At 66.4% G+C, this 54,177-nt stretch carries 58 protein-coding genes and 2 pseudogenes (1 of these 60 only partly in view); 35 read left to right on the plus strand and 25 right to left on the minus strand.

From position 1 onward, the window contains the following. Nucleotides 1-876, plus strand: an 876-nt coding sequence (locus tag P1U75_RS19875; protein ID WP_300246517.1) for an exodeoxyribonuclease VII large subunit, incomplete at its 5' end; no start/stop codon positions are given. Between the two features lie 138 nt (nucleotides 877-1,014). Here P1U75_RS19875 and P1U75_RS19880 read toward each other — a convergent pair. The 3 genes from P1U75_RS19880 to P1U75_RS19890 form a co-directional block, all read right to left on the minus strand. After that, nucleotides 1,015-1,938, minus strand: a complete 924-nt coding sequence (locus P1U75_RS19880) for an HNH endonuclease (protein ID WP_300246519.1) — start codon at nucleotides 1,936-1,938, stop codon at nucleotides 1,015-1,017. Between the two features lie 156 nt (nucleotides 1,939-2,094). After that, nucleotides 2,095-2,496 carry a hypothetical protein gene (locus P1U75_RS19885; protein WP_300246520.1) on the minus strand — a complete coding sequence of 134 codons (402 nt, stop codon included), beginning with the start codon at nucleotides 2,494-2,496 and terminating at the stop codon, nucleotides 2,095-2,097. A 43-nt stretch (nucleotides 2,497-2,539) separates the two neighbouring features. After that, nucleotides 2,540-3,577, minus strand: coding sequence for an alkane 1-monooxygenase (locus P1U75_RS19890; RefSeq protein WP_300246522.1), 1,038 nt, complete (start codon nucleotides 3,575-3,577; stop codon nucleotides 2,540-2,542). Between the two features lie 109 nt (nucleotides 3,578-3,686). Here P1U75_RS19890 and P1U75_RS19895 point away from each other — a divergent pair, with 109 nt between their 5' ends. From P1U75_RS19895 to P1U75_RS19915, 5 genes are all read left to right on the plus strand, one after another. Continuing rightward, complete coding sequence (locus P1U75_RS19895) at nucleotides 3,687-4,340, plus strand: lysoplasmalogenase (RefSeq protein ID WP_300246524.1); 654 nt, start codon at nucleotides 3,687-3,689, stop codon at nucleotides 4,338-4,340. A gap of 75 nt (nucleotides 4,341-4,415) precedes the next feature. Further along, nucleotides 4,416-5,723, plus strand: a complete 1,308-nt coding sequence (gene ftsY / locus P1U75_RS19900) for a signal recognition particle-docking protein FtsY (RefSeq protein ID WP_300246526.1) — start codon at nucleotides 4,416-4,418, stop codon at nucleotides 5,721-5,723. A gap of 55 nt (nucleotides 5,724-5,778) precedes the next feature. Further along, on the plus strand, nucleotides 5,779-6,681 hold the full coding sequence (locus tag P1U75_RS19905) for an EamA family transporter (RefSeq protein ID WP_300246528.1): 903 nt from the start codon (nucleotides 5,779-5,781) through the stop codon (nucleotides 6,679-6,681). A gap of 18 nt (nucleotides 6,682-6,699) precedes the next feature. After that, nucleotides 6,700-7,311 (plus strand): inner membrane-spanning protein YciB, encoded by a 612-nt coding sequence (locus tag P1U75_RS19910; RefSeq protein WP_300246530.1) that lies wholly within the window; start codon nucleotides 6,700-6,702, stop codon nucleotides 7,309-7,311. A gap of 81 nt (nucleotides 7,312-7,392) precedes the next feature. Further along, complete coding sequence (locus P1U75_RS19915) at nucleotides 7,393-8,070, plus strand: Crp/Fnr family transcriptional regulator (RefSeq protein WP_300246532.1); 678 nt, start codon at nucleotides 7,393-7,395, stop codon at nucleotides 8,068-8,070. Nucleotides 8,071-8,325: 255 nt separating this feature from the next. Here P1U75_RS19915 and P1U75_RS19920 read toward each other — a convergent pair whose 3' ends face one another. Continuing rightward, the gene (locus P1U75_RS19920) at nucleotides 8,326-8,871 is read right to left on the minus strand and encodes a peroxidase-related enzyme (protein ID WP_300246534.1); all 546 of its coding nucleotides are present in this window, start codon (nucleotides 8,869-8,871) and stop codon (nucleotides 8,326-8,328) included. 10 nt (nucleotides 8,872-8,881) lie between these two features. On the opposite strand from P1U75_RS19920, the gene P1U75_RS19925 reads away from it, so the two are divergent. Beyond that, nucleotides 8,882-9,457, plus strand: a complete 576-nt coding sequence (locus tag P1U75_RS19925) for a LysR substrate-binding domain-containing protein (protein ID WP_300246536.1) — start codon at nucleotides 8,882-8,884, stop codon at nucleotides 9,455-9,457. 55 nt (nucleotides 9,458-9,512) lie between these two features. Here P1U75_RS19925 and P1U75_RS19930 read toward each other — a convergent pair whose 3' ends face one another. The 7 genes from P1U75_RS19930 to P1U75_RS19960 all read right to left on the minus strand — a co-directional run bounded on the left by P1U75_RS19930 (nucleotide 9,513) and on the right by P1U75_RS19960 (nucleotide 16,938). Next, nucleotides 9,513-10,934, minus strand: a complete 1,422-nt coding sequence (locus P1U75_RS19930) for a DegQ family serine endoprotease (protein WP_300246701.1) — start codon at nucleotides 10,932-10,934, stop codon at nucleotides 9,513-9,515. A gap of 252 nt (nucleotides 10,935-11,186) precedes the next feature. After that, on the minus strand, nucleotides 11,187-11,381 hold the full coding sequence (locus P1U75_RS19935; protein ID WP_300246538.1) for a DUF2065 domain-containing protein: 195 nt from the start codon (nucleotides 11,379-11,381) through the stop codon (nucleotides 11,187-11,189). Next, on the minus strand, nucleotides 11,381-12,325 hold the full coding sequence (locus P1U75_RS19940) for a protease modulator HflC (RefSeq protein ID WP_300246539.1): 945 nt from the start codon (nucleotides 12,323-12,325) through the stop codon (nucleotides 11,381-11,383). Before P1U75_RS19940 ends, P1U75_RS19935 begins: the two co-directional genes overlap by 1 nt. After that, nucleotides 12,325-13,485 (minus strand): FtsH protease activity modulator HflK, encoded by a 1,161-nt coding sequence (gene hflK / locus P1U75_RS19945; protein ID WP_300246541.1) that lies wholly within the window; start codon nucleotides 13,483-13,485, stop codon nucleotides 12,325-12,327. Before hflK ends, P1U75_RS19940 begins: the two co-directional genes overlap by 1 nt. A 67-nt stretch (nucleotides 13,486-13,552) precedes the next feature. Then, a complete protein-coding gene (gor, locus tag P1U75_RS19950) occupies nucleotides 13,553-14,911 on the minus strand; it encodes a glutathione-disulfide reductase (protein WP_300246542.1) in 1,359 nt (452 codons plus the stop codon). A gap of 12 nt (nucleotides 14,912-14,923) precedes the next feature. Then, nucleotides 14,924-15,712 carry a ribose-5-phosphate isomerase RpiA gene (rpiA, locus tag P1U75_RS19955; protein WP_300246544.1) on the minus strand — a complete coding sequence of 263 codons (789 nt, stop codon included), beginning with the start codon at nucleotides 15,710-15,712 and terminating at the stop codon, nucleotides 14,924-14,926. A gap of 80 nt (nucleotides 15,713-15,792) precedes the next feature. Further along, entirely contained in the window at nucleotides 15,793-16,938 is a 1,146-nt protein-coding gene (locus P1U75_RS19960; protein WP_300246546.1) for an NADH:flavin oxidoreductase/NADH oxidase, read from the minus strand. Nucleotides 16,939-17,079: 141 nt separating this feature from the next. On the opposite strand from P1U75_RS19960, the gene P1U75_RS19965 reads away from it, so the two are divergent. The 3 genes from P1U75_RS19965 to P1U75_RS19975 are packed head-to-tail and all read left to right on the plus strand — an operon-like array spanning nucleotide 17,080 to nucleotide 20,110. Continuing rightward, nucleotides 17,080-17,766, plus strand: a complete 687-nt coding sequence (locus P1U75_RS19965) for a glutathione S-transferase family protein (RefSeq protein ID WP_300246548.1) — start codon at nucleotides 17,080-17,082, stop codon at nucleotides 17,764-17,766. Beyond that, nucleotides 17,766-19,139, plus strand: coding sequence for an L-serine ammonia-lyase (locus P1U75_RS19970; RefSeq protein ID WP_300246550.1), 1,374 nt, complete (start codon nucleotides 17,766-17,768; stop codon nucleotides 19,137-19,139). Before P1U75_RS19965 ends, P1U75_RS19970 begins: the two co-directional genes overlap by 1 nt. 50 nt (nucleotides 19,140-19,189) lie before the next feature. After that, nucleotides 19,190-20,110 (plus strand): DMT family transporter, encoded by a 921-nt coding sequence (locus tag P1U75_RS19975; RefSeq protein ID WP_300246552.1) that lies wholly within the window; start codon nucleotides 19,190-19,192, stop codon nucleotides 20,108-20,110. On the opposite strand, the gene P1U75_RS19980 is transcribed toward P1U75_RS19975, so the two are convergent. After that, nucleotides 20,052-20,747 carry a thiamine diphosphokinase gene (locus P1U75_RS19980; protein ID WP_300246554.1) on the minus strand — a complete coding sequence of 232 codons (696 nt, stop codon included), beginning with the start codon at nucleotides 20,745-20,747 and terminating at the stop codon, nucleotides 20,052-20,054. The two genes, P1U75_RS19975 and P1U75_RS19980, sit on opposite strands and share 59 nt — an antisense overlap. 138 nt (nucleotides 20,748-20,885) lie before the next feature. Between P1U75_RS19980 and P1U75_RS19985 the strand changes: the two genes are divergently transcribed. After that, entirely contained in the window at nucleotides 20,886-23,051 is a 2,166-nt protein-coding gene (locus tag P1U75_RS19985) for a chemotaxis protein CheA (RefSeq protein WP_300246556.1), read from the plus strand. Nucleotides 23,052-23,170: 119 nt separating this feature from the next. Here P1U75_RS19985 and P1U75_RS19990 read toward each other — a convergent pair whose 3' ends face one another. Together P1U75_RS19990 and P1U75_RS19995 are read right to left on the minus strand one after the other, a co-directional pair. Then, a complete protein-coding gene (locus P1U75_RS19990; RefSeq protein WP_300246558.1) occupies nucleotides 23,171-23,413 on the minus strand; it encodes a DUF2842 domain-containing protein in 243 nt (80 codons plus the stop codon). A 7-nt stretch (nucleotides 23,414-23,420) separates the two neighbouring features. Next, nucleotides 23,421-24,713, minus strand: coding sequence for an adenylosuccinate synthase (locus P1U75_RS19995; RefSeq protein WP_300246560.1), 1,293 nt, complete (start codon nucleotides 24,711-24,713; stop codon nucleotides 23,421-23,423). Nucleotides 24,714-24,866: 153 nt separating this feature from the next. Between P1U75_RS19995 and P1U75_RS20000 the strand changes: the two genes are divergently transcribed. Beyond that, entirely contained in the window at nucleotides 24,867-25,262 is a 396-nt protein-coding gene (locus P1U75_RS20000) for a DUF6524 family protein (RefSeq protein WP_300246561.1), read from the plus strand. A gap of 9 nt (nucleotides 25,263-25,271) precedes the next feature. On the opposite strand, the gene P1U75_RS20005 is transcribed toward P1U75_RS20000, so the two are convergent. From P1U75_RS20005 to nthA, 3 genes are read right to left on the minus strand one after another with little or no spacing between them, the layout of a single operon-like run. After that, nucleotides 25,272-25,598, minus strand: a complete 327-nt coding sequence (locus P1U75_RS20005) for a nitrile hydratase accessory protein (RefSeq protein ID WP_300246562.1) — start codon at nucleotides 25,596-25,598, stop codon at nucleotides 25,272-25,274. Beyond that, the gene (gene nthB / locus P1U75_RS20010; RefSeq protein ID WP_300246563.1) at nucleotides 25,595-26,272 is read right to left on the minus strand and encodes a nitrile hydratase subunit beta; all 678 of its coding nucleotides are present in this window, start codon (nucleotides 26,270-26,272) and stop codon (nucleotides 25,595-25,597) included. The genes P1U75_RS20005 and nthB overlap by 4 nt, the downstream gene beginning before the upstream one ends. Beyond that, on the minus strand, nucleotides 26,269-26,892 hold the full coding sequence (gene nthA, locus P1U75_RS20015) for a nitrile hydratase subunit alpha (protein ID WP_300246564.1): 624 nt from the start codon (nucleotides 26,890-26,892) through the stop codon (nucleotides 26,269-26,271). Before nthA ends, nthB begins: the two co-directional genes overlap by 4 nt. A gap of 141 nt (nucleotides 26,893-27,033) precedes the next feature. On the opposite strand from nthA, the gene secG reads away from it, so the two are divergent. From secG to P1U75_RS20100, 17 genes are all read left to right on the plus strand, one after another. After that, entirely contained in the window at nucleotides 27,034-27,411 is a 378-nt protein-coding gene (gene secG, locus P1U75_RS20020) for a preprotein translocase subunit SecG (protein WP_300246565.1), read from the plus strand. A 157-nt stretch (nucleotides 27,412-27,568) separates the two neighbouring features. Further along, nucleotides 27,569-29,212, plus strand: a complete 1,644-nt coding sequence (locus P1U75_RS20025) for a CTP synthase (protein WP_300246566.1) — start codon at nucleotides 27,569-27,571, stop codon at nucleotides 29,210-29,212. Between the two features lie 2 nt (nucleotides 29,213-29,214). Next, complete coding sequence (locus tag P1U75_RS20030; RefSeq protein ID WP_300246567.1) at nucleotides 29,215-29,922, plus strand: hypothetical protein; 708 nt, start codon at nucleotides 29,215-29,217, stop codon at nucleotides 29,920-29,922. A gap of 68 nt (nucleotides 29,923-29,990) precedes the next feature. After that, a complete protein-coding gene (locus P1U75_RS20035; protein WP_300246568.1) occupies nucleotides 29,991-30,284 on the plus strand; it encodes a DUF1330 domain-containing protein in 294 nt (97 codons plus the stop codon). Nucleotides 30,285-30,328: 44 nt separating this feature from the next. Further along, nucleotides 30,329-30,769 (plus strand): TerB family tellurite resistance protein, encoded by a 441-nt coding sequence (locus tag P1U75_RS20040; RefSeq protein ID WP_300246702.1) that lies wholly within the window; start codon nucleotides 30,329-30,331, stop codon nucleotides 30,767-30,769. A gap of 46 nt (nucleotides 30,770-30,815) precedes the next feature. Further along, complete coding sequence (locus P1U75_RS20045; protein WP_300246569.1) at nucleotides 30,816-31,253, plus strand: TerB family tellurite resistance protein; 438 nt, start codon at nucleotides 30,816-30,818, stop codon at nucleotides 31,251-31,253. Then, nucleotides 31,250-31,990, plus strand: a complete 741-nt coding sequence (locus P1U75_RS20050; protein ID WP_300246570.1) for a PhnD/SsuA/transferrin family substrate-binding protein — start codon at nucleotides 31,250-31,252, stop codon at nucleotides 31,988-31,990. Before P1U75_RS20045 ends, P1U75_RS20050 begins: the two co-directional genes overlap by 4 nt. A 143-nt stretch (nucleotides 31,991-32,133) precedes the next feature. Next, a complete protein-coding gene (locus P1U75_RS20055; RefSeq protein ID WP_300246571.1) occupies nucleotides 32,134-32,913 on the plus strand; it encodes an ATP-binding cassette domain-containing protein in 780 nt (259 codons plus the stop codon). Nucleotides 32,914-32,945: 32 nt separating this feature from the next. After that, on the plus strand, nucleotides 32,946-33,659 hold the full coding sequence (locus P1U75_RS20060) for a transporter substrate-binding domain-containing protein (protein WP_300246572.1): 714 nt from the start codon (nucleotides 32,946-32,948) through the stop codon (nucleotides 33,657-33,659). 64 nt (nucleotides 33,660-33,723) lie between these two features. Next, entirely contained in the window at nucleotides 33,724-34,614 is an 891-nt protein-coding gene (locus tag P1U75_RS20065) for an ABC transporter permease subunit (RefSeq protein WP_300246573.1), read from the plus strand. Beyond that, on the plus strand, nucleotides 34,614-35,420 hold the full coding sequence (locus P1U75_RS20070; RefSeq protein ID WP_300246574.1) for an amino acid ABC transporter permease: 807 nt from the start codon (nucleotides 34,614-34,616) through the stop codon (nucleotides 35,418-35,420). The genes P1U75_RS20065 and P1U75_RS20070 overlap by 1 nt, the downstream gene beginning before the upstream one ends. 187 nt (nucleotides 35,421-35,607) lie before the next feature. Then, nucleotides 35,608-36,942 carry a glutamine synthetase family protein gene (locus P1U75_RS20075; RefSeq protein ID WP_300246575.1) on the plus strand — a complete coding sequence of 445 codons (1,335 nt, stop codon included), beginning with the start codon at nucleotides 35,608-35,610 and terminating at the stop codon, nucleotides 36,940-36,942. Between the two features lie 66 nt (nucleotides 36,943-37,008). Next, nucleotides 37,009-37,692, plus strand: coding sequence for a type 1 glutamine amidotransferase (locus P1U75_RS20080; RefSeq protein WP_300246576.1), 684 nt, complete (start codon nucleotides 37,009-37,011; stop codon nucleotides 37,690-37,692). Beyond that, nucleotides 37,689-39,047 carry a glutamine synthetase family protein gene (locus tag P1U75_RS20085; RefSeq protein ID WP_300246577.1) on the plus strand — a complete coding sequence of 453 codons (1,359 nt, stop codon included), beginning with the start codon at nucleotides 37,689-37,691 and terminating at the stop codon, nucleotides 39,045-39,047. Before P1U75_RS20080 ends, P1U75_RS20085 begins: the two co-directional genes overlap by 4 nt. Nucleotides 39,048-39,100: 53 nt before the next feature. Beyond that, nucleotides 39,101-40,405, plus strand: coding sequence for an FAD-binding oxidoreductase (locus P1U75_RS20090; RefSeq protein ID WP_300246578.1), 1,305 nt, complete (start codon nucleotides 39,101-39,103; stop codon nucleotides 40,403-40,405). A gap of 134 nt (nucleotides 40,406-40,539) precedes the next feature. Next, the gene (locus P1U75_RS20095; protein ID WP_300246580.1) at nucleotides 40,540-41,757 is read left to right on the plus strand and encodes an aminotransferase class I/II-fold pyridoxal phosphate-dependent enzyme; all 1,218 of its coding nucleotides are present in this window, start codon (nucleotides 40,540-40,542) and stop codon (nucleotides 41,755-41,757) included. 78 nt (nucleotides 41,758-41,835) lie between these two features. After that, entirely contained in the window at nucleotides 41,836-42,738 is a 903-nt protein-coding gene (locus P1U75_RS20100; protein ID WP_300246582.1) for an aminotransferase class IV, read from the plus strand. Nucleotides 42,739-42,773: 35 nt separating this feature from the next. Here the strand turns inward: P1U75_RS20100 and phaR are convergent, their stop codons facing one another. From phaR to phaC, 4 genes are all read right to left on the minus strand, one after another. Next, a complete protein-coding gene (gene phaR, locus P1U75_RS20105) occupies nucleotides 42,774-43,328 on the minus strand; it encodes a polyhydroxyalkanoate synthesis repressor PhaR (RefSeq protein ID WP_300246584.1) in 555 nt (184 codons plus the stop codon). A 110-nt stretch (nucleotides 43,329-43,438) separates the two neighbouring features. Then, the gene (locus P1U75_RS20110; RefSeq protein ID WP_300246585.1) at nucleotides 43,439-43,903 is read right to left on the minus strand and encodes a phasin, PhaP; all 465 of its coding nucleotides are present in this window, start codon (nucleotides 43,901-43,903) and stop codon (nucleotides 43,439-43,441) included. A gap of 252 nt (nucleotides 43,904-44,155) precedes the next feature. Beyond that, entirely contained in the window at nucleotides 44,156-44,599 is a 444-nt protein-coding gene (locus P1U75_RS20115; protein ID WP_300246587.1) for a phasin family protein, read from the minus strand. A 129-nt stretch (nucleotides 44,600-44,728) separates the two neighbouring features. Further along, the gene (phaC, locus tag P1U75_RS20120) at nucleotides 44,729-46,534 is read right to left on the minus strand and encodes a class I poly(R)-hydroxyalkanoic acid synthase (RefSeq protein WP_300246588.1); all 1,806 of its coding nucleotides are present in this window, start codon (nucleotides 46,532-46,534) and stop codon (nucleotides 44,729-44,731) included. A gap of 110 nt (nucleotides 46,535-46,644) precedes the next feature. Here phaC and phaZ point away from each other — a divergent pair, with 110 nt between their 5' ends. Then, nucleotides 46,645-47,931, plus strand: a complete 1,287-nt coding sequence (phaZ, locus tag P1U75_RS20125; protein ID WP_300246589.1) for a polyhydroxyalkanoate depolymerase — start codon at nucleotides 46,645-46,647, stop codon at nucleotides 47,929-47,931. Between the two features lie 75 nt (nucleotides 47,932-48,006). On the opposite strand, the gene P1U75_RS20130 is transcribed toward phaZ, so the two are convergent. From P1U75_RS20130 to P1U75_RS20145, 4 genes are all read right to left on the minus strand, one after another. Continuing rightward, on the minus strand, nucleotides 48,007-48,723 hold the full coding sequence (locus P1U75_RS20130; RefSeq protein WP_300246590.1) for an alpha/beta fold hydrolase: 717 nt from the start codon (nucleotides 48,721-48,723) through the stop codon (nucleotides 48,007-48,009). Between the two features lie 97 nt (nucleotides 48,724-48,820). Beyond that, complete coding sequence (locus tag P1U75_RS20135; protein ID WP_300246704.1) at nucleotides 48,821-49,435, minus strand: hypothetical protein; 615 nt, start codon at nucleotides 49,433-49,435, stop codon at nucleotides 48,821-48,823. 22 nt (nucleotides 49,436-49,457) lie between these two features. Then, nucleotides 49,458-50,444, minus strand: coding sequence for an alpha/beta fold hydrolase (locus P1U75_RS20140; protein ID WP_300246591.1), 987 nt, complete (start codon nucleotides 50,442-50,444; stop codon nucleotides 49,458-49,460). 6 nt (nucleotides 50,445-50,450) lie between these two features. Then, a complete protein-coding gene (locus tag P1U75_RS20145) occupies nucleotides 50,451-51,200 on the minus strand; it encodes an alpha/beta hydrolase (RefSeq protein WP_300246592.1) in 750 nt (249 codons plus the stop codon). Nucleotides 51,201-51,469: 269 nt separating this feature from the next. On the opposite strand from P1U75_RS20145, the gene purU reads away from it, so the two are divergent. The 5 genes and pseudogenes from purU to P1U75_RS20170 form a co-directional block, all read left to right on the plus strand. Beyond that, a complete protein-coding gene (purU, locus tag P1U75_RS20150) occupies nucleotides 51,470-52,354 on the plus strand; it encodes a formyltetrahydrofolate deformylase (RefSeq protein ID WP_300246593.1) in 885 nt (294 codons plus the stop codon). Between the two features lie 588 nt (nucleotides 52,355-52,942). Beyond that, nucleotides 52,943-53,407 (plus strand): hypothetical protein, encoded by a 465-nt coding sequence (locus P1U75_RS20155; RefSeq protein WP_300246594.1) that lies wholly within the window; start codon nucleotides 52,943-52,945, stop codon nucleotides 53,405-53,407. A gap of 76 nt (nucleotides 53,408-53,483) precedes the next feature. After that, nucleotides 53,484-53,588 (plus strand): annotated as a pseudogene (locus P1U75_RS20160) (IS5/IS1182 family transposase); the annotation flags it as partial. Beyond that, nucleotides 53,582-53,704 (plus strand): annotated as a pseudogene (locus P1U75_RS20165) (IS5/IS1182 family transposase); the annotation flags it as partial. The pseudogenes P1U75_RS20160 and P1U75_RS20165, both read left to right, overlap by 7 nt. Before the next feature lie 96 nt (nucleotides 53,705-53,800). Continuing rightward, nucleotides 53,801-54,177, plus strand: the 5' portion of a protein-coding gene (locus P1U75_RS20170) for a hypothetical protein (protein WP_300246595.1). Its footprint extends 64 nt past the window's final position; only the first 377 of its 441 coding nucleotides appear in the window; it begins with the start codon at nucleotides 53,801-53,803; its stop codon lies beyond the right edge, outside the window.

The raw sequence follows: 54,177 nt of genomic DNA on the forward strand, positions 1-54,177 counted from the left end.
AACAACGTCGCGCGCGGCGGCGGCTCGGTCGAGGATCTCTGGGGCTTCAACGAGGAAATCGTGGCGCGCGCCGCCGCCGCCTCGCAGATCCCGCTGATCTCCGCCGTGGGGCACGAGACCGACACCACGCTGATCGATTTCGTTTCGGACAAACGCGCGCCCACCCCCACGGCGGCGGCCGAACTTGCGGTGCCGGTGCGGCTGGAACTGATGGCCTGGAGCGAAACCATGGGCGCGCGGCTGTCGCGCGCGGCGACCACGGGCCTCAGCCAACGCCGGCAGCGGCTGGGCGATCTCTCTCGCGCCCTGCCACGTGGCGACACCCTGCTCGACGGCCCGCGCCAGCGGCTCGACTGGATCGCCGAGAAACTGCCGCAGGCGCTGCGCGGCGGGGTCCAACAGCGGCGCGTCACCCTGTCGGAAGTGGCCGGCGGCCTGCGCCCCTCGGCGCTGCGCGGGCTGGTCACAACCCGGCGCGACCTGCTCTCCAACCTCTCCACCCGGCTCACCCTGAGGCCGATCCGGCGCGAGATCGACAGACGGAGCGAGCGCGTCGCAACCCTGTCCGACCGGCTTGCGGCCACCCACGGTCGCAGGCTCGACCGGCTGCGCCAGCAGCTGGACGCGCGCGCCCGCCTGCTGTCCTCGCTCTCCTACAAGGCGACGCTGGAACGCGGCTATGCGGTGGTCCGCAGCGGGGAGGAGGTCATCACTTCGGCGGCGACAGCCCGCACCCCCCCCACGCTGACGATCGAATTCCGCGACGGAGAGATCACCGTCGTTCCCAAGGACGCCCCCGGCGCGCCCCCCGCTCCCGGCACGCCTCGCAAGGCCGCGAAACCCAAGCCGCCGCCGGAGCAAGGCTCGCTGTTCTGAAACGCTGCTCCGGCACGGGTGCCCGCGCCCTTTTTCTGGCCGACAATACTCCGGGGGAGGCGCGGCATCGCCGCGGCGGGGGCAGCGCCCCCAGTACATTTGCAATCGCTGCTTAATTCGCAGTTCGCAGCTTAGCCGTCACTGCCAAGGCGCCGGGTCGTCCATGACCGACTGCCCGAAGATATTTTCGCGATGCCACCGCAGGTTCTCTGGGTGCGGCGCATTCCTCGGGTCATCGGGCTTCAGCAACCTTCCATCCGGCGCCAGTAAGCGCTCCACCACGTCTCCCGGCACCTTGTTGCGAGAGACCAAGATCGTCTCGCAGTCATCGGCCACTGAGATCAGCCCTCGATCAAACATCCAATGCAGCGTGCCCGACAACGCCAGCCCGTTCCGGACCGAATCGCTCCCTCTGCTCTCCACGGGTCGAATATGTGCCGCCTGCACCTCAGGCCGGCCACCACCGTTGCGCAGCATCAAGCCTGACATGGCGCAGCGATAACCATAAGCCTCTCGGACCTTTCGGCGGAACGCGACCTCCCGGTAGGGTCGCCGTGTTAGCCGCTCTACCACCGGTCGCTCGAACACCTCCGCGCCCTGTGCCAACTCCGCCATCTGAGGGCCGTAGCGCCGTGCCTCGATCTGCTCAAGGTCTTGCGGAAGGCCAAGATTGACGATCCGCGCGAAATCGACCTCTGGCAATCTTCGCACAGCCGACTGAACCGCGCCCCCTTTCTTGGAAGACCCGTCCGGTTCGGTCAACGCCGCTTCCAGTGGACTGCCAGCGATCAGCCGTGGCACCTCGTTATCTAAAGGCAAGTAACTTCCGGGTTCGATCAAGGCGAGGAACCGCCCTTCGACACCTGGTTTGGGGATCACTTTCGCAACCTTGGCCACCGCAAAATACCCCCGCGGACCAGCCTTGACGGGTTCGTAGTAAATCACCCAGTCGCCGACAGCCTCTTTCACCGCCTTCAGATAGGGTCGCGGGAAATCGTAAACGACGTCAGGCTCATCCTCGTAGATCGAGTCGGCCTTATGCAGGAGGACAAGCTTAACCATGCCTCCAGGAAAGCGTTGAATTGCAGAAGTGCAAGTACTTTCCCGCCATGCGCGAGCTTTCAACGATTTCCGCTGCGCGACTGTCGCAACAACAGGGGTCGGCGGCGACAGACAACGAATGGCCGGGCCGGGCAGCGCCCCCACTCCCGCGCCCGCCTAGACCCCCACGTCGGGGCCGTAGCAGACCATCTCCTCGTCCATGTCCTCGGCCTCGTAAAGCTCGGTCGCCTCGGGGTCGTTCTCGAACCGCGCGACCAGCCCGTTGGGCCCGCGCGTGAAGGTCCAGCACTGCGGGTCGAGCCGGTCCTCGTAGAGAAAACAGATCTGGCCCTGTTCCTCGTACCAGACGCCCTTCTTGCAATCGCCGTCAAGGAACGACCAGATCACCCGGCGCCCCTCAAGGTAGCGCTCCACCCCGTAGGCGGTGCCGTCGAAGCCATAGAACAGGGTCTTGCCCCTTGTATAGGTATCAAAGGCCTCGGCCGTAAGGCTCTGGGCGGAAACCGGCGGCGTCGCTAGCAGCAGCGGAAGGGACAGAATCAGGTGAACGAGGCGCATGGAGGGAGTTTGGCAGATCGCCGGGCCGCTTGCCAATCACCGCTCATTCCCCCGGCGCTGAATTGTCCACGCCCCAGGCCCGCGCGCGCCGGTCCATGACCCGGCGCCAGAGCGGCGGGATCAGCGCGATCACCGCCATCACCGGCATCGAACGGGGCAGCATCGGCATCCGGTCCGGCTCCAGCCGCAGCGCGGGAAAGGCCCGGCCCGGGGTCTGGTGGTGGTCGGAATGGCGCGGCGCGTTCAGCATCATCGAGGAGGACAGCCAATGGCCCGCGTTCCACGAATGCTGCGCTCCGGCGGGTTCCGGTTTGCCCGCGCCATCCAGGGCGCGGCGCAGGCCATAGTGCTGCACGTAGTCCGCCAGCAGAAGCTGCGCCTGCGCATAGGCGCAGAGCCCCAGCAGCACCGCCACGCCGCGTCCCCCCGCCAGCAGCCCCGCCATCGCAATGGTCGCCGCCGCCCCGCCCAGGTAGATCGCGTAAGGATGCAGCCCGCGCGCCCCGCCCGCACGGCGCGCCCGTGCGGCGGTTTCGGCCGCGAGCCCGGCGCGGAACGAGCCGATCCAGGCGCGCAGGAAAAACCGGTACACCCCCTCGCCCAGCCGCGCGGAATTGGGATCGCGGTCGGTGGCGACATGCACATGGTGCACCTTGGGATGTGCCGAGGCATGATGCCCGAATAGCAGCGTCACATAGACCGCAACCCCCAGCCGCCGCAGCCCGCGCGCCGGGCGGTGGATCAGCTCATGCGCGTTGGGGTGCGAGATCTGGCCAAGGAACAGCCCCAGCGCCAGCCCGGTCAGCACCCGGCCCGCACCGTCGAGCACCGGCCCGGCGGCGATGGCCCAGACGCCCAGCGGCAGCAGGACGAAATGCGCCCCGCCCAGCGCCACCGAAAGCCGGTTGGCCGCCGCCTCCGCGCCCTCGATCTGCGGCATCGCCTCCGGCCCCAGCCGGTCGGCCACTGCCACGAAAACGGTCATGTAGCCCAGCGCCAGAACCGGCCACGGCCCGCCCTGGAGGCAGGCCGCGAGCAAAAGCGCGGCCGGCGTCAGGCTGGCGAGGACAAAGCGAAGCATCGGGCTCCTTTCCGATCCGCCATGAGGGCGGCGCGGGCAGCTTCCGCCGCTGGCGCGCCGCTGTCAATTCGGCCATTCTGCGCAGGCCACAACATCCGGAGACCCGCGCATGACCGCCCTTTCCCTCGCCGCGCTGGCCTGCGCGCTGGCCTACCTGCCGCTGGTGGGCCGCAATCCCGGCCCGCTGCGCAGCCTCGTCAAGACCGCCGCCGTGGCCCTGTTGGCGCTGGCGGCCTGGCAGGCGCAGGCGCCCATGCTGCTGACCCTCGCGCTGACGCTCTGCGCTTTGGGCGATCTGTGCCTGTCGCGCCCGGGCGAACGCGCCTTCATGGCCGGGGTCGGCGCTTTTGCCGCCGGACATCTGGCCTATGTGGCGCTGTTCCTGACCCGCGAACCGTCCGATCCGGGCCTGCTGGTCAGCGGATGGCGTTTGGCGGCATTGGTTGGGCTGACCCTTCTGGGTGCAGCGATGGCCGCGCGGCTCGCCCCGCGCGCCGGGGTGCTTCGGATCCCCGTCCTGCTCTACATCCCGATCATCCTCGGCATGGGGGCTTGCGCGCTGACCCTGCCGCCGGTCGGCGCGCTGGCGCTCGCGCCCGTCGCGGCGACCTGCTTCATCGCCTCCGACCTGATCCTGGCGTGGGAGGTGTTCCTGTTCCGCCCCGGCCACCGGCTGTTGCGGCTGACGCCCTACGCGGTCTGGCCGCTCTACTGGGGGGCGCAGGCGGGGTTTCTCGCCGCCTTCACCGCACCGATCCCTTAGACGGACCTGCGCGCGCGGCCTTTGCAACCGCCCGCGATCCGCATTAGGTGGAAAGGAGACCACGCGGAGATTGCCATGGCGTTATTCTCGAAACTCAAACAACGGCTGTTCCGGTCGTCCTCCAAGCTCGAACAAGGGCTCGATGCGATCGTCGGGGACGGTGGCGAGGTCGAGGAACTGGCCGCGGACCAACCCGAAACCGAACCGCAGCCGCAGGAGGTGCCACCGGCCCCGGCCGAGCCCGCCCCTGACCCCGAACCGACGCCCGCGCCGGAGCCGGAACAGGTGCCGGAACCGGAGACGGTGCCGACCCCCGAGCCTCAGCCGGTCACGCCCGAACCCCGGCGCGCGCCGGAACCGGGCCCCGCGCCGCAACCGGTCCCGGAACGGCCGCGCCCCAGCGAGCCGGGCCAGCCGATGCCTGCCGACCCCGCGCCGCAAAGCCCGCCGGTCGAGATGCCGGGCCTCGACGTGCCGGCGGAGATCCCCGGCGGCAATCCCGGCCTGCTGGGGCGAATTCTGGGCCGGCAGGCGCCGCGTACCGTCACCCGCCGGGTGCTCGACGACGACATGCTGGAACAGATCGAAGAGCTTTTAATCAGCGCCGACATGGGCGTCGACACCGCGCTGCGGGTCACCGCCAACCTGGCCGAGGGGCGGTTCGGCAAGAAGCTCTCAACCGAGGAGATCAAGCGCCTGCTGGCGGCTGAGATCACCCGCATCATGGACCCGGTCGCCAAACCGCTGCCGCTTTATCCAAAGCGGCCGCAGGTGGTGCTGGTGGTCGGCGTTAACGGCTCCGGCAAGACCACCACCATCGGCAAGCTGGCCAGCCAGTTCAAGGCGGCCGGCAAGACCGTGGTGATCGCCGCCGGCGATACCTTTCGCGCCGCCGCCGTCGAACAGTTGCAGGTCTGGGGCGACCGCGCCGGGGTGCCGGTGCTGACCGCGCCCGAGGGCTCCGACCCTGCCTCTCTCGCCTTCGACGCCATGACCAAAGCACAGGAAGATGGCGCCGACCTGCTGATGATCGACACCGCCGGGCGGCTGCAGAACCGCGCCGACCTGATGGAGGAGCTGGCCAAGATCGTCCGCGTGATCCGCAAGAAGGACGAGACCGCGCCGCACACCACGCTGCTGGTGCTCGACGCCACCACCGGCCAGAACGCGCTGAGCCAGGTGGAGATCTTCAAGAAGATCTCCGACGTCTCTGGACTGGTGATGACCAAGCTTGACGGCACCGCAAAGGGCGGCGTGCTGGTGGCGCTGGCCGACAAATTCGGGCTGCCGATCCATGCCATCGGCGTCGGCGAACAGATCGACGATCTCGCCCCCTTCGACCCGGCCGATTTCGCCGCCGCCCTGACCGGGCTGGACAGCTAAGCCCGGCGCCCTCCCCGCCCCCATTCCCGATTTCCCGACCGCAAGGGCGCGACATGTGAGCGACTGGCTGATCTCCCTCGAAGGCACCGACGCGGGCCACCAACTCGCCCTGGCGCTGGCGATTCTTGCGGCCGTTCTGCACGCGGTCTTCGGCGCGCTGCAAAAGGGCCGGCACGACCCCTGGATCAGCCGGGGCGCGATCGATGGCTCCTACGCGCTGATGGCGGCGCCCTTCGCGCTGTTCGTGGTGCCCTGGCCCGATCCGCAGATGTGGTCGATCTTCGCCGGGGCCTGGGTGATCCACATCGTCTACAAGCTGTTGCAGGCGCAGGCCTATTCCAAGGGGGCCTATACCGTGGTCTACCCGGTGGTGCGCGGCACCGGGCCGCTGTTCGCGGTATTCGGCGCATGGCTGATCTTCGGAGAGGTCTTCACGCCGGTGCAATGGCTGGGGGTGGCGGTGCTGCTTTCGGGGATTTTCGGCCTCGCCTTGTACAACCTGGTGTTCCTGACCAAAGCGCGCGACACGCTGGTGCCGGCGCTGGCGCTGGCCTTTGCCTCCGGGCTCTTCGTGGCGCTTTACACCACCTATGACGCCTATGGCATCCGGGCGGCGGCGGACCCGTTCACCTTTCTCGCCTGGTTCTTCATGATCGACGGGGTGGCCTTTCCGGTTCTGGCCGGGCTGCGGCTACGCAGCATGGTCGACCGTCCGGCCGCCGGGCCGCTGATCCTGCGCGGCGTCTCGGGAGGACTGGTTGCGTTTTTCAGCTTCGGCGCGATCATGCTGGCCACCCGGCTGGACAAGGTGGGCGAAGCGGCGGTGCTGCGCGAAACCTCGACCGTGTTCGCCGCGCTGATCGGCTGGCTCGTGCTGAAGGAGACAGTGGGACCGCGACGCATCGCCCTTATGGGGTTGATCGCGCTGGGGGCGGTGATAGTTGAGATGGGCGGCTGAGACAGCGGACAGAGGACCATGAGCCAGAAGAAACACGTCAACCCGATCCTGCGGCAGGTGCTGGAACTCGGCCCGCCCGTGGCCTTTTTCGTGCTCTACCTGAAACTGCGCGATCAGAACTTCGACATCGCTGGCACCGAGTATTCCGGCTTCATCGTCGCCACCGTGTTGTTCGTGCCGCTGATGCTGGCCGCGATGGCAATCCTGTGGCGGCTGACCGGGCAGCTCAGCCGGTTGCAGATCTTCACCGCCTTCATCGTGATCTTCTTCGGCGGGCTGACCGCCTGGTTCAACGACGAACGCTTCTTCAAGATGAAGACCACCATCGTCTACGGCGTGTTCTCGGGGCTGCTGGGGCTGGGTCTGATGCAGGGGCGGTCATACCTCGCCTTCGTGATGGCCGACATGCTGCCGATGAAAGAGATCGGCTGGATGATCCTGACCCGGCGGCTGTGCCTGGGGTTTGCGGTTCTGGCCGTGGCCAACGAACTGGTCTGGCGCACCCTGTCCACCGACCTCTGGGTCAAGATCGAGACCTTCGGCTTTCCCGTCGCGCTGTTCCTGTTCCTGTGGTGGCAGGTGATGGGACTGCAGAAATACCTGATCGAGCCGGGCGACAGCGACCTGTGAGCCCGGAGACCGACCGGATGATGTTTCCCCCGTGCCGCGCTGCATGATCGTACTCCGGCCTGCCCCCGGAAAGGAGACCGCATGAACCCATTATCCATTCCCGGAAACAGCTTTCTTTCGGCTGCCTCCGACGAGTTGAAACAGATTCTGGCCGCGCAGGCGGTACCGGTCGCGCTGGTGGCGGGCGAGGTGCTGTTCGACCAGGGCTCCGAGGGGGATTCACTGTTCGCCATCCAGGAGGGCCAGATGGAGTTCTCGGTCCTGTCCGCGAATGGCCGCAAGCTGTCGCTCGACCTGATGGGGCCGGGCGCGATCTTTGGAGAGATCAGCCTGTTCGATCCCGGCCCGCACACCGCGACGGTGACGGCGCTGACCCCGGCCCGGCTGCTGCGGGTGCGCCACGCGGATGTGCTTGCGCGGATCCATCATCCCCCCGACCTGGCCGACGACCTGATCCGGCTAGCCGGACAGCGGATGCGCTGGATGGGACGACAGTTGAACGAGCAGGTGTTCCTGCCGCTCTCGACCCGTCTGGCGCGGCGGTTGCTGTATCTGGAGGGGGTCACCGGCAGCACCGCCGGCGGCGCCGTGGGCCTGTCGCAGGCGGAACTGGCCGAGTTCGTCGGCGCCACCCGCGAGGCGGTCTCGAAAACCCTGTCGGTCTGGCGCGAAACCGGCGTGGTCGAAACCGGGCGCGGCGGCGTGACGATCCACGACCGTGCGGCGCTTCAGGCTCTCGCGGACATCGAGGCGATCTGACCCGCCGCGCCGACAAAGGCGCGGCGCGCAAATGATGTATCTGTAATCTGCTTTACATACGCCGAGGCTTAAATCGGCGAATCTGATCAGCGAAGGGCTTGATCGCCGGATGCCTCTGTCCCCTTGTCTGGATCTCCGGCGCCCTTCGTTTTAATTGGTCGGCCGCCCATTTTTCCGGCCATTCTTGCGAGCCATGTGTCCCCCCAGCGCATGGCTCGTTTTTTTGGGGCCGGTGGTCGGGACAACCGGGCAGGATCAGACGGCAACGCCGGGCGTCACGACCGGAACGTCGATCTCGGTCCGGGCCATCTCGTTGAGATAGTTGGTCCAGATGTTCAGCGCGACATGCTGGACGATCTCGATGATCTGGGCGTCCTCGTAGCCGGCGGCGCGCACGCTCGTCAGATCCTCGTCGCTGACCCGGCCCCGGGCCTCGGCCACCTTGACGGCAAAGCGCACGGCGGCGTCGGCCTTGGCGTCCGAGGACCGTCCGGCGCGGTTCCGGGCGATCTCCTCGGCCGAAAGCTTGGCCAGGTTGGTGCCGAGATAGGTATGCGCCGACAGGCAATAGCCGCAGCGGTTGAATTCGGCCACGGCCAGCGCGACGCGTTCGCGGGTCGCGGCGGGCAAACGGCCCTTGCCCAGCGCCCCGGACAGGCCGAGATACCCTTCGAGTGCGGCCGGGCTGACCGCGGCGAGCCGGAACAGGTTGGGCACGGTGCCGAGCTGTTGCTCGACCGCTGCCAGCAACGGCTGGGAGGCCTCGGGGGCGGCGTCGATCGTCTTCGGGCGGCTGCACATTCTGCCCGTTGTGACCGCGTTCCTGCAATCCTACCCGGAGGTCGATCTGCGGCTGGAACAGAGCGACCACACCATCAGCCTGCGGGAGGAGCATATCGACCTGGCCATCCGCATCGGCCCTCTGCCCGACAGCAGCCAGCGCGCGCGCCGCCTGGGATCGGTACGCCGGGTCGTCTGCGCCAGCCCCGATTACCTGGCCACGCGCGGGCGGCCGGAGGTGGCCGAAGACCTCGATGCGCATGATTGCATCACCTTCGAAAAGGTGACCTCGGCCGACCACTGGCTGCTGGGCACCGGCAAGGCCCGGCGCCCGGTGCCGGTGCATTCGCGGATGATCGTCAATACAGCCGAAACGGCGATCGAGGCGGCCACGGCCGGGCTGGGGTTGACGCGGGTGTTGTCCTATCAGGTGGCGCGCCCGGTCGCCGAGGGGCGGCTGGAGATCGTCCTGGAGGGCGAAGAACCGGAGCCCTGGCCGGTGAACCTGGTCTATGGCGACGGGCTGGTGCCGCAGAAACTGCGCGCCTTCATCGACTTTGCCGCGCCCCGGCTCGAGGCGGCGCTGCGCCCGCCCGCGCGGCCATGAAAAAGGCCGGGCGCAACGGCCCGGCCTTTTCCTTCGCTTGAGTGCGGAAAAGCCGTCAGTCTTCTTCCAGCCCCAGTGCGACGAAGCGCGGCTCGCCCGCCCGGCGGATCAGCAACAGAAGCGATTTGCGCCCGGCCTCGCGGGCCGCATCGACACGCTCTTGCAGATCCGAGACCGAGGTGACCTTCTGCTGACCGGCCTCGGTGATCAGGTCGCCGGCGCGCAGCCCCTTTTCATAGGCCTGGCTGGCTTCGTCGACGTCCACGACCACAAGCCCGTCCATGGTATCGCCGATGCCCAGTTCCTGGCGCATCTCGTCGGTCGGCGGGGTCAGCGTCAGGCCCAGGACCTCCATCTTGCTTGGGGCGGGCGCCTCTTCGCCGTCCATCGCGGCGGGCACCGCGCTTTCGGCCTCTTCGCGGCGGCCCAGGGTGACCAGAACGGTCTTGGTGGCACCATCGCGGAACACGGTCACGCGCACCGCCTTGCCGACAGTGGTGTTGCCGACCTGCTTGACCAGCCCGCGGGTGTCCTTCACGTCCTTGCCGTCAAAGCTGAGGATCACGTCGCCCGACAGCAGGCCTGCCTCCTTGGCGGGTCCGTCCGGCACATCGGTGACCAGCGCGCCCTCGGCCTCGGCCAGGCCGATCGCCTCGGCCACGTCATCGGTCACATCCTGGATCCGTACGCCAAGCCAACCACGGCGGGTTTCACCGAATTCGCGCAGCTGATCGACCACCTTGCTGACGACGTTGGAAGCCATCGAGAAGCCGATACCGATGGAGCCGCCGTTGGGCGACAGGATCGCGGTGTTCACGCCGATCACCTCGCCGTCCATGTTAAAGAGCGGCCCGCCCGAGTTGCCCCGGTTGATCGCCGCGTCGGTCTGGATGTAGTCGTCATAGGTGCCGCTGAGCGCCCGGTTGCGGGCCGAGACAATGCCGACCGAGGCGGAAAAGCCCTGGCCCAGCGGGTTGCCCATGGCCATCACCCAGTCGCCGACACGGGCGGTATCGCTGTCGCCGAAGGGCACGAAGGAAAGCGGTTTGTCCGTTTTCACCTTGAGCAGCGCAATGTCGGTGTTGGGGTCCGTGCCCACCACCTCGGCCTTGATTTCCTCGCCGTCGAAGAACTCGATCTGGATCTCGTCGGCGCCGTCGATGACGTGGTTGTTGGTGACCACGTAGCCGTCCTCGGAAATGACGAAGCCCGAGCCCAGCGCCGAGGAGCGGCGCGGCCGATCCTGATCCTTGTTGCGATCCTGGAACTCCTTGAAGAAATCCTCGAAGGGCGAGCCCTTCGGAACGATGCCCTGCGGGCCGGTGCGGCCCTCGACAAGCGTTGTGGTGGTGATGTTGACCACCGCCGGGCTGATCTTTTCCGCCAGGGGCGCGAGGCTCTCTGGCTTGGCCTGGGCGAGCGCGACCTGCGCCAGCACGAGGATCATGGTCAAAACGGTCAGTCCGATCATCCGCATCCGGGTGACCGGGCCGGCCTGCCCGTTCGGATTAGTGATTGCCTGTGGCTGCACTGGTTGCCTCCTTATCAAAGCCTGGTTGAGCGCCGGACCCTGCGTGAAACGACGGAGTCCGAATTCCACGAACAACACATAGGTGCTCCGCCCGCGCCCGCAACGAGTGTTGCATGCAATCAAGTCGTTGTGAAAGCCGTGCGATGAAAATTGATGGGGCCGGGCGTGGAAACGGCGGGGCGCCGCCCAAGGCCGGGGTCACGCCCCCAGCTGATGCGCGATCCACAACAGGATCAGACCGATGACCAGCCCGAGCGCGCCGATCTGCCGGCGGGCGGGTTCTGGCAGCGCGCGCAGCGCCTCCAGCATCCGCTCGACAAGCGAAGGGGCCAGCACCCAGGCCAGCCCCTCCACGATCAGAACCAACCCGAAGGCCAGAAAGACGGTTGCCATCAATCCGCCGCGGCGGGCGCCTGACCCGGCGTGCGCTGGGTCTGCTGCGACGGCTGCGAGGACAGCGCGCTGCGCCCGGCGCCCTCGGCGGACTTGAGATAGTTGAAGAACTCCGAGTCCGGTGACAGCACCATCGTGGAGTTGCCCCCCTTCAGCGACCGGCTATAGGCGGTAAGCGAGCGGTAGAACTCGAAGAACTCCGGATCGCGCCCGAAGGCCTCGGCGAAGATCGCGTTGCGCCGGGCATCGGCCTCGCCTCGGGTGATCTCGGCCTCGCGCTTTGCATCCGAGACCAGTTCGACCACAGTCCGGTCGGCCTGGGCGCGCACGCGCTGCGCGGCCTCGTTACCACGGGCGCGTTCGTCGGTTGCCTCGCGTTCACGCTCGGCCCGCATCCGGTCGAAGGTCGCCGCAAGGTTCTGCGACGGCAGTTCGGTGGACTTCAACCGCACGTCGATGATGGTGACGCCAAGCGAGCGCGCCTCACCGATTGCGCCGTCGCGGATCCGCAGCATCAGCGCGGCCCGGTCGGAGCTGAGGATGTCGTTGGAGCTGACCGAGCCGAGGATCTCGCGGGTCTGCGACCGCAGGATCGAATCGAGCCGGGTTTCCGCCGCCGTGATGCCGCCGGCGCCGACGGCCTGGCGGAAGCGGTTCACATCGGTGATGCGGTACCGCGCGAAGGCATCGACCACCAGCCGACGATCATCGAGCGGCGTGACCTCGAGCGGCTGCACGTCGCGGCTGAGAATCCGGTCGTCATATTTCACGACCTGCTGAATCAGCGGGATCTTGAACGCCAGGCCGGGGTCCTCCTTGACCGCGACGACGCGGCCGAACTGGAGAACCAGCGCCTTTTCGCGTTCGTCCACGATGAAGATCGCAGACATCACCACCGCGACCAGAACGACCACGACCGGAAGGATAAGGGTGGATTTCCGCATCAGTTGTTCTCCTGGCTGCCGGTGCTGCGGCGTAATTCGTTCAGCGGCAGGTAGGGCACCACGCCCTGCCCCGCACCGCCGACGCCCTCGTCGAGGATGATCTTGTCGATATCCCCCAGCACCTGTTCCATGGTTTCGAGATAAAGCCGCTTGCGCGTCACCTCGGGGGCCTTGGCGTATTCGGTCAGCACGGCGGTAAAGCGGCTTGCCTCACCCTCGGCCTCGTTCACCACCTGTGCGCGATAGCCTTCGGCCTCTTCCAGAATCTGCGCAGCCTCACCGCGGGCCTCGGCCAGCACCCGGTTGGCATAGGCATCGGCGACGTTCTGCAGACGGTCGCGTTCCTGTTCTGCGGCCTGCACCTCGCGGAAGGCGTCGATCACCTGCTCGGGCGGGTCGGCCTTGTCGAAGTTCACCCGGACGATGTTGACGCCGCTGTCATAGCTGTCCAGCGTCGACTGGATCAAGTCCAGCAGACGGTCGGCGATCACGCCCCGGTCCCGGTTCAGGATCGGTGCCAGTTCGGTTTGCGCGATGATCTCGCGCATGGCCGATTCCGACACCGCCCGGATGGTCGAGCGCGCGTCGCGCAGGTTGAACAGGAACTCGGCCGGGTCATTGATGTTCCAGACCACCTGGAAATCGATGTCGACCACGTTCTCGTCGCCGGTCAGCATCAGCCCGGCATCCTGGCCACGGCCGGTGCCGATATCCTCGCGCTGTTCGGTGGTGACCGGGATGACCTCGGCCGAGATCACCGGCCAGGGCGCAAAGTTCAGGCCCGGCTGACCGATGCCCGAGAATTTGCCCAGAAACAATTCGACCGACTGCTCTTCGGGCTTGACGGTGTAAAAGCTCGCCATCCCCCAGAGGACCGCCGCCGCGACCACGCCCAGACCGATGGTGCCGCGGGTGAACATCGGGCCGCCGCCGCCCGAGCCGCGGCCGGAACCGCCGCCCTTGCCGCCGCGCCCGCCCATCAGCACGCGCAGCTGTTCCTGGCCCTTCTTCATCAACTCGTCGATTTCCGGAATCTGCGGCCCGTCACCCTCGGGGCGCCGGCCACCGCCACCGCCGTTGTCGCCGCCGTTGTTGCCCCGGTTGCCTCCGCCCCCGGACGAACCTCCGCCCCCCCAGGGGCCGCCACTGTTGCCCGCCATAGATCTTATCCCCTTCTTCGCCGCCGCTGCGGCCTTGTTCACATACCTGTGTCCGCCGACGCTCAAATCAAGCGCTGCGCACCGGCGCTTTCATCGTCACGATCTCCTCGGACATGGTCGGATGCACCGCCACGGTCCGGTCGAAATCCTCTTTCGTCGCCCCCATCTTGACCGCCACGCCTGCCAGCTGGATCATCTCGCCCGCGCCGGGCGCGACGATATGGCAGCCCAGCACCTTGCGCGTGGCCTTGCTGACCACGAGCTTCATCAGCACCCGGTCGGAGCGGCCGGCAAAGCTCTGCTGCATCGGCTTGAAGCTGGTGGCATAGACCTCGATCGGCTCCTGCTCGGCCGCGTCCTCCTCGCTCAGCCCCACCGTGCCCATCTCCGGCTGGGTGAAGATCGCGGTCGGGATCAGCGCGTGATCCACCGGCGTCGGGTTGCCCTTGAACACGGTCTCGACAAAAGCCATCCCCTCGCGGATCGCCACCGGCGTCAGGTTGACCCGGTCGGTGACGTCGCCGATGGCATGGATCGAGGGCACGCCGGTCTGGCTGTATTCATCCACCACGACCTCGCCCTTGCGGCCGCGCGCCACGCCCAGCGCCTCCAGCCCGATATCGTCGGCGTTGGCTGCCCGCCCGGTGGCGAACATCACCTGGTCGAAAACCCGTTCGGTGCCGTTGGTGGCCTTGACGCGAATACCGTCTCCGTCGCGCGCCATCTCGAGGATGTTGGTGCCCAGGTGCAAGTCGATGCCGCGCTGACACATCTCTTCGCTGACCAGCCCGCGCGCCTCTCCGTCGAAGCCGCGCAGAATCTGGGCGCCGCGATAGAACTGCGTGACCGCGACGCCAAGCCCGTTGAGGATGCCGGCAAACTCGCAGGCGATATAACCGCCGCCGACGATCAGGATCGACTTGGGCAGTTCCGGCAGATGAAAGATGTCGTTCGAGGTGATGCCCAGCTCGGCGCCCGGCATGTCGGGTTTGACCGGACGCCCGCCGGTGGCCAGCAGGATGTGCCGGGCGGTCTTGCGGCTGCCGTCGGCCAGTTCCACCGTGTGCGGATCGACCAGGCGCGCGCGCTGATCGAAGCTTTCGACCCCGGCGTTCTTCAGCAGATTGCGATAGACGCCTTCGAGCCGGTCCAGCTCGGCCTCCAGCTTGCCCCGGAACGCGGTCCAGTCGAATTTGCCCGGCGCGATGGACCAGCCATAGCTCTTGGCGTCCTCGACCATGTCGGCGTATTCGCTGGCAAAGACCATCAGCTTTTTTGGCACGCAGCCGCGGATCACGCAGGTGCCGCCATAACGATCCTCTTCCGCCAGCGCCACCTTTGCCCCGGTTTCCCCGGCGGCCACGCGCGCGGCGCGCACACCGCCCGAGCCGCCGCCGATGACGAACAGGTCGTAGTCAAAGCTCATAAATCGCGGTCCTCAATCCGAAAGATCGGTGAACAGGTTTTCGCTCTCGACGAAATCCAGCCTGTCATGCTCGATCGTACCCTCGTTGATGTCGCGCAATTCGACCCGGCCATCCCCGAACCCCAACACGACGGTGTCACAGATATCGATGAAGAGGCCGTTTTCAACCACGCCCGGCATCTGGTTGAGCACCAAAGCCAGCTGTCTCGGGTTGCCGATCCGTTTCAAGTGCAGATCCAGGATGTAGTTGCCCTCGTCGGTGACATAGGGCGCATCGCCGTTCATCCGCAGGGTGGTGTCGCGGCCCAGCACATCCATCGAGATCAGAGTTTCCTCGATCAGCGCCTGGGTGGTCTGCCAGCCAAAGGGAATCACCTCGACCGGCAGCGGGTAGGCCCCAAGGTGCTCCACCTGCTTGCCGATATCGGCGATCACCACCATCCGGTCCGAGGCGGTGGCGACAATCTTTTCCTGCAGCAACGCCCCACCGCCGCCCTTGATCAGGTTCAGGTCGGCGTCGAATTCGTCGGCGCCGTCGATGGTCAGGTCGAGCCAGCGCGCCTCGTCCAGGCTGATCACTTCGATACCGACATCGCGGGCCAGTTCGGCGGTGCGGGTCGAGGTCGGCACGCCTTTGAATTTCAGCCCGTCCTCGCGCACCATCTCGCCCAGGCAGCGCACCAGCCATGCGGCGGTGCTGCCGGTGCCAAGCCCGACGCGCATGCCGTCCTCGACGAAATCGGCGGCGCGACGGGCGGCGACGAATTTGGCCTTGTCGATGGGCGAAAGTTCTCCGGTCATGGCAGCCTCGTTCGGAATGGATCACCGGCGTTATAGGGAAAACCTCCGGCCTCTGCGAGGGCTATTCCGCCGGGGCAGGCTCACTCGGACCGGTAGAGCTCCGAGGTCTTGTCGCGCACCGCCAGCCACCAGCCCGATTGTTCCGGCCATGATCCATATCCCGTGTCATGGCCCAGCACCCGCGCCGCGTGCAGCGCCCACATCGGATCGACCAGCGCCTCGCGCCCGATGGCAATCAGATCGGCCTGCCCGTTGGAGAGGATCTCCTCGGCCTGTTGTGGATGGGTGATCAGACCCACCGCCATCGTCGGCATCTCCGCCGCGCGCCGGACTTCCTCGGCGAAGGGAACCTGGAACCCCGGCTGCCGCTTGCCGCTGCCGCTGGCGGTCGCCGCGCCCGCGATCCCGGAGGAGGAGCAATCCATCACGTCGATGCCGATCTCTTTCAGCCGCTTGGCCAGCTCCACCGTGTCCGGCAGGGTCCAGCCCACCGGGTCGCCATCGACGGCAGATGTGCGAAAGAACACCGGCAGATCCCCGGGCCAGGTCGCGCGCACCGCTGTCGCAACCTCCAGCGCAAGGCGCATGCGTCCCTCCAGATCGCCGCCGTATTTGTCGGTGCGCTTGTTCGAGAGCGGCGACAGGAAGGAGTGGATCAGGTAGCCATGCGCGCCGTGGAGTTCGACGATCTTGTAACCTGCGGATTGCGCCCGGCGGGTGGCCGCCACGAAATCCTCGACCAGCTGGCCGATCTCTTCCTCGCTCAGCGCATGCGGCATCGGCCAGCCCTCAGCGACCGGAATCTCGGACGGGCCAACTGGGGTCCAGGGCATGTCGCCGCGGGCGAAATCGGCCTCGCCCAGCGGCCCGTTGCCGAACCAGGGCCGCTGCATCCCCGACTTGCGGCCCGCATGGCCAAGCTGCACCGCCGGGATCGCGCCATGGGTCAGGGCGAATTGCGCCACCCGGGCATGCCCGGTGATCTGGCTGTCGCACCATAGCCCGGCGCAGCCATGGGTAATGCGCCCCGATTTCTGCACCGCCGTCGCCTCGGTAAAAACGACCCCCGCCCCGCCGATGGCAAAACGGCCCAGCTGGACCATGTGCCAGTCCTCCAGGTGTCCGTCGTGCGCGGAATACTGGCACATGGGCGAGATCACCACACGGTTGCGGGCGGTGACCCCGCGCAGGGTGACGGGGCGGAACAGATGCGGCGTGTCGGTCATGGGGCCTCCCGGGGTATGATTGCCGGCACGCTATCCCGGGCGCCGGGGCGGTGCAATCGGGGACATCGATGACTTGTTTCCGATCGGAAATGTCGCTTTGGTGCGCCCGAGTCGCGCCCCTCCTCGGATAAGAGTCGCCGCATGATCACGCCCTACCGCCTGCACTATGCCCCCGACAACGCCTCGCTGGTGATCCGGCTGGCGCTGGAGGCGCGCGAGTTGCCCTATGAGACGGTGCTGGTGAACCGCCGCACGCGGGAGCAGGACAACGCCGCCTATCGCGCGCTGAACCCCGCCGGGCTGATCCCGGTGCTGGAAACGCCCGACGGACCGCTGTTCGAGACCGCCGCGATCCTGCTCTGGCTGGCCGACCGCCACGGCGGGCTGGGGCCGGCGCCGGATGATCCGGGTCGCGGATCGTTCCTGAAATGGCTGTTTTTCACTTCCAACACGCTGCACGCCGATCTGCGCATGCTGTTCTATCCCGGCCATTATGCCGGCCCCGCGCACACCGATGCCCTGCGCGAAGGGCTGACTGCACGGCTACCCCGGCACCTGGCGCTGCTCGATGCCGCCGCCGCGTTACCCGGCTGGCCCGGCGGCGCGCTGGAGCCCTACCTTGCCTGCCTGCTGCGCTGGATGGCGCTGTACCCCGACGATTTTGACCGGTGCTGGTTCGCGCTGTCGCAGTACCCGGCGCTGGCCGCGCTCTGCGCCCGCGTCGAGCAATCAGACGCCGCCCGCGCCGCCGCCCGTGCCGAGGGGCTGGGCTCCGCGCCCTTCACCGCCCCCCGCCCCGCAACCCCGCCCGAAGGGACCGCCACCTGATGTTTCTTTCCGTCTTCGACATGTTCAAGGTGGGCGTCGGCCCGTCCTCGTCGCACACCATGGGGCCGATGGTCGCCGCCGCGCGGTTCCTCGCGCTGATGCGCGCCTCGCCCTTCGACTTTGCCGGGCTGCGCGCCTCGCTGCATGGCTCGCTCGCCTTCACCGGGGTGGGTCATGCCAGCGACCGGGCCACCATCCTCGGGCTGGCCGGCTTCGTGCCCGAGACCTACGAGGCCGAAAAGGCCGAGGCGGCGCTGTCGCAGATCGCGGCCGACAAGATGATCCGCCACGACGACCTCGGCCCGCTGCGGTTCGATCCGGCGCAGGACCTGGTCTTTGACTACGATCACGTGCTGGAGGGACATGCCAACGGCATGATCCTGATGGCCACCGACGCGCAGGGCGACGTGATCCTGCAACAGGTCTATTATTCCATCGGCGGTGGCTTCGTGCTGACCGAGGAGGAACTGGCCGAGGGCCGCGACACCGATGACGGTCCGCCGGTCCCCTATCCGTTCAAATCCGCCACCGAGATGCTGGAGATGGCGCGCAAGAGCGGCAAGACCATCGCCAGCATGAAACGCGCCAACGAGGTGTCGCGCGGCGGCGCCGAGCGGCTGGCCGGCGGCACCGCAAGGGTCTGGGAGGTAATGAACGCCTGTATCGAGCGCGGGCTGGGGGCGCGCGGCATCCTGCCCGGCGGGCTGGAGATCCGGCGCCGGGCGCATGACATCCACCAGGCCCTGCAGGCGGAATACGGCATGAACCTGACCGCGCCGCATACCATCAACGACTGGATCGCCACCTATGCCATCGCGGTGAACGAAGAGAACGCCGCCGGCGGACTGGTGGTGACCGCACCGACCAACGGGGCGGCCGGCGTGGTGCCGGCGGTGATCCGCTATTGGCTCGACCATGTGCCGGGGGCCAGCACGGAGCGCATCGAGGAGTTTCTGCTGACGGCGGCCGCGATCGGCGGGCTGGTCAAGTACAACGCCTCGATCTCCGGTGCCGAGGCGGGATGCCAGGCCGAGGTGGGCAGCGCCGCCGCGATGGCCGCCGCCGGGCTCTGCGCAGTGATGGGCGGCAGCCCCGAGCAGATCGAGAACGCCGCCGAGATCGCGCTGGAGCATCACCTGGGCATGACCTGCGACCCGGTCAAGGGGCTGGTTCAGGTGCCCTGCATCGAGCGCAACGGGCTGGGCGCGATCAAGGCGGTCAGCGCAGCGAGCCTGGCGCTGCGTGGCGACGGGCGGCATTTCGTGCCGCTGGATGCCTGTATCGAGACCATGCGCCAGACCGGTGCCGACATGAGCGAGAAGTACAAGGAAACCTCGCTGGGCGGGCTGGCGGTGAACGTTCCCAATTGCTGAGTGCGCCCGCCCCGCTTGCGCTGATCCGCCGCGCCGCCTAGCGTGACGCCATGACCGCCGACCGGCCCGTTCTGGGCATTCTCCTGATGCTTGGCTTCTGCCTGCTCGCCCCGCTGGGCGACGCGGTGGCAAAGCTGCTGGGCGAGACCCTGCCGCTGGGCCAATTGCTTTTGGTGCGCTTCGCGGTCCAGGCGGCGATGCTGATCCCGCTGGTCGCCGCGACCGGGCGGCTGTGGCGCATGCGCGGGCGGATCCTGCGGCTGGCGGCGCTACGCACGCTGCTGCATATGGGCGGCATCGGCTGCATGTTCACCGCGTTGCAATACCTGCCGCTGGCCGATGCCATCGCCATTGCCTTCGTGATGCCGTTCCTGATGCTGTTGCTGGGCAAATACGTGCTGGGCGAAGAGGTGGGCGGGCGCCGCCTTGCCGCCTGCGCGGTGGGATTCTGCGGCACCCTGCTGGTGATCCAGCCCAGCTTTGCCGAGGTGGGCTGGCCGGCGCTGTTTCCGCTTGGCGTGGCGGTGCTGTTCGCGCTGTTCATGCTGGTCACCCGGCAGTTGGCCAAGGATATCGACCCGATCGGGTTGCAGGCGGTCAGCGGGGTGATGGCGACCGCCGTGCTTCTGCCCGTCCTGTTGATCGGCGATTTCGCGGGCAGCGCACCGCTGTCCCTTGTCGCCCCGTCGGGCGGGGAATGGGGGCTGCTGGCCGCCATCGGCGTGATCGGCACCTGCGCGCATCTGCTGATGACCTGGTCGCTGCGCTACGCCCCGGCGGCGACGCTGGCGCCGATGCAATACCTCGAGATCCCCGTCGCCACCGGGTTCGGCTGGCTGATCTTCCGCGACCTGCCCAACGGGCTGGCCGGCGCCGGCATCTGCGTGACCGTCGCCGCCGGTCTCTACATCGTCATGCGCGAGCGGGCGATGGCGCAGGCGAAACCGCCCCCGGCGCAAGCGCCCGTGTGACCGCCGCCAGCGCCGTGCGCGGAACGATCACCAGAAGGCCCGGCGCGTCGGTCTCGATCCGCACGGCGCCCAGCGCCCGGTTCGACGTGCCGACACGCCCGTCCGGGGCCAGTTCCAGCCCGTCTATCGGCCACTCCAGCCCCTGTGACCGCCCGGTCAGCCGGCACATCGGGAACAGCGACACCACCGCCCCAGGTTCCAGCTCCAGCGCCAGGCGCGGCGGGGCGTGGAACACGAGCTCTCGCGGCCCCACCAGAATGCAGGACTGTCCGGGATGGCGCACCAGGGTGTTGAAGGCGCCCAGCTGGTGATCCACCCGCGCGCCGAGGAACCCCACAGCCAGCATCAGCGGCGCCGCGACCGAGCGCATGATCTTGTCGAAATCGGTGCTTTCCTGTTCCGCTATGGGAAACAGCCGCTCGGACGGAATCCGGTCTCGGTCGTCGTGGCTCAGCGAATCGAAATCCCCGATCACCGCGTCGGGCATGTACCCGGCGGACAGCGCCGCCCCTGCCCCGCCATCGGCCGCGATCAGCCCCGGGGCAAGCGCCAGCGCCGTTTCCAGATCGTCGGGCCCGAGCGCCCCGCCGCCGACCAAGGTCACCGGGGTGGCGAATTGTTTTACCTGCGTTTTCATGCCCTCCTTAATGGGGGTTTTGCAAACGGATCACAATCTGGCCACAAAATGATACGGTCTTTGGCACAGATTCGGGCCGAATTTGTCGCTTCCGGGGTGTTTGGTCAGTCCAACTGATCTGAAAAGGACGAGCAGCCTATGGTACAGAGTAACAAGGTATTGACCGTTTCCTACGGCACGTTTTCCTGCACGCTGGAGGGATTCGAGGATTCCTTCGATACCATGAAGGCGATTGCCGAGTACTTCCGCGATCTGGCTGCGGATGACAGGTATTTCGGCGCCGAACCGCCACAGCCCGACACCGAGATGCTCGCCCGCATCGCCGAACGCGAGGTCGCCCGCCATGTCGAGGCGCGCCGCGAGGGGTCGGGCTTTGTGCTGCGCGCGGCACAGGCCACGGCGCCGGCGGCGCTGGCCGCAACGGAAGCCCCCGGCGACACCGCCGCACCCGAGAACAAGACAGCCGCTGCCACGGAGCCCGCCGAGGCACCGGAGCAGACCGCCCCGGAGGTATCGGAGGCGGAAGTCGAGGCTCAGGCGCCGGAGGCTCAACCGCAGTCCGAGGCGGATGCCGCGGCCTTCATGGCCGCGACCGAGGACACTGCTGAGGATTACGACGAGGACGACGGTTCCGCTGAAGCGGCCATCGCGGACGAGGAGATCGAAGAGGTCGAAATGGCCTCCGCGGAGGAGGACTTCGACGAGGGCGAGGACTACGACGAGGTCGATATGGCCACCGCCGAGGAGGTCCTGGCCGAACCGGTGGCGCCCCCGGCCCCCCCGGCCCCCGACAGCATCGCCGCCAAGCTGCAGCGGATCCGGGCCGTGGTGTCGCGGAACGAGCAGGCAACGATCGAGGTCGAATTCAGCGAGGACGAGCATTCCGAGGATGCCTTTGCCGCGGCACCGACCGATGCGCTCCTGGCCGATGAGGTCCTGGACGAAGAGATCCTGGCAGAGACCGCCGAAGACGACATCGAAGACACCGCTGAAGTCACTGCGCCCGGCTTCGAAGACACCCCCGAGGATCACGGCACAGCCGATGCCGAGACCGAAGCCGAGCCGGACGAATACACCGACGACCTGGAAGACGATCCGATCATGGCCCGTCGCGCCGCCCGGCTCCACCGTCGCCTGGCCCGTGCCCAGCATGTCGGAGACGAAGACAAGATCGCCAAGGTCGAGGCCGCGATTCGGGCACTGGCGGAGCCCGAGACCCTGGACGACGAGAACGACGACGACGACACCCTGTTCGCCGATCTCGATCGCGCGCCGGAGGCAGGCTTGGACGACACCGACGAGAACATTCTCGCCGCCGAGCCCGAGGACGGCTTTGACGAGGAGATCGAAGGCCGTGCTGCCACGCAGGCCGACGCACGCGCGCCCCGGGTGGTGATGGCCAGACATGCCAGGACGCATGACGACGAATCGCCCCGCGCAAAGGCACCGATCGTTCCCAGCATCGAACTGCCGCCGAGCACGCTTGAGCCCGACGCCGAGGCCGAGCTGATGCGCGAACTGGCCGAGGTCGAGGCCGAGCTGCGCGGCGAAGCCGCCAAGGCGCAGCCCGTCGCACCGGCCGAGCCGACCCAGTCCGAGGCCACCGCGACCCGCAAGGCGCGCGAGGCCAGTTCCGATCTGTCGCGTCTGATGGCCGCGGCCGACGAAAAGCTGGACGCCCCCGAGGCCACATCCACCCGCGAGGCCTATTCGCACCTGCGCGCCGCCGTCGCCGCCACCCGCGCCGAGCGGTCCGCCGGAGGCGAGGTCGGCCAGGATGAGGACACCGAGGCCTATCGCGCCGATCTGGCCCGCGTGGTGCAGCCGCGCCGCCCCAAACCCGCCGCCGCGCACACCCGGCGCCCGGCCTCACCGGAACAGCAGCGCCCGGCGCCGCTGAAACTGGTGGCCGAACAGCGGGTCGATGATGGCCAGGCCAAAGCCGCGGTCAAAACCGGCCCGGTGCGCCCGCGTCGGATTGCCGCCACCGTCGAGGCCCCGGCACCGGTCGCCCCCGACGAGAGCTTTGTCGCCTTTGCCGAGGAAATGGGCGTGCAGGAGCTGCCCGAGCTTCTGGAGGCCGCAGCCGCCTATATGCAGTTCGTCGAGGGCCGCGACCAGTTCACCCGCCCGCAACTGATCCACAAGGCCCGCGAGGCCGTCGAGGGCGACTTCAGCCGCGAGGACGGTCTGCGCGCCTTCGGAACGCTGCTGCGCGAAGGCAAGATCATCAAGACCGAAAACGGCCGCTTCATCGCCTCGGGCGAAATCGGCTTCCAGCCGGCCTCGCGCGCCGCCGGCTGAGCCGTCACCATCGCACTGCGCCCGGCAACCGGCGCAGGCACCTGGGGGAAAGGCAGGCCGGTGGCCTGCCTTTTCATTTCCGCGGCGCGGATGCCCGGGGAACCGGACCTCCCGGCGCGTCAGCCCTGCTCGTCATCGGCCTCCGGGTCGGCCTGCCCGACCCCTCGAAAGACGAACTTGAAGGGAACCACCCAGAGAATGCCCAGCGCGACGTAAACGATCAGCTCGACCAGCATGGAAGGCCGGTCAATCCAGTTCACCAGCGTCACCGCTGCGACGATATAGACCGGCATCCCGACCAGAAGGATCGCAAGCGACCAGCGGCGGCGGGCCTTGTAGCTCAGGGCGTGTCTGTCGCTCATGCGGGCCTCAGTCGGCAAAGGGATCGGTGACGAGGATGGTGTCGTCGCGCTCGGGCGAGGTTGAGAGTAGCGCGACCGGGCACTGGATCAATTCCTCGACCCTTCGGACGTATTTGATCGCGTTGGCAGGCAGATCGGCCCAGCTGCGTGCGCCCTCGGTCGATTCGCTCCAGCCCGGCATCTGTTCGTAGACCGGCACGCAACGGGCCTGTTCGTCGGCCGCCGTCGGAAGATAGTCGAGCCGCTTGCCGTCCAGGTCGTAACCGACGCAGATACTCAGGGTCTCGAACCCGTCCAGCACGTCGAGCTTGGTCAGCGCGATACCGTTCACCCCGGACACCGCGCAGGTCTGGCGCACGAGGGCGGCATCGAACCAGCCGCAGCGGCGCTTGCGCCCGGTCACGGTGCCGAACTCATGGCCCCGCTCGCCCAGCCGCTGGCCGTCGTCGTCATCCAGTTCGGTTGGGAACGGCCCCTCGCCGACGCGGGTGGTATAGGCCTTGACGATGCCGAGAACGAAATCGATGGCGCCCGGCCCGATGCCGGTGCCGGTGGCGGCCTGCCCGGCGATCACATTCGACGAGGTGACAAAGGGATAGGTTCCGAAGTCGATATCCAGCAGCGCCCCCTGCGCGCCCTCGAACAGGATGCGCTTGCCGGCCTTGCGCTTTTCGGTCAGCACCTTCCAGACCGGCGCGGCGTATTGCAGGATTTCCGGCGCGATTTCGTTCAGCCTGGCGATCAGCGCGTCGCGGTCGATGGCCTCGAGCCCCAGCCCGGAGCGCAGCGCGTTGTGATGCACCAGCGCGCGGTCGACCCGCAGTTCCAGCGTGGCCCTGTCGGCCAGATCGGCGACACGGATCGCCCGACGGCCCACCTTGTCCTCGTAGCACGGGCCGATGCCGCGCCCGGTGGTGCCGATCTTGGCGACCGAGTTTTGCCCCTCGCGGGCGCGGTCCAGCTCGCCGTGGAACGGCAGGATCAGCGGCGTGTTCTCGGCGATCATCAGCGTCTCGGGCGTGATCACGACGCCCTGTTGGCGGATATTCTCGATCTCGGACACCAGGTGCCATGGGTCCAGCACCACGCCGTTGCCGATCACGCTGAGCTTGCCGCCGCGCACCACGCCCGACGGCAGCGCGTTCAGCTTGTAGACCTCGCCGTCGATCACCAGCGTATGGCCGGCATTATGCCCGCCCTGGAACCGCGCGATCACGTCCGCCCGCTCCGAGAGCCAGTCCACGATCTTGCCTTTTCCCTCGTCGCCCCACTGGGCGCCGACCACGACGACATTGGCCATTTCCGGTCCTTCGCTGCGCTTGTTCAAACCCGCGCCGGTATAGCGATGCCGATGCGGCAGGAAAACCGGAAAGTGCGCGCCGCCCGGTGCGGGGCTGGACAGGACGGCGGCTTTGAGCCTATTTGCGCCCAACAAAACGGGGGGATCGTTACCATGGGTCTGTTGTTGCGCTGGGTTTTCGCCTTTGCCCTTCTCGCGCTGACCTACAACCCGACGCCGTGGAATTTTGTCCGCTGGTCGATGGAGAACTACGACACGTCGCTCTCCATCACCGTGCTGATGGGGCTGATATTGCTGATCTGCTACATCGTCTACCTGCGCGCCACCTTGCGCTCGATCGGCGGATTCGGGATGTTCCTGGTGCTTGCCGTGGTGCTGGCGCTGCTTTGGGTTCTTTATGATCTCGGGCTGCTGGCGCTGGACAACCGCGATCTCAACGTCTGGCTGGGCCTGTTGGCGCTTTCGGCGGTGCTGGGAATCGGCCTGGGCTGGAGCCACGTGCGCCGGCGGCTTTCGGGGCAGGCGGATATCGACGACGTGGACGAATAGCGGCGGCGGTCACGCCCCCTTGGGCAGATGCACCGGATCGCCATGCGGGGTCGAGAGATAGGCCGCCTCCCAGGCGGCGCGCAGGCGCTCCACCTCCTCCGGCGCGGCCTCGCCCAGATCGGCGAGCAGGCCCTCCAGCGTCTCCAGCCAGGCGGTGAAGTAATCGTCGCCGCCGTCGAGTTCCTTTTCCAACCCGTGGCGCGCCAGAGTTTTCGAGAACCGCGCGGTCCATTCGGGCCAGGCAAAATGGCCCGCCTCGTTGAGAGACACGGTAAGCGCAAAGACCTGCCCATGCCAAGGCTGGGTGAAAACGGGTTCAGGTGCCTGATCGCTCATGCCGGCTCCAGATAGCTTTGCCACAGGTCGAGGGTGACCTCGTCGCGGGGGTTTTCCGGCGCCGCCCAGAGTTCGCTGGCGGGAAACACCACGGTGTAAAGCGGCTCGGGGGTCTCGCCCAGCCCATGGGCATGGGCGTCGGGTAGCACATGCGCACCATGACAGCGCAGCACAGTCCCCACCGCCCCTGCCGCATAGGCCGGCAGGCGGGTGTGACCGCCATCGACCAACCGGTTGGCGGCAGGGCGCAACGTGCGCACCCGCTGGCCGGGGGCAAAGGCAGGTTCCCCGTCAAAGGGCCGGTCCGTCGGCCCGCCTTTGGCAAGCGCCGCCGCGACAGCCCCGGGTTTGAGCGCACGATCGGCCAGCGCATGGCGGCCCTCATCGCCCTGCCCGCGCAGATCGTCCGCGCTCAAGACCCCGTTATCGACCAGCAGATCGGTCAGCGCGGCGGTCCATTTCTCGAAATAGGACAGGCTGGCATAGTCCTTGGGCGACAGGCATTCGCGGGCGTGCCGCGACATGTCGAGGTTCCATTGCCCCAGCGCCCCGGCGGCCAAGGTCACCGCCAGCGCCCGTGCGTGCCATTCCTCGGCAAAGACCGGGTCGTCGGGCGCGCCGGGATCGACCGGCCCGTCACCGAACCGTCCCCCCATGTCGTGCACCCGGGTCATGCGCCCGACGCCCGTGCCAGACCGGTGCCGACCATGCTGTCGCGGGTCACCAGTTTCGCAAGCTCATCGACACCCATCCCCTCGGTGCCCTCGGGGCGGCGGGGAATCACCAGGTAACGGACCTCGGCGGTGGAATCCCAGACCCGCACGGCGGTGTCCTCGGGCAGGGTGACACCGAATTCGGCCAGCACCTTGCGCGGCTCGCGCACCGCGCGAGAGCGGTAGGCATCGGATTTGTACCAGGCCGGCGGGATTCCCAAGAGCGGCCAAGGGTAACAGCTGCACAGGGTGCAGACGACCATGTTGTGGACCTCGTCGGTGTTCTCCACCGCCACCACATGTTCGCCCTGGCGGCCGAAAAACCCCAGGTCGGCAACAACCGGCGTGGCGTCCTCCAGCAGCGCCGCGCGAAACGCCGGATCGGCCCAGGCCCGGGCCACCACCTGCGCGCCGTTCCGGGGGCCGATGCGATTCTGGTAGGTGTCGATGATCTCGTCCAGCGCGGCGGGCTCGATCAGCCCCTTGCGCGCCAGCAGGGTTTCCAGCGCCCGCACCCGCAGCGCCGGGTCGGGCGGCAGCAGGGCGTGCGGATCGTCGTGGTCATGGTGATCGTGCGGCATGGGCGCAGAGTGCGCGCGCACCCTCGGGTTTGTCCAGCCCGCAGTTGCATCCCCGGGAGGGCGGAGTGCAACTGATCGCTTGCCCCGCCCGGCAAACTTCCCTACATACCCCGCGACACCGGGAAAGCGCTGCAGGAACTCATGGAAAACGTCGTCCTCATCATCCACCTCCTTCTCGCCGTCGGCCTGATCGCCGTCGTGCTGCTGCAGCGGTCCGAAGGCGGCGGTCTGGGGATGGGCGGCGGTGGCGGTGGCGGCGGCGGCGTGATGAGCGGCCGCGCGGCGGCGACCGCGCTGGGCAAGGTGACCTGGGTTCTCGCGGCGGCCTTCATCGTGACGTCGATCCTTCTGACCATCATCGCGGCGGAGAAATCGGCCGGCACCTCGGTGCTCGACCGGCTGGGCAAGACCCCGGCGGTAGAGGAGACCGGCGACGCCGCACCGAGCCTGCCGGCGGGCCAGGACCTGTTGCCGCCAGCCGAGGGCGACAACGCACCGCTGGTGCCACGGGCCGACTGACCCACTACAAATAGAAATCTGAAAGAGAACCGCAACAGCATCTTGCGGTTCTCTTGCGCATGACCTGCGAATCCTGCTATGATGAAGTCCCGTGATGCTGCGGTTTTTCGACCGCTTCGGGCATCGGATTACAGGCAAATCACGGGAGCAGCCGAAAATGGCGCGATTCATCTTCATCACCGGCGGGGTTGTATCCTCACTCGGCAAGGGGCTGGCATCGGCGGCGCTGGGGGCCTTGTTGCAGGCGCGCGGCTTCTCGGTGCGGCTGCGCAAGCTGGACCCCTATCTGAACGTCGATCCCGGCACCATGTCGCCGTTCGAGCATGGCGAGGTCTTCGTCACCGATGATGGCGCCGAGACCGACCTGGACCTGGGCCACTACGAACGCTTTACCGGGGTGGCGGCGCGCAAGACCGACTCGGTCAGCTCGGGGCGGATCTATTCCAACGTGCTGGAAAAGGAGCGCCGCGGCGACTACCTCGGCAAGACCATCCAGGTCATTCCCCACGTCACCAACGAGATCAAGGATTTCATCCGCATCGGCGAGGATGAGGTCGATTTCATGCTCTGCGAGATCGGCGGCACTGTCGGCGATATCGAGGGGCTGCCGTTCTTCGAGGCGATCCGCCAGTTCAGCCAGGAAAAGCCACGCGGGCAATGCGTGTTCATGCATCTCACGCTGCTGCCTTTCATCAAGGCCAGCGGCGAGCTCAAGACCAAGCCGACCCAGCACAGCGTGAAGGAGCTGCGCTCGATTGGTCTGGCCCCCGACATCCTGGTCTGCCGCTCCGAGGGACCGATCCCGCAGAAGGAGCGTGAGAAACTGGCACTCTTTTGCAACGTGCGCCCGGAGGCGGTGATCGCCGCGCTGGACCTGAAATCCATTTACGAGGCGCCACTGGCCTATCACGGCGAAGGGCTGGACCAGGCGGTGCTCGACGCGTTCCAGATCAGCCCCGCCCCACGTCCCGACCTGACCCGCTGGGAGGATGTGGCGGATCGCATCTATAACCCCGAGGGCGACGTGAAGGTCGCCATCGTCGGCAAGTACACGCAGCTTGAGGATGCCTATAAATCCATCGCCGAGGCGCTGACCCACGGTGGCATGGCCAACCGGGTCAAGGTCGCGGTGGAATGGGTCGATGCCGAGATCTTCGACACCGAGGACCCGGCGCCCTATCTCGAGGATTTCGACGCCATCCTGGTGCCCGGCGGCTTTGGCGAGCGCGGCACCGAGGGCAAAATCAAGGCGGCCCAGTTCGCCCGCGAACACAAGGTGCCCTATCTCGGCATCTGCCTCGGGATGCAGATGGCGGTGATCGAGGCGGCGCGCAACGTCGCAGGTGTCAGGACCGCAGGATCGGAGGAATTCGACCACGAGGCCGGCAAGAAACGGTTCGAGCCGGTGGTCTATCACCTCAAGGAATGGGTGCAGGGCAACTACAAGGTCACCCGCAGCGCCAGCGACGACAAGGGCGGCACCATGCGGCTGGGCGCCTATGACGCGGTTCTGAAAGAGGGCTCCCGGGTGGCGCAGGTCTATGGCACCACCCAGATCGAGGAGCGCCACCGCCACCGCTACGAGGTCGACATCAAATACCGCGACAAGCTCGAGGACTGCGGTCTGTGCTTTACCGGCATGTCCCCCGATGGTCGGCTGCCGGAAATCGTGGAATGGGCCGATCACCCGTGGTTCATCGGCGTGCAGTTCCACCCCGAACTGAAATCGAAACCCTTTGATCCGCATCCGCTGTTCAAGGATTTCGTCCGCGCGGCGAAGGAGACCTCGCGGCTGGTGTGAGGATGACTGTTTCATACCCACCGCTGCGCCTGATCGCCTTTCTCCTCGTCCCGCTCGCCGCCCCGGTGGCGGCGCAGGAGGTGGTCAAGGTTCCCTATGCGGATCTTGAAACCCTCGCCCCCAACCTGGTCAGTTTCGACCGGCTGCCGGCGAAACCCTATCCGGGTTACAATTTCGACCATGGCATCGCCTTTCGCGGCGGCCTTCTGGGCGAGGCCTTCGCCGGCCAAAGTGTCGGCTCCGAACAGATCGACCGGGGCGGCCCGCATGACGTGCTGCGCGGCGCGCCCGACGCCCCGCTGGCGATCCGGCCCGGTGCGCCCGGCCAGGTGGTCAGCCTGTCGCTGCACGAGGGGTTCGGATCAATGGCGCTGTACCCGCTGGGGAAACTGGGCCAGCCCGATCCTCTGGCGCGCGGCGAGGGGGCGGTGGCGGTGCTGTTTCGCCGCGATGTCTGCGCCGTGGGTCTGCGCGTGCATACCGAGTACACCAGCCTCAACGCCGGCCACCGGGGCAACGTGACGCTCACGCTCTATGCCCGGGACGGGACGCGCATTGCGCTGAGGCAGTTGACCCTGCCCGAGGGGATCACCGAACACGCGCTATTCGACCCCGCCGCCCGCATCGCCGGAATGACGGTCGAGAACCGCGATCCGGGCGGCGTCGCGCTGGACGATCTGCGGTTTGGCTGCCCCCGGCTCACCGGTTGAGGGGCAAGCCGCTTGCCAAGGGCGCGCCGCGACGGCAGACTTCCGGCGCCGTATGAGGAGAACAGGTGATGCCAAAAGGCTATTGGGTGGGCCACGTGGATGTGCATAACGCCGAGGTGTACGAACATTACCGGGACGCCAACGCCGTGCCCTTTGCGGAATACGGCGCCCGCTTCCTCGTTCGCGGCGGCCGGCAGGAGGTTCGGGAAGGCGAGGTGCGCAAGCGCACCGTGGTGATTGAATTCGACAGCTACGACAAGGCGGTGGCCTGTTACGACAGTGCAGGCTATCAGGCGGCCAAGGCGATTCGCGAGGCTGTCTCGACCGGCGATCTGGTCATCGTCGAGGGGTATGACGGCTGAACCGCCCATGACGCGGGAAGGCAAAGGAAAAAGAAGGTTTGGCCATGTTGAAAAAGCTGTTCCAGTCCTTTCGGCCGAGCGCACCTGCGGCGCTGCCGGACCCGGACGCCGAACTGGCGCTCGGGGCGCTGCTGGTGCGGGTGGCGCAGGCCGACCGCGACTACCAGGTCGAAGAGATCAGCCTGATCGACCGGATCCTGGCGCGAATGTACCAGCACAACGCGATCGAGGCGGCCAAGGTGCGCGCCACCTGCGAAAAACTTCACGCCGCCGCGCCCGAGACCGACACCTTCGGCAAGCTGATCCGCGAGACCACCGGGCTCGAGGAACGGCTCGCGGCGATGGATGCGCTGTGGGAGGTGGTGCTGGCCGACGGCGAGCAGAAAGAGGGCGAGTTGAAGATCATCGAGGAGGCCCGCAAGGCGATGGGCCTCAGTTTCGCCGACAGCGAGGCCGCCCGCGACCGGGTTCAGGCCCGGCTCTGACCGCGCGCCCTTGGCGTCGGAGAGACGCGGCTATATATCGACAGTCATGTTCCGAGATTTCCTCACCCGGCTGACCCGGCCCGACCCCGACCCGCTGACCGAAGACGACGCAAGGCTGGCGCTGAGCGCGCTTCTGGTCCGCATCGCGCGCTCGGACAACGATTACGCCCAGGCCGAGCGCGACCGCATCGACCGGGTGACCGCCGCCCGCTATGGCCTCTCCCCCTTCGAAGCCACCGCGCTGCGCAGCCGCGCCGAGACGCTGGAGTCCGAGGCCCCCGACACCGTCCGCTTTACCCGCGCGATCAAGGATGCGGTGCCCTACGAGGACCGTCGCGCCGTGGTCGAGGCCGCCTGGTCTGTGGTGCTCGCCGATGGCGAACGGGCCGAGGAGGAGGACGCGCTGCTGCGGCTGGTGTCCAACCTGCTGGGCGTGAACGACCGCGACTCGGCGCTGGCGCGGCAAAGGGTGGCGCAGAGGTGATCGCCTGGCTGGGCATGTACGACATGGCCCCGCTGCGGGCCGCCAATGACAGGTACTGGCAGGCGATCCGCACGGCCCTGGGCGCGGGACCGGAAACCCTCAGTCGCGACGCCGACCCCTGGGAGGCCTGGCAATCGCCCGAGCTGCTGCTGGCGCAGACCTGCGGCATGCCCTACCGCACCCGGCTGCACGGGTCCGTTACCCTGGTCGCCACCCCCGATCACGGCCTGCCGGGCTGCCCTCCGGGCCACTACAACTCAGTGCTGGTGGTGCGCGCCGACGCGCCGGGCGAGGCGCCGGAGGCGTTCGCCGGCGGCACGCTGGCCTATAACGAGGCGCTGTCGCAATCCGGCTGGGCGGCACCCTCTGCCTATTTCGCGCAACGCGGCATCCGGTTTTCCACCCTGTTGCAGACCGGCGCCCATGCGGCCTCGGCCCGCGCGGTGGCTGAGGGGCGCGCCGAAATCGCCGGAATCGACGCGCTGACCTGGGCGCTGCTGAACGAACATGACCCGGTGACCGAAGGGCTCCGGGTGATCGGGGCAACCGCGCCCACCCCTGCCCTGCCCTATATCACCGCCGCCAGCCGCGACCCGGAGCCGCTGCGCGCCGCCCTGCGCGAAGCCGTCGCGGCGCTCTCTCCCACCGACCGCGCGGCGCTGCGCCTGGGCGGGATCGAGACCCTGCCGGCCAGCGCCTATCTCGCGGTGCCGACACCGCCGCCGCCCGCCGCCTGAGCCCTGCCCGAATCGACACCTTTCACGGCTGACCTTTGGTCAATTCGGCGGATTCCCCGGCCCATCCGGCATTTTGAAAGTTGCATTGAACCGAAATTTCCGCCCTAGTACCGTCCTGATACGCAACAAGACCCGGAGACACCGTGGCCGACGCAACGCCCGTCATCGAGATTCGCGACCTGCACAAAAGCTATGGTGAGCTGGAGGTGCTCAAGGGCGTCGACATCACCGCCCACAAGGGCGACGTGGTTTCGCTGATCGGCTCCTCGGGATCGGGAAAATCGACGCTGCTGCGCTGCGCCAACCTGCTCGAGGACAGCCAGCAGGGCGAGATCCTGTTCAAGGGCGAGCCGGTGAAATGGAAGGGCAGCGGCCAGCACCGCCGCCCGGCAGACTCGCGCCAGGTTCTGCGTATCCGCACCAACCTTTCCATGGTGTTCCAGCAATTCAACCTCTGGGCGCATATGACCATCCTGCAAAACGTGATGGAGGCGCCGCTCACCGTTCTGGGCCGCGACCGCGCCGACGTGGAGGCCGCCGCCCGCAAGTACCTGGACAAGGTCGGCATCGGTGACAAGTTTGATGCCTACCCGGCACAGCTTTCCGGCGGCCAGCAGCAGCGGGCGGCGATCGCCCGGGCGCTGTGCATGGAGCCCGAGGCGCTGCTGTTCGACGAGCCGACCAGCGCGCTGGACCCCGAACTGGAACAGGAGGTCGTGCGCGTGATCCGCGATCTGGCCGCCGAGGGGCGCACCATGATCATCGTTACCCATGACATGAACATGGCCCATGACGTGTCCGATCACGTGGTGTTCCTGCACTTGGGCCGGATCGAAGAACAGGGGCCGCCAGAAATGCTGTTCGGCGCGCCCAAATCAGAACGACTGCGCGGGTTCCTGTCCTCGACATCCCACGCTGCGTGACACCAAAAACCAGACCATAAGGGAGTATTTTCATGAAAAAGCTGGTTCTCGCCACCGCCGCCCTCGCGCTCTGCGCCGGGATGGCCTCAGCCGACACCGTCCGCATGGGCACCGAGGGCGCCTACCCTCCGTGGAACTTCATCAATGACAGCGGCCAGGTCGACGGCTTCGAACGCGCGCTGGGCGACGAGCTGTGCAAGCGCGCCGAACTGACCTGCGAATGGGTCACCAACGAATGGGATTCGATCATCCCCAACCTGGTCAGCGGCAACTATGACGTGATCATCGCCGGGATGAGCATCACAGACGAGCGTGACGAGGTGATCGACTTCACCCAGAACTACACCCCGCCCGATCCCTCGGCCTACCTGTCGCTGTCGGCCGATCTGGATGTCGAGGGCGCAGTGATCGCCGCCCAGACCAACACCATCCAGGCCGCCTTCGTGGCCGAAAAGGGCTGGACCCTGGTGGAGTTTGCAACCCCCGAGGAAACCATCGCCGCAGTCCGCAACGGCGAGGCTGACGCGGTGTTGGCCGACAAATCCTATCTCGCGCCGGTCGCCGACGAAGAGGCCGACCTTGTCCTGCTGGAGCGTGAAGAGGAGATCGGCGGCGGCGTCGGCATGGGCGTGCGCGAATCCGACGGTGAGTTGAAGGCCAAGTTCGACGCCGCCATCCAGTCGATGAAGGACGACGGCAGCCTGAACACGCTGATCTCGAAATGGGAAGTCTCCAGCACGTTCTGATCGCCTCTCCCCCCTGACCGCCCCGTCCCGGCCACGCCGGGGCGGGGCCCCTTGATTGCGCCGCATGTTCGAATTCTGCACAGATCACGAAACCCTGCCCCGGCTGCAATGGCTTGCCTGCTACCTCACCACGGGCAAGCATATGGGGTTTTATGCCTCGTTCGGCACCGTGTTGCTTTTGCTGGCGATCACCGCGCCGGCGGCGCTGCTGTTCGGGTTCGGCGGGGCCAGCGCGGCGCGGTCGCGCCTGCTGCCGCTGAACTGGCTCGGCAAGGCCTATATCGCGGTCGTGCGGGGCGTGCCGGACATCGCCTTTTTCCTGTTCTTCGTGATCGCGCTGGACCAGGCCTTCGAATGGGTCCGGCACCAGGTCAAATGCCCCGACTGGGATCAGCCGATCCGACAGGGCAACGATTTCGTGGTCTGCGCCGCCGCCAAGCTGCCGTTGGGCACCGCACCGCAATGGGTGCATGAGACCTACGGGTTTTTCGTCGCCGTACTGACCTTTGCCATCGTCTTCGGCGCCTTTGCCGCCAACGTGCTCTTTGGCGCCATGCGCGCGGTGCCGCATGCCCAGATCGAAACCGCCGAGGCCTATGGCATGAGCCACCGGCAGACCTTCTGGCGTGTGCTGGTGCCGCAAATGTGGGTCTATGCGCTGCCCGGCCTGTCCAACCTCTGGATGGTGCTGATCAAGGCGACGCCCTTGCTGTTCCTGCTCGGGGTCGAGGATATTGTCTACTGGGCGCGCGAGCTGGGCGGCACCGCCAACCCGCGCTTCACCGATTACCCGCATGGCGACTGGCGGATGTGGTATTTCCTGGCGCTGCTGGTCTTCTACCTCGGCTTCACCCGGATCTCCGAGCTGGTGCTCGACCGGATCATGCGCCGCCTCTCGCACGGCCAGGCCACCGCCGGGGGCGAGGCGCAGCGCCGCGCCAAGGGGGCCGCGTGATGAGCTGCTGGGTGACCATACAGGATTACGCCCTGCGCTCGATCGGGATCGGTGAGCGGTTGCTCCCGCGCGAGGATTTCACGCTCTGCCAGCAGTTCACGCTGATCGGCTCGGGGATGATCTGGAACGTCTACTTCGCGCTGCTGGCGCTCATGGCGGGCTTCTTCCTGGCCACCGCGCTGGCGCTGGGCAAGGCCTCGCCCAACCGGGCGCTGCGCAAGCCGGCGGAATGGTTCATCTTCCTGTTCCGGGGCTCGCCGCTCTTCATCCAGTTCTTCTTCGCCTATTTCCTGTTCCTCAGCCTCAAGGGGGTGAGTTCGGTCTTCGATCCCTTCACCTCGGCCTGGCTGGGTGCGCTGGTGGTGCTGTTCCTCAACACCGCCGCCTACTCGGGCGAGATCTTCTACGGTGCCCTGCAATCGATCCCGCGCGGAGACCTCGAGGCAGCCGATGCCTATGGCTTCTCCGGCTGGAAGAAGTTCCGCAAGATCACCTGGCCCACCATGCTGCGGCTGGCCTGGCCGGCCTATACCAACGAGGCGATCTTCCTGTTCCATGCCACCACGCTGGTCTACTTCTCGGGCTTCCCGGCCTGGCGGCAGAAGGGCGACGCGCTCTATTACGCCAGCTATTTCGCCGACAAGACCTTCAACCCCTTCGTCCCCTACCCGATCCTGGCGATGTATTTCATCCTAGTGACGCTGACGATCGTGGGCAGCTTCGGGCTGGTCAACCGACGGCTCAACCGCCACCTGCCGGCCGAACGGCGCGCCAGGCTGCGGCTGCGCCCGAACCTCATTCGGTAGCCGCGCCAGCACCAGACCGGCATAGAAAACGATCAAGGCGCCAGCGGGCGGCCCGTTCTGTCGCGGCTACCGCAACTCTCCCCTTGCGCGACGGTGCTTGCCGGGCTACCAATAATTTGATCAAATTATCGGCATCCCCTTTTCCCTGCCGGGACCGGGTCCGCGTGCCGAACGACCAGGTGACAGAATGCAGAACTATCTTCGCAAGAATCCGCAGGTCCATTCGATCCGGGTGGCCGCCGCCGACCTCAACGGCCAGCCCCGCGGCAAGCGGATCCCGGCGCGTTTCGCCGACAAGGTGGTCAGCGACGGCACGCGCTTTCCGCTGTCGGTGATGAACCTCGACATCTGGGGCGAGGATATCGACGACAGCCCGCTGGTGTTCGAAAGCGGCGACCGCGACGGCGTGCTGCGCCCGACCGAGCGCGGCTTTGTGCCGATGCCCTGGCTCAGTTCGCCCAGCGCGCTGCTGCCGATCTGGATGTACCGCGACGATGGCCGCCCGTTCGAGGGCGATCCGCGCCACGCGCTGGCCGCCGTGCTCAATCGCTACAAGGCGCGCGGGCTCAGGCCGGTGGCGGCGGTCGAGCTGGAATTCTTTCTGATCGACGACAGCGGAAAAAGCCTCCAGGTGCCGGTCTCGCCGCGATCGCAGAAACGGCGCAAGGCCGCCGAGATCATGTCGATCCGGGCGCTGGATGCCTTCGACACCTTCTTCGGCGATCTCTACGATGCCTGCGAGGAAATGGACATTCCCGCCGACACCGCCATTTCCGAGGCCGGGCTGGGCCAGTTCGAGATCAACCTGATGCATCAGAACGACGCCCTGCGCGCCGCCGACGATGCCTGGCTGTTCAAGATGCTGCTCAAGGGCATGGCGCGGCGGCATGGCTTTGCCGCCTCCTTCATGGCAAAACCCTACGAGGATTACTCCGGCTCGGGTCTGCACATGCATTTCTCGATCCTCGACGACGAGGGGCGCAACATCTTCGACGACGGCGGTCCGCAGGGCACCGACACCCTGCGCCACGCGGTAGCCGGATGTCTGTCTGCGATCCACGATTCTACCCTGATCCTGGCCCCCCACGGCAACAGCTACGAGCGGCTGGTGCCGGGCAATCACGCACCCACCGGCATCTGCTGGGCCTATGAGAATCGGACCGCGGCGGTGCGCATCCCCTCGGGCAACCCCGCCGCGCGCCGGATCGAGCACCGCGTCGCGGGCGGCGACGTGAACCCCTATCTGATGATGGCTGCGGTTCTGGGCGCAGCCTTGAACGGGATCGAGGACGGCATCGAGCCGCCCGAACCGATCACCGGAAACGCCTATGACCTGGATCTGCCGCAGATGCCGATTGACTGGGGCGAGGCCATCGACATCTTTGCGAACAGCACGATCATGCCGCGCATCTTCGACCCCGCCCTGATCCGCAACTTCGTGCTGACCAAGCGGCAGGAACTGCATTACATGGCCGAGCTTTCGCCGGCCGAGCAGGTGGACATCTATCTCGACACGGTCTGAACCGCACATCCTTGTGCGCCTCACGGCGACAGCCTAGATTTCGACCCAACCCGCAATCGGTGACTCATGAAAATCGGCATCCTGCAAACCGGCCACGCCCCCGACACCCTGATCGGTCAGATGGGGGATTACGACCAGATGTTCGAAACCCTGCTGGGCGGCCACGGCTTCACCTTCGACACCTACCCGGTGCTGGACGGCGTCCTTCCCGCCGGACCCGAGGCGGCGGACGGATGGCTGATCACCGGGTCGCGGCACGGCGCCTATGAGGATCACGACTGGATCCCGCCGCTGGAACAGCTCATCCGCGACATCCGCGACAGCGGCAGGCCCCTGATCGGCGTCTGCTTCGGGCACCAGATCATCGCCCAGGCGCTGGGCGGCAGGGTCGAGAAATTCGCCGGCGGCTGGTCGGTCGGGCGCACCGAATACGACATGGGCGGCGAGACCGTCGCGCTGAACGCCTGGCACCAGGACCAGGTCACCCAACGCCCCGAGGCGGCGCGGGTCCTGGCCAGCAACGCCTTTTGCGAAAACGCCGTCCTGGCCTATGGCGATTCCATCTGGACGGTGCAGCCGCATCCGGAATTCTCGCCCGAGTTCATCGACGGGCTGATCCGAACCCGTGGCAAGGGGGTGGTGCCCGACGCGCTGCTCGCCGATGCCGCGGCACACCTCGACGGGCCGCTGGACGATGCCCGCATCGTCCGTTTCATGGCCGAATTCCTCAAGAAAGTGAGGTCGCAATGACCGATTGGCTGAAAACCCTGCCCGAGGCGGCGCAGGCCTATCTCGACGGGCGCCGCCTGGACGAGGTGGAGTGCATTATTTCCGACCTTCCCGGCATCGCCCGGGGCAAGGCGGTGCCGGCCAGCAAATTCGCGCGGCAAGATTATTTCCACCTGCCCGACAGCATCTTTTTCCAGACCATTACCGGCGACTGGGGCGAGGCGGCCGGAGAGGACGGGTTCATCGAGCGGGACATGATCCTGAAACCGGACATCACCACGGCCTCGGCCGCGCCCTGGACCGGCGACTGGACGCTGCAGGTGATCCACGACGCCTTTGATCGCGACGGGGACCCGATCCCGTTCAGCCCGCGCAACGTGCTGAAACGGGTGGTCGAGCTTTACCGCGCCCAAGGCTGGAAGCCGGTGGTGGCGCCCGAGATGGAATTCTACCTGGTCGCCCGCAATGTCGATCCCGCCAAGGAGATCGAGCCGATGATGGGCCGCTCCGGCCGACCGGCGGCGGCGCGGCAGGCCTATTCGATGACCGCCGTGGACGAATTCGGCCCGGTGATCGACGACATCTACGATTTCGCCGAAGCGATGGGATTCGAGATCGACGGCATCACCCAGGAGGGCGGTGCCGGCCAGCTGGAGATCAACCTGCGCCACGGAGATCCGGTGAAACTGGCCGATGAAGTGTTTTATTTCAAGCGGTTGATCCGCGAGGCGGCGCTGCGCCACGACTGTTTCGCCACCTTCATGGCCAAGCCCATCGCGGACGAGCCGGGCAGCGCCATGCATGTGCACCATTCGATCATCGACATGGAAACCGGTGCCAACCTGTTCTCCGGCCCACAGGGCGGGGAAACCGATGCCTTCTACCATTTCATCGGCGGGTTGCAGAAACACCTGCCCTCGGCGATCGCGGTGCTGGCACCCTACGTCAACTCCTACCGCCGCTACGTGCGCGATCACGCCGCGCCCATCAACCTCAGCTGGGGCCGCGACAATCGCACCACGGGCATCCGGGTGCCGCTCTCCGGCCCCGAGGCGCGGCGGGTGGAAAACCGGCTTGCCGGGATGGACTGCAACCCCTATCTCGGCATCGCCGCGAGCCTCGCCTGCGGCTACCTCGGCCTGATGCAGGAGTTGCGCCCCGACCGCCAGCAGCGCGGCGACGCCTATAGCGACGAGCCGGACATCCCCCAGGTGATGGGCCAGGCGCTGGACGTGTTCGACGAGGCCTCCGACCTGCACGAGGTTCTGGGCGAGGAGTTCTGCCGCGTCTATGGCATCGTCAAGCGCTCGGAATACGAGGAGTTCCTGCAGGTGATCTCGCCCTGGGAGCGGGAGCACCTGCTGCTGAACGTCTGATCCCGGACATCGGGGAGTTTTCGTCCCGAAACGTACAAAACGCGAGGACAGGCATGAACCTGCTTTATTCCAACGACCGGCACGGCGAATACCCCGCAAGCTGGTACGCGGCCACCGCGCACGAGCTGGAGCGGTTCGCGCCGCTTGACGGCGCGGTCAAGGCGGATGTCTGCGTCGTCGGGGCGGGCTATACCGGCCTGTCGGCGGCGCTGCACCTGGCCGAGGCCGGGCTGTCCGTGGTGCTGCTGGAGGCGCAGCGCGTGGGCTTCGGCGCCTCGGGCCGCAACGGCGGACAACTGGGCAGCGGTCAGCGGGTGGCGCAGGACGGGCTGGAACCGCTTGTCGGCCGAGACGAGGCAAAGACCCTCTGGCAATTGGGCGAGGATGCCAAGGATCTGGTCAAGGGGCTGGTGGCGAAACACGGTATCGACTGCGATCTGAGGCCGGGCGTGGCCTGGGCCGGATCGTCCAAGGGCGACGTGAGGCACCTGCACGACTATGCCGGGCTGCTGCAATCGCGCTATGGATATGATCAAATCGAGGCACTGGATGCCGGGGCCTTTCACGCGCTCTGCCCCTCGCCGGATTATCGCGGCGGCGTGGTCGACTGGGGCGCCGGGCACCTGCACCCGCTGAACTTTGCCCTCGGGCTGGCGCGGGCGGCACGGGATGCCGGTGTGCGCATCTTTGAGGATACCGAGGTGTTGCGGATCGACGAGGGGCAACCGGCCCGCCTGACCGGCCCGAAGGGAACCGTCACCGCCGATCACGTGGTGCTGGCCTGCAACGGTTATCTCGGCGGGCTGAACGGCAAGGTCACCGCGCGGGTGATGCCGATCAACAACTTCGTCGCCGCGACCGAGCCGTTGGGCGAGGACGCCGCGAAAGTGCTGACCAAGGACATCGCCGTCGCCGACAGCCGCTTTGTCGTCAACTACTTCCGCCTCAGCGCCGACAAGCGTCTGCTGTTCGGCGGCGGCGAAAGCTATGGCTACCGGTTCCCCGCCGATATTGCCGCCAAGGTGCGCAAGCCGATGTGCGAGATCTATCCGCATCTGCGCGACGTCAGGATCGACTATGCCTGGGGCGGCACGCTGGCGATCACCATGAAGCGTCTGCCCTATCTCGCGCGGGTGGCGCCCAACATCCTGTCCGCCTCGGGCTATTCCGGGCACGGGGTCGGCACCGCCACCCACGCGGGCCAGTTGATGGCGCAGGCGATCCGGGGCGAAGCGGAGGGGTTCGACACCATGGCGCGGCTGCCCAACTCGCCGTTTCCCGGCGGGCCGGCGCTGCGCAACCCGCTGCTGGTGCTGGCGATGACATGGTTCTCGCTGCGCGACCGGCTGGGGATCTGACACCGCCGCCTGTTTCCCATCTGCAGCTCAGATCGTGCCAGCGGCCGGATTTTGCCCGTCGGGCGGTGTGTGCGCTTGGCTTTTCGCCTTCTTCGTTTTATATTTTTGAAAGGCTCTATTAAGGAAACAGAAATATGACACGCATCCCGAACGTCCATGACGCCGAGCCCATTCCCCCCGCCGCGCGCGAGGCCATCGACGCGCTGCTGCAATCGGGCGACCTGTTCCGCTATACCGCGCCGCAGGATGCGCCCGTCGCATTGCTGGAGCGGGAGTTCGCGGAGATGATCGGCAGCAAGTACGCGCTGGCGGTGTCCTCCTGTTCGGCGGCGCTGTTCCTGTCGCTCAAGGCGCTGGGCCTGCCGCGCGACGCGCGGGTGCTGATCCCCGGCTTTACCTTTGCCGCGGTGCCCTCTTCGGTGGTGCATGCGGATTGCCAGCCGGTGCTCTGCGAGGTGGGCGAGAATTACCGGGTGAACCTGGCCGATTTCGAGGCCAGGCTGGACCGGGACATTTCCGCCGTCATCATCAGCCACATGCGCGGCCATACCAGCGACATGGACGCGATCATGGCGCTGTGCGATGCGCGCGGCATTCCGGTGATCGAGGATGCGGCGCATTCGCTGGGCACCGTCTGGGATGGCAAGAACATCGGCACCATCGGCAAGATCGGCTGTTTCTCGTTCCAGTCCTACAAGATGATCAACGCCGGCGAGGGCGGGATAATGATCACCGACGACGCCGATCTGGTGGCCCGCGCGGTGATCATGTCGGGCGCCTATGAGCACAACTGGAAAAAGCACAAGGGGCCGCGTGGCGACAATACCGGCGCGCTGGAGGCTGCCTTTGGCCGCTGGCAGAACCGGCTGCCGCTCTATAACCTGCGGATGAGCAACCTTTCGGCGGCGGTGATCCGCCCGCAGCTGCCCGAACTGCTGCGCCGGGTGCGCGACGGGCGCGCCAACCACGACCACGTGGCGGCAAGGCTGAACAGCTCGCCCTTCCTGTCGGTGCCCGAACCGCTGGGACCGGAGGTGCGCGCGCCGGATTCGATCCAGTTCAACCTGGTCGGGCTGGACGAGGGCCAGACCCGCGCCTTTGCCGAGGCCGCCGGGGCCAACGGGGTCAAGGTGCAGGTCTTTGGCCTCAGCGCTGACAACGCCCGCGCCTTCTGGAACTGGCAGTTCATCGCGGATCTGCCGGAACTGCCGCAGACCCGGGCGATGCTGATGCAGGCCTGCGACGTGCGGCTGCCGGTCTATCTGAAGTCCGACCAACTGGATGCCATCGCGGAGGTGCTGATCGGTGCCGCCGCCGAGGCCGCCGGCCCGGTTCGCGCCTTCGGTACCTGAGGGACCTGGGTGCGGGCCCTGCCCCGCGCCGCACTCAAATCCCTTGTCAAACCGCCCAACGCGCGCCACGCTTGAGCCATGAGCGATCTTTCCCACGGCGCCGCCTGGATGGACGGCCGCATCCTGCCGATTTCCGAGGCCTCGATCGGGGTGACCGACTGGGGCGTGACCCATTCCGACATCGCCTATGACGTGGTGCCGGTCTGGGGCGGGGCGTTTTTCCGGCTGGAGGACTATCTCGAACGGTTCCTTGCCTCGGTCGCGTCACAGCGGATGGACATCCTGATGGATGCGGGCGAGGTGCAGGGCGCGCTGCACGAGATGGTTGCCGCCTCGGGGTTGAAGGGCGCCTATGTTTCCATGGTCGCCGCGCGCGGGCGCAACCCGGTCCCGGGCAGCCGCGACCCGCGCGATTGCCAGAACCATTTCTATGCCTGGTGCGTGCCCTACGTCCATATCGTCAAACCCGATGCGGCCGACCGGGGAACCACCGTCTGGATTGCCAAGTCGGTGCGCCGCATCCCGCAGGACAGCGTCAACCCGCGGGTCAAGAACTATCACTGGGGGGATTTCACCTCCGGCCTGTTCGAGGCCAAGGACAAGGGGTTCGAGACCACGATGCTGCTCGATCACGAGGGCAACGTGACCGAAGGGCCGGGGTTCAACGTCTTCGCGGTGTTCGGCGACCGGGTGGTGACCTCGGAGCATGGGGTGCTGCACGGGATCACCCGGCGCACGGTGCTGGAGATGGCGACGGCGCGCGGGCTGACGGTGGAAACCCGGCCGCTGCCGCTCGACGAATTGCAGGAGGCCGACGAGGTGTTCCTGTCGTCCTCCGGCGGCGGGGTGATCCCGGTGGTGCAGGTCGATGAGCGGCGGTTTTCCAACGGCGCGCCGGGCCCGGTGGCGCGGGCGCTGCGGCAGACCTATTTCGAATGGCTGGAAGAGCCGCGCTTTCGCAGCCCGATCCGTTACGACTGACCGCGCGCGGCTGGAACCGGGGTTTCCGGGGCGACCTATTTCAGCTTCGACAGCTTGTCCTGAAGCTCGGCGAGCTGCTTCTTGATCGCATCGAGGTCCTCGCTGCCGGCGCCGGGAACTCCGCCCTCGCCCTCCGGGCCGGACCAGCCGCCGCCGAGGCCGCCGGTCATCGCCTTCAGGAAGGCCTCTTGCTGCGCCTGCATCGCCTCGAACCCGGGCATCTTGGCCATCGGGTTCATCGCGCTCATGTTCTCCATCATCTTCGACTGGCTTTCGCGCAGCATCTCGAAGGAGGATTGCAGAAACTGCGGCATCATGCCGCCGCCCGGCAGCATGTAGGCGCGCACCAGGTCGTTCAGCACGTTGACCGGCAGCACGTTTTCGCCGCGGCTTTCATGCTCGGCGATGATCTGCAGCAGGTATTGCCGGGTCAGGTCGTCGCCGGTTTTCAGATCGACGATCTGCACCTCGCGGCCCGCGCGAATAAAGCCTGCGATATCTTCCAGCGTGACGTAATCGCTGGTCTCGGTGTTGTAGAGCCGGCGGCTGGCATAACGCTTGATCAGCAGCGGTTTCTGGTCTTCGGCCACGTCTCGCCCTCCAAACACGATGCGTTGCGGCAAACACTAAGCGAGCGCAAAACAAAAAGAAAGAGCGGGCCCGAAGGCCCGCCCCATTGTTTCCGATGCTGCGACGCGGCTTACTTGGCGCGGGCTGCCGGCTTCTTGGCGGCGGCCGCCGGTTTGGCGGCGGCGGTCATGTCGCTGGCGGCCTTCTGCATGGCGGCCGAGGCCTCCTGGCCCATGTCCTTGCCGGCGGAAACCATCAGCTCGACGGTGTCCATCTGCACCTTCTTGGCAATTTCGGCAAAGGCGGCCATGTTCTCGGCGGCGACCTCGGCCGAGGCCGACGCGAAATCGCTCATGGCCTTGGCATAGTCGGCCGGCTCGGCCTTGGCCTTGGCGATCTCGTTCACCTTGGCCAGGGTGTCCTGGGCCCAATGGCTGGACAGTTCGGCGGATTTGCCGGCGGCCTCGAGGGCCACGCCCGAGAGCTTCTCGCTCAGCGCGGCAGAGGTCTTGAAGGCCTCGTCCATGGCGGAGGTGTCCACGGGGAAAGCGCTCATCATGTCTTTCAGGATCTCGGAATAATCTTTGTTGGTCATGGGTCTGGTCCTTTAATTCTCGGGGTCATCCGGGCCGGGGCCCGCTGTCTTCTGAATTGTATATGAATGCTGCACTGCAGCAATTCAAGGCCCTTTTTGCTGCAATGCAGCATTTTTTTCATTCGCCCTGCCCGGGCGCCGTGACGGCGGCATGAAAGCGGCATGAAAAAAGGGCAGGTCTTTCGACCTGCCCTTGCGCTCTTGCACCGGTTGGGAGGAGAGAGGTGCAAAGCAATAGTTTGTTCGCCTGCCTTACTTGGCGGCGGCCTTCTTGGCAGCCGTGGTCACCTCGTCGGTGGCCTTCTTGACGGCTTTGGTCGCGTCCTCGGTGATGTCCTTGCCAGCGGCCATCAGCAGCTCGACAGTATCCATCTGCAGTTTCTTGGCGACTTCGGCGAAGGCGGACATGTTCTCGGCGGCAACCTCGGCGGAGGCCGAAGCGAAATCGGTCATTGCCTTGGCATAGTCGGCGGGCTCGGTTTTGGCCTTCGACAGCTCGGCCAGTTTGGCCAGCGTGTCCTTGGTCCAGGTGCTCGAAATTTCCGAGGATTTGCCAGCGGCTTCAAGGGCCACGCCGGTCAGTTTCTCGTTCAGGCTCGCGGTCGACTTGAACGCACCTTCCATCGCGGAGGTATCCACGGGGAACGCGCCCATTGCGTCTTTCATCATCGCGGTAAAATCTTGGGTGTTTGCCATTGTATCCGTCCTTAACGCTGTACGGGACAATCCCGTTACTCAACTCAGCCAAGGACAATATGCATGCTGCAACGCAGCATTTCAAGAGAAATCGCTGCACTGCAGAAAAAACTTCATAACCCCATGAAATCAGGCCTTTGACTTGGCCACCACATAGGTGCCAGGGGCCGGGGCCAGGCCGGGATGATCCGAATCACCGATGTCCCTGGCCGGAATCTGCTTGCCGGAGCGCTTCGACAGCCATTCCTCCCAGCGTGGCCACCAGGAGCCTTCGTGAAAGGTCGCCCCCTCCATCCAGGCGTTCGCGTCGCCCTTGAGATCGGAGTTGGTGTAATGGCCGTATTTCTTCTTGCTCGGCGGGTTCACGATCCCGGCGATATGGCCCGATTCCGAGACGATGAAGATCTTTGATCGCGATCCCATCTGCTGCACGCCGCGGTAGATGTCCTTCCAGGCGGCGATGTGATCGGTCTCGCAGGAGATCGACATCAGCGGCACGCTCACATCCTTCACGTGCAGCGTCTCGCCCAGGATCTTGATCCCGTCCTCGCAGAACTCGTTACGCTGGCACAGCCCGCGCAGGTACTGCGTCGTCATCCGCCCCGGCAGGTTGGTGCTGTCGCCGTTCCAATACAGCAGGTCGAACGCCGGCGGCGCCTCGCCCAGCATGTAGCTGCGCACCGCCGGGCCGTAGACCAGATCGTTCGAGCGCAGGTAAGAGAAGGTACGCGACATGATGTAGGAGCGCAGGATGCCCTGTTCGGCGACCTCCTCCTCGATCCCGTCGATGAAATCGTCCTGCAGGAAGGGGGTGAACTCCCCCTGGTCGGAAAAATCGGTCAGCGCGGTAAAGAAGGTTGCCGATTTAACCGATTTGTCGCCGCGCTTCTTCATCAGCGCCAGCGCCATCGACAGCGTGGTGCCGGCGATGCAATAGCCCACCGCGTTGACCTGCTCGACGCCGCAGATTGCCTTGACCTCGCGGATCGCGGCGAGAACCCCCTCCTCTATGTAATCCTCCAGCCCGATCTCGGCATAGGAGCGGTCGGGGTTGACCCAGCTGACCACGAACAGCGTATAGCCCTGTTCGACCACCCATTTGATCAGGCTGTTCTGCGGCTTGAGGTCAAGGATGTAGAACTTGTTGATCCAGGGCGGGAACAGCACGACGGGCGTTTCGTGCACGGTTTCGGTGCTCGGCTTGTACTGTATGACCTCCATCATCCGGTTGCGGTACACCACCTCACCCGGGCTGGCGGCGATGTTGCCGCCCACCTCGAATGCCTGTTCGTCGGCCAGGCGGACCACCAGTTCGCCGTCGTTGGCCTCCAGATCGGCGATCAGATTTTCCAGCCCCTGCACCAGCGACTGCCCCTCGGTCTCCAGCGCTTTTTCAAGCGCGTCCGGGTTGGTCGCCAGGTAATTGGTCGGCGACATCATGTCGACGATCTGCTGGGCAAAATAGCTCAGCCGCCGCTTTTCCTTTGCGTCCATGCCTTCGACCCCGGCCACCGCCTGTTCGATAGCCTCGGCATTGATCAGGTACTGCTGCTTGACGAAGTTGAAATAGGGGTGGCTGTCCCAAAGGGGGTTGGAAAACCGCTTGTCGCTGGGGCCCGGATCCTCGGGCGCGACCAGCTTGCCCTGCGCCAGCGCCTGCTGCGCCTCGGCGAAATGCTTGACCGATTTGCCCCAGAACTCGATCTGATCCTCCAGCAGCTTGGCCGGGTTCTGCATCGCCTGGCTCCAATAGGCGGTGGCGGCGCGGGTGAACAATTCCTGGTTCGGGGCATTCAGGGCCGGGTTGTGGGTGGTCTTGTGCGACATCACCTCCATCAACCGCTTTGAGAGGGCTTCGACCTTCCTGAGGTTTTCAGTCAATTTATCGAGATGTTCATGCCCTAGGGCGCCACCTCCATCGTCACTAGTTGTCATTTTAACGAATCCCCCCTACTCTTTCTGCTACGCAGAATACCGTCGCAGCGTTCGGGAGGCAAAGCGGCGTTTGAACCAAATGATACTGGTCGCAAACCGAGGAGACCCGAATGCGCTATATGATGACCTACGATCTGATGGAGACGGCCAGAAACGCCAACCAGTGGCTTGGCGCGACGGCACAGTCCTTCGCCTCTTACCCCGCCTTCAGCATGGCACCGATCCCGCTGTTCAACTGGATGGCTGCCTGGGGCGAGGTGACCGAGCGCACCTTCCAGCGCATGGCGACCAAGCCCGACTGGGGCATCCGCACCGTCACCTGCGAGGATGGCAAAGACCATGTGGTGGATATCCAGACGGTTGTCGAAAGGCCGTTCGGCGATCTCATCTACTTCAAGGTTCCGGGCCGGGACATCCAGCCGCGCAAGGTTCTTCTGGTCGCGCCGATGTCCGGGCACTATGCCACCCTGCTCCGGTCGACCGCCCAGAGCCTGCTGCCCGATTGCGAACTTTACGTGACGGACTGGCACAACGCGCGCGACATCCCGGTTTCCGAGGGCAAGTTCGACATCGAGGATTACACCCTATACCTCGTTGATTTCATGCGTCATCTGGGGCCGGATACCCATGTGATCGCGGTCTGCCAGCCGGCGCCGCTGACGCTGGCCGCCACCGCCTATCTGGCCGAGCAGGACCCCGATGCACAGCCGCTGTCGCTGACCCTGATCGGCGGCCCGATCGACCCCGATGCCACCCCCACCGACGTGACCGATTTCGGCCGCCGCGTCACCATGGGCCAGCTCGAGGAAACCATGATCCAGCGGGTCGGATTCAAGAACAAGGGAGTCGGACGTCTGGTCTACCCCGGGCTGCTGCAGCTCGCCTCCTTCATGTCGATGAACTCGGACCGGCACTCGCAGGCCTTTTCCAGCCAGATCCAGCGCGTGGTGCGCGGCGAGGCCGGCGATCACGACGCGCACAACCGGTTCTACGACGAATACCTGGCGGTGATGGACATGACCGCGGAATTCTACCTGTCGACCGTCGACCGCATCTTCAAGCGCGGCGAGATCGCCAAGAACGAATTCGTTGTCGACGGCCACAAGGTGGACATCGGCAAGATCACCAAGGTCGCGGTCAAGACCGTCGAGGGCGCCAACGACGACATCTCGGCCCCCGGTCAGTGCATCGCCGCGCTCGACCTGTGCACCGGCCTGCCCGACAGCATGAAGGCCAGCCATGTCGAGCCCGGCGCCGGCCACTACGGTATCTTCGCCGGCCGGTCCTGGCGCGACAATATCCGCCCGCTGGTGATCGAGTTCATGAACGCCAACAGCTCGGCCCCGGCGCCGCGGCGCGCGCGCCGCCCGGCCAACCGCAACGCCGCCGCGAGCTGACCGGAACGATGGCGCGGCGGACTAACGCCGCCGTGCTTGCCCTATCCCGACTGGGACAGACCCCGCGCCCGGCCGTCAGCCCGCGGTCGCGGCCCGAGGCATATCGAACCAGTGGCGCAGCGCCGCCAGCGTCTCCTCCGGGGCTTCGAGCGGCGGCAGGTGCCCGGCCGTCTCGATCACCGTCAGCTCGGCCGTGGGTATCAGCTCGGCCATGAAGCTGTGCCGTTTCACCGGGGTCAGCCGGTCATGCGCGCCGCACAGGATCAGCGTCGGCACCTTGCACTTGCGCAGGGTGCTCTGCTGGTCCCGGCGCCGCTGCAAGGCGCGGTTCTGGCGCACGAAAACCTCCGGCCCCAGATCGGCGGCCATGGCATAGACCGTGTTCAGCACCTCCATCCGCCCCGGCCCGGGGGCGAGGTAGTCGGGCTTCATCGCCTCGCGCATCACCGCGTCCAGCCGCCCGGCCCGCACGCTGACGATCATCGGTTCGCGCGCCGCCGCCTCGGGCGGAGATTCGGCCAGCGGGTTGGTATCCATCAGGCACAGTCGCGTCACCCGGTCCGGCACCCGGCGCAGGATCTCCATCGCCACGATGCCGCCCATGCTGAGCCCGGCCAGAGCAAAGCGTTGCGGCAATTGATCGATGATGTTCGAAGCGATCTCCTCGATTCGCTCGCCCAGGGTGACCGGCGCCACCATCACCGCGCGCTCGCGCGTCAGGATGTTGATCTGCGGCTCGAAAATGCGCGCGTCGCACATCATTCCGGGCAACAGGACGAGGGCTTCGGTCATGCGGGATTCCTTTGCTTCATCAACGGATACGGGCACCTGGCCCCTGTCGCCACCATGCGGTTTTCCGCCCGCGTCCACAAGCGGTTGCGACACTTGTTCAGGGGTAGGCGACGCCGCGAAAGGGCGGGAAATCGCCATGGCGCGCGCGCCGCTCCGCCGCCCGCTCGCCCGCGGCCTCTCCGGCGTGCAGCAGGGTGCCGCGCGGCGCGATATAGCTGTCGATGCGGCGCAGAGGCAAGGGCCGCCAGGCGATGTTGAAGGCGCAGAGCCTGGGAAAGAACCAGACCTCGGAAAACGGCAGGTGATCGTAGAGCCACCAGGCCAGATCGCGCCAGTCGCGCCCCTGCGCATAGCGGTCGGCGAACCAGGGGATCACGATGCTCGCCCCCGCCACCCGGTCCGCGCCGCGCCCGCGATCCCAGATATGGCATTCCAGCGGATGATCGTTGCGCGCGCAGTTCAGGCCGTTCTCGTTGCCGAACCGGTTCAGCGCCGCCGAGCGATAGCCCGAGCGCACCGCGATCCGGCCAAAGGTCTCCTCCAGAGGATCGAGCAGGGTTTCGCAGAACGCGCGGCCGGTCTCGATCGCCAGGTCGGGATCGTCCGGCAGGTTGGGGATGCGGTGAAAACTGCCAATCTCGGAATAGAGGAAATCGCGGAAATAGAAATGCTTCGACAGCCGGACGCGGCCCAGCTCCTCCAGCCCGCGCATGCTGCCCGGTGTCCGCATGGGCCTAGCGCAGCCCCTGCGCGTGCAGCCAGTCGACCATCGCCAGCGCCGCCGCCCCGGTCTGGCCCGGTGACAGGATATCGCCGGCGATGACATGGGCGTTCGGATCGTCGCCCGGCCCCATGGTCACCGCCTGTACCTGCGCGCCATCGCCCCAGCGCGCGGCGATCTCGCGGCTGATGTCGGGGCGCACCACCCGGTCGTCGTCCGACAGCCAGAACAGCGCTGGAATCCCCGCGCCGGAATAATCCAGTCGCGCCGCGCGGCGCACCAGCGCCGCCATCGGCATCAGCGCCACGGTGGGATAGGTGGTGGTCCAATAGCGCGCCTGCCCATCGTTCTGCGGCGCGAAGGCGCGCTCGCGCCCGGCCGCCAGCGGCACCCAGTAGCGCGCGCCGGGCAGGGTCAGCAGCACCGCCGCCGGATCGTTGATGCCGAAATTGGGCGAGACGAACACCGCCGCATCGACCCCCTCGGACATTTGCGGGTTCTGCAGCGCCACGGCGGCGAGGGTGGCACCGGTGGAGGTGGCGATCACCGCCACCCGCTCGCCCACCGCGCGGGCCACCGCCAGCCCCTCGGCCAGATCCGCCATCCAGTCGCCGACATCCGCCTCGGCCATCGCCGCGCCGCCGCGCCCGTGGCCGCGCAGCCGGGTATAGACCAGGTTCGCGCCCAGCGCCTCGGCCACCAGGTCGGGCACCGGGCGGATCTCTTCCGAGGTGGCGGAAAACCCGTGCACGTAGAGGATCGAGACCGGCGTCCGCCGCTCCTCGTATCCCGGGCGCCAGACCACCCGCTTCTCCACGCCCGGGGTGATGTCATCGAACCGGGCCTCCTGCCCGGCCAGATAAGTCGCAATGCCCGCATCCAGCGTCGCGGCCTCGAACCCCGCGTGGAGCGGCACCGCCTCATAGGGACCAAATGCCCAGAGCAGGGCCGCGACCGCACCGAGGGTAAAAAGACCGCGCCTCAACCGTTTACCGAACATTTACCATCACTCCGCCTCGACGACCTCTTCCAGCGCCGCCTCGATCAGCCCCAGACAGGGACCGTCGGAAAACCGGTGATCGGCATCCTTGACCAACGTCAGCCGCATGTCCGGACAATTCGCGTGATCCATCAGGCGCAGCGCCGTCTCGGTGGACACAGCGGTATCGGCGGTGCCCTGCAGACAGCGCACCGGGAACGGCAGCGCCAGCGGGTCGCGCAGCACCAGCCGGCGGCGGCCGTCCTCGATCATCCGCCTGGAAATGACATAGGGCTCCATATAATCGGACTCCTTCACCACATGCCCCTGACGCTCCAACTGCGCCTTCTCGGCATCCGTGAAACTGGCCCAATAGCCGTCCTCGGTGAAATCGGGCGCGGCGGCGATGGTGACCAACCCCTTGATCCGCTGCGGAATCGCCCGCGCCATCAACAGCGCCTGCCAACCGCCCATGGAGGAGCCGACCGGCACGATCCCGCCCTCGGTCAGTGCGCCCACGGCGGCCAGCGCATCCTCGTGCCAGTCGCCGATGCACCCCCCTTCGAAGGTGCCGCTGCTTTCGCCGTGGCCGGAATAGTCGAACCGCAGGAAGGCGCGGCCGCGCGCCCTGGCCCAGGCCTCGAGATGCAACGCCTTGGTCCCCTCCATGTCGGATTTCAATCCGCCGAGGAACACGATCCAGGGCCCCTGCCCCGTGCTGCGATGATAGGCGAGCCGGCGCCCCTGGGGCGTTTCGAGAAATGTCGTTGCGGGCATGTGATCTCCTTGGCCGGGATCATGCCGACAGGTGGCGCGCCGTGCAATCGTCAATTGCCGCGCGCCGGCGGCTCCAGGATCCATGGCAATATTTCCGATGGTGCGCTGCTGTTCGCAATGCGTCGCATGTGGATCAGGCAACCGGGCTGAACGGTGCGAAAACCGGGCCGGAGCCGCTGGAAAACCTGTCGCGGCGCTGACATAGAAACGTGATGCACCCGGGGCCGGGGCAGCTTCCGCGCCCCTCGAACCCTTGGACCGGACCACCGATGAGCACATACGCCCTTACCGTTTCCTGCCCCACCCGGCGCGGCATCGTCGCCGCCGTCGCCGGCTACCTCGCCGAGACCGGCTGCAACATCCTCGACAGCCACCAGTTCGACGACCTGCAGACCGGCCGCTTTTTCATGCGCGTCAGCTTCGACAGCGAAGAGGGCCGGACCCGCGATCAGCTGACCGAGGGCTTTGCCCCGGTGGCCGAGCGGATGGAGATGGCGTTCGACGTGCACCACGCCGCGGAGCGGATGAAGGTGCTGCTGATGGTGTCCCGCTTCGGCCACTGTCTGAACGACCTGCTCTATCGCTGGCGCATCGGCGCGCTGCCGGTGGACATCGTCGGCGTGGTGTCGAACCATCTCGATTACCAGAAACTGGTGGTCAACCATGACATCCCGTTCCACCACATCAAGGTCACCAAAGACAATAAACCCCAGGCCGAGGCCGCGATCATGCAGGTGGTCGAGGATACCGGGGCCGAGCTGATCGTGCTGGCGCGCTACATGCAGATCCTCAGCGACCAGATGTGCCAGAAGATGTCCGGGCGGATCATCAACATCCACCATTCCTTCCTGCCCAGCTTCAAGGGCGCCAACCCCTACAAGCAGGCGTTCGAACGGGGGGTGAAGCTGATCGGGGCGACCGCCCACTATGTCACCGCCGATCTCGACGAGGGGCCGATCATCGAGCAGGACACCGTGCGCGTCACCCATGCGCAGTCCTCGGGCGACTATGTCTCGCTCGGCCGCGATGTGGAGGCCCAGGTGCTGGCCCGCGCGATCCACGCCCATATCCACCACCGCACCTTCATCAACGGCAACAAGACCGTGGTTTTCCCCGCCTCGCCCGGCTCCTACGCCAGTGAAAAGATGGGCTAAGCGGGCCACCCCGCTCCGGTTTCGGCGGGCGCGGGGAAACGTCGGAAGGGTGGCCGGGCTGACCCGATGTTCCGCGAGATGGCTGAAGGGATACCGAGAGCACCGGCCCTTGTTTCACCGGACACCCAGACGGTTTCCCCTTTGACCCTTATCACCTCGCGACCCGATGCAGGTCGCCGGACGCCGAAACCTTGCTGTGCTGCCCCCCGAAAATTAGAGGGGAGCCGGATCACCAGTCCTTGCAAAGTCCGCTCGTGCTCAATGTTCTTGCACGGGTCAGTTTGAAGGATTGACGCTGGAGACAACTTGAATACCAAAAGGTTACATCACATGAGCAAAGTGCTATTGGCAGGCGGATGCGCTCGCTCGGGAACTACCGCCCTACGGAAATGGCCGAATTCATCTCCCTGGTTTTATATCGGAAACGAACGCCATACAAAGCTCGCCTAAAGGTCCCGCACGTTCGATCTGGACCTGTTCGAACCCGAGCGGTTCGCCGATGTCCGCGATAGCGACAGTGCTATCCCGCAACTCTACGTTGAAAAAGACGCGCAGCGCATCGCCCAGACGGTCGAGCTTGGCGGGGTGTTGGGTGACAAGATCCCGCGCCTGGCCGACATCAAGACTGAGAGCGGGCTGAATGACAGCGCCGACGTGAAATACCTTGTCATCCTGCGCAACCTTTTCGACGTCGCCAGTTTCTACAAGGCTCGAGCCGAAGAGGCACGCGAATGGACCCCCGACCGGGGCGCGATGAGTGCCATCAAGGAATGGAATCGCGCCCTGGGCTGGGCCAGCGACCACTCCGAAAAGGCCAACACTTTCGTCCTGTGCTACGAGACCTTCTTTTTCGGCGACACCGAACCGCGCGAGCTATACGATTTCCTTGAAGTGCCGGCCGAGCACATCGAGACGCTGAATACAGCCCTCGAAGCTTTCCGCAAGGAAAGCGCCGGTCTTGAAACGCGCCGGCTCAACATCCTGTCTCCCAATGAGCGTATGGAAATTTGCCGCCGTGGCAAATTCGCAGCCTATCGGAAACTCCTGGACTGATCGGGGCGATGGGCGTTGTTGCACAACTCGCTCCTGAAGGATTCACAACGCGAATCCATGGGTTTAGAAGGGCTGCATGCGGAAGCCTTTAGCCGCCCGCTACCGCACGACGAACTGGTCCGCTTGCAACGCCGCGCTGCGGAAGCGCGGCTCCCTGTTGATCTGGTTGGACAAGGAGATGATAAGCGCATCGCCTCGAGAGACCCAGACCGCCAGACCGCCGAAATCCATATCCGCATCGCACTCATGAACCGCTTCTCGGTACTTGGCATCGCCGAAATTGTTCCTGTGGTCTGACGCATTCGGGGAAAGGGGAAATCACCCCTCAAGCCGCAGTTCCGCAACAACGCCGACCTCGAGGCGACCGATTTTGCCCTGGGCGTTGTGGACGCCATGAACCCCGAGGATGCAGCGGAAACGCTGCTACTGGCCCAGATGGCGGCAATCCATCAAGCAACGATGATGATGGCGCGCAGGTTGAAACATGTTGAAAACATACCTCAGCAGGACGCGGCAGAACGGGCGCTGAACAAGCTTGGCCGAACCTTCGCAGCGCAGATGGATACGCTAAAAAGGTATCGCACCAAAGGGCAACAGACGGTGCGTGTTGAGCGTGTCACGGTGAATGAAGGCGGGCAGGCGATTGTTGGCGACGTGCGGCACGGGGGGCGGGGAGGCGCTCAACCGGGGCCAGCTAATCCCAACTGGCGGCACGGCGGGCGCAGCGGCGAGGCGATGGCGCTGCGGAAGAAGATTGCCGAACTGACACG

Source organism: Antarcticimicrobium sp. (assembly GCF_029212575.1).
Lineage (GTDB): Bacteria > Pseudomonadota > Alphaproteobacteria > Rhodobacterales > Rhodobacteraceae > Antarcticimicrobium.

Coding starts and splice junctions, on each gene's coding strand:
- P1U75_RS20045 (WP_300246569.1), top strand. CDS start 30,816: ATGTTCCGAGATTTCCTCACCCGGCTGACCCGGCCCGACCCCGACCCG.
- P1U75_RS19990 (WP_300246558.1), bottom strand. CDS start 23,413: ATGAGCGACAGACACGCCCTGAGCTACAAGGCCCGCCGCCGCTGGTCG.
- P1U75_RS20145 (WP_300246592.1), bottom strand. CDS start 51,200: ATGCCCGCAACGACATTTCTCGAAACGCCCCAGGGGCGCCGGCTCGCC.
- P1U75_RS20040 (WP_300246702.1), top strand. CDS start 30,329: ATGTTGAAAAAGCTGTTCCAGTCCTTTCGGCCGAGCGCACCTGCGGCG.
- P1U75_RS20140 (WP_300246591.1), bottom strand. CDS start 50,444: ATGTTCGGTAAACGGTTGAGGCGCGGTCTTTTTACCCTCGGTGCGGTC.
- P1U75_RS19970 (WP_300246550.1), top strand. CDS start 17,766: ATGTTTCTTTCCGTCTTCGACATGTTCAAGGTGGGCGTCGGCCCGTCC.
- P1U75_RS20115 (WP_300246587.1), bottom strand. CDS start 44,599: ATGGCAAACACCCAAGATTTTACCGCGATGATGAAAGACGCAATGGGC.
- nthA (WP_300246564.1), bottom strand. CDS start 26,892: ATGCCGCACGATCACCATGACCACGACGATCCGCACGCCCTGCTGCCG.
- P1U75_RS20080 (WP_300246576.1), top strand. CDS start 37,009: ATGAAAATCGGCATCCTGCAAACCGGCCACGCCCCCGACACCCTGATC.
- P1U75_RS19975 (WP_300246552.1), top strand. CDS start 19,190: ATGACCGCCGACCGGCCCGTTCTGGGCATTCTCCTGATGCTTGGCTTC.
- P1U75_RS19940 (WP_300246539.1), bottom strand. CDS start 12,325: ATGCGGAAATCCACCCTTATCCTTCCGGTCGTGGTCGTTCTGGTCGCG.
- P1U75_RS19960 (WP_300246546.1), bottom strand. CDS start 16,938: ATGACCGACACGCCGCATCTGTTCCGCCCCGTCACCCTGCGCGGGGTC.
- P1U75_RS19920 (WP_300246534.1), bottom strand. CDS start 8,871: ATGTGCAGCCGCCCGAAGACGATCGACGCCGCCCCCGAGGCCTCCCAG.
- P1U75_RS20000 (WP_300246561.1), top strand. CDS start 24,867: ATGGGTCTGTTGTTGCGCTGGGTTTTCGCCTTTGCCCTTCTCGCGCTG.
- P1U75_RS19895 (WP_300246524.1), top strand. CDS start 3,687: ATGACCGCCCTTTCCCTCGCCGCGCTGGCCTGCGCGCTGGCCTACCTG.
- P1U75_RS20110 (WP_300246585.1), bottom strand. CDS start 43,903: ATGACCAACAAAGATTATTCCGAGATCCTGAAAGACATGATGAGCGCT.
- P1U75_RS19965 (WP_300246548.1), top strand. CDS start 17,080: ATGATCACGCCCTACCGCCTGCACTATGCCCCCGACAACGCCTCGCTG.
- ftsY (WP_300246526.1), top strand. CDS start 4,416: ATGGCGTTATTCTCGAAACTCAAACAACGGCTGTTCCGGTCGTCCTCC.
- P1U75_RS20075 (WP_300246575.1), top strand. CDS start 35,608: ATGCAGAACTATCTTCGCAAGAATCCGCAGGTCCATTCGATCCGGGTG.
- P1U75_RS20065 (WP_300246573.1), top strand. CDS start 33,724: ATGTTCGAATTCTGCACAGATCACGAAACCCTGCCCCGGCTGCAATGG.
- nthB (WP_300246563.1), bottom strand. CDS start 26,272: ATGACCCGGGTGCACGACATGGGGGGACGGTTCGGTGACGGGCCGGTC.
- P1U75_RS19980 (WP_300246554.1), bottom strand. CDS start 20,747: ATGAAAACGCAGGTAAAACAATTCGCCACCCCGGTGACCTTGGTCGGC.
- P1U75_RS19910 (WP_300246530.1), top strand. CDS start 6,700: ATGAGCCAGAAGAAACACGTCAACCCGATCCTGCGGCAGGTGCTGGAA.
- P1U75_RS20100 (WP_300246582.1), top strand. CDS start 41,836: ATGAGCGATCTTTCCCACGGCGCCGCCTGGATGGACGGCCGCATCCTG.
- P1U75_RS19930 (WP_300246701.1), bottom strand. CDS start 10,934: ATGCGGATGATCGGACTGACCGTTTTGACCATGATCCTCGTGCTGGCG.
- P1U75_RS19935 (WP_300246538.1), bottom strand. CDS start 11,381: ATGGCAACCGTCTTTCTGGCCTTCGGGTTGGTTCTGATCGTGGAGGGG.
- phaC (WP_300246588.1), bottom strand. CDS start 46,534: ATGACAACTAGTGACGATGGAGGTGGCGCCCTAGGGCATGAACATCTC.
- purU (WP_300246593.1), top strand. CDS start 51,470: ATGAGCACATACGCCCTTACCGTTTCCTGCCCCACCCGGCGCGGCATC.
- P1U75_RS20095 (WP_300246580.1), top strand. CDS start 40,540: ATGACACGCATCCCGAACGTCCATGACGCCGAGCCCATTCCCCCCGCC.
- P1U75_RS19915 (WP_300246532.1), top strand. CDS start 7,393: ATGAACCCATTATCCATTCCCGGAAACAGCTTTCTTTCGGCTGCCTCC.
- P1U75_RS20130 (WP_300246590.1), bottom strand. CDS start 48,723: ATGACCGAAGCCCTCGTCCTGTTGCCCGGAATGATGTGCGACGCGCGC.
- P1U75_RS20090 (WP_300246578.1), top strand. CDS start 39,101: ATGAACCTGCTTTATTCCAACGACCGGCACGGCGAATACCCCGCAAGC.
- rpiA (WP_300246544.1), bottom strand. CDS start 15,712: ATGACCGGAGAACTTTCGCCCATCGACAAGGCCAAATTCGTCGCCGCC.
- P1U75_RS19995 (WP_300246560.1), bottom strand. CDS start 24,713: ATGGCCAATGTCGTCGTGGTCGGCGCCCAGTGGGGCGACGAGGGAAAA.
- P1U75_RS19885 (WP_300246520.1), bottom strand. CDS start 2,496: ATGCGCCTCGTTCACCTGATTCTGTCCCTTCCGCTGCTGCTAGCGACG.
- P1U75_RS19890 (WP_300246522.1), bottom strand. CDS start 3,577: ATGCTTCGCTTTGTCCTCGCCAGCCTGACGCCGGCCGCGCTTTTGCTC.
- P1U75_RS20135 (WP_300246704.1), bottom strand. CDS start 49,435: ATGCGCGGGCTGGAGGAGCTGGGCCGCGTCCGGCTGTCGAAGCATTTC.
- hflK (WP_300246541.1), bottom strand. CDS start 13,485: ATGGCGGGCAACAGTGGCGGCCCCTGGGGGGGCGGAGGTTCGTCCGGG.
- P1U75_RS20005 (WP_300246562.1), bottom strand. CDS start 25,598: ATGAGCGATCAGGCACCTGAACCCGTTTTCACCCAGCCTTGGCATGGG.
- P1U75_RS20085 (WP_300246577.1), top strand. CDS start 37,689: ATGACCGATTGGCTGAAAACCCTGCCCGAGGCGGCGCAGGCCTATCTC.
- P1U75_RS20030 (WP_300246567.1), top strand. CDS start 29,215: ATGACTGTTTCATACCCACCGCTGCGCCTGATCGCCTTTCTCCTCGTC.
- P1U75_RS19880 (WP_300246519.1), bottom strand. CDS start 1,938: ATGGTTAAGCTTGTCCTCCTGCATAAGGCCGACTCGATCTACGAGGAT.
- phaZ (WP_300246589.1), top strand. CDS start 46,645: ATGCGCTATATGATGACCTACGATCTGATGGAGACGGCCAGAAACGCC.
- gor (WP_300246542.1), bottom strand. CDS start 14,911: ATGAGCTTTGACTACGACCTGTTCGTCATCGGCGGCGGCTCGGGCGGT.
- secG (WP_300246565.1), top strand. CDS start 27,034: ATGGAAAACGTCGTCCTCATCATCCACCTCCTTCTCGCCGTCGGCCTG.
- P1U75_RS20070 (WP_300246574.1), top strand. CDS start 34,614: ATGAGCTGCTGGGTGACCATACAGGATTACGCCCTGCGCTCGATCGGG.
- P1U75_RS20035 (WP_300246568.1), top strand. CDS start 29,991: ATGCCAAAAGGCTATTGGGTGGGCCACGTGGATGTGCATAACGCCGAG.
- P1U75_RS20060 (WP_300246572.1), top strand. CDS start 32,946: ATGAAAAAGCTGGTTCTCGCCACCGCCGCCCTCGCGCTCTGCGCCGGG.
- P1U75_RS19985 (WP_300246556.1), top strand. CDS start 20,886: ATGGTACAGAGTAACAAGGTATTGACCGTTTCCTACGGCACGTTTTCC.
- P1U75_RS20025 (WP_300246566.1), top strand. CDS start 27,569: ATGGCGCGATTCATCTTCATCACCGGCGGGGTTGTATCCTCACTCGGC.